The organism is Gordonia sp. p3-SID1431 (genome assembly GCF_025143765.1).
Lineage (GTDB): Bacteria > Actinomycetota > Actinomycetes > Mycobacteriales > Mycobacteriaceae > Gordonia > Gordonia hongkongensis.
Map to the genome: position 1 here is coordinate 1 of NZ_JAMBDT010000017.1, position 55,939 is coordinate 55,939.

55 protein-coding genes (1 of these 55 cut by a window edge) are annotated in these 55,939 nt (G+C 68.7%); 25 read left to right on the plus strand and 30 right to left on the minus strand.

The genetic code is table 11. From position 1 onward, the window contains the following. Positions 1-110: 110 nt before the first annotated feature. Positions 111-497, minus strand: a complete 387-nt coding sequence (locus tag M4D77_RS06515; RefSeq protein ID WP_137810481.1) for a RidA family protein — start codon at positions 495-497, stop codon at positions 111-113. A 155-nt stretch (positions 498-652) separates the two neighbouring features. Here M4D77_RS06515 and M4D77_RS06520 point away from each other — a divergent pair, with 155 nt between their 5' ends. From M4D77_RS06520 to otsB, 4 genes are all read left to right on the plus strand, one after another. Beyond that, a complete protein-coding gene (locus tag M4D77_RS06520; protein WP_259935815.1) occupies positions 653-2,149 on the plus strand; it encodes a threonine/serine exporter ThrE family protein in 1,497 nt (498 codons plus the stop codon). Between the two features lie 164 nt (positions 2,150-2,313). Then, positions 2,314-2,484 carry a hypothetical protein gene (locus M4D77_RS06525; RefSeq protein ID WP_165630609.1) on the plus strand — a complete coding sequence of 57 codons (171 nt, stop codon included), beginning with the start codon at positions 2,314-2,316 and terminating at the stop codon, positions 2,482-2,484. 46 nt (positions 2,485-2,530) lie between these two features. Beyond that, complete coding sequence (locus tag M4D77_RS06530) at positions 2,531-4,018, plus strand: trehalose-6-phosphate synthase (protein ID WP_171011667.1); 1,488 nt, start codon at positions 2,531-2,533, stop codon at positions 4,016-4,018. After that, on the plus strand, positions 4,015-4,803 hold the full coding sequence (otsB, locus tag M4D77_RS06535) for a trehalose-phosphatase (protein WP_259935816.1): 789 nt from the start codon (positions 4,015-4,017) through the stop codon (positions 4,801-4,803). The genes M4D77_RS06530 and otsB overlap by 4 nt, the downstream gene beginning before the upstream one ends. Here the strand turns inward: otsB and M4D77_RS06540 are convergent. The 3 genes from M4D77_RS06540 to M4D77_RS06550 are packed head-to-tail and all read right to left on the minus strand — an operon-like array spanning position 4,800 to position 7,915. After that, positions 4,800-5,915 (minus strand): putative zinc-binding metallopeptidase, encoded by a 1,116-nt coding sequence (locus M4D77_RS06540; protein ID WP_259935817.1) that lies wholly within the window; start codon positions 5,913-5,915, stop codon positions 4,800-4,802. The genes otsB and M4D77_RS06540 overlap by 4 nt on opposite strands. A gap of 4 nt (positions 5,916-5,919) precedes the next feature. After that, on the minus strand, positions 5,920-6,729 hold the full coding sequence (locus tag M4D77_RS06545; protein ID WP_259935818.1) for a transglutaminase family protein: 810 nt from the start codon (positions 6,727-6,729) through the stop codon (positions 5,920-5,922). 58 nt (positions 6,730-6,787) lie between these two features. After that, entirely contained in the window at positions 6,788-7,915 is a 1,128-nt protein-coding gene (locus M4D77_RS06550; protein WP_259935819.1) for an ROK family transcriptional regulator, read from the minus strand. A 38-nt stretch (positions 7,916-7,953) separates the two neighbouring features. Between M4D77_RS06550 and M4D77_RS06555 the strand changes: the two genes are divergently transcribed. Beyond that, the gene (locus M4D77_RS06555; protein ID WP_065631519.1) at positions 7,954-8,718 is read left to right on the plus strand and encodes an SDR family NAD(P)-dependent oxidoreductase; all 765 of its coding nucleotides are present in this window, start codon (positions 7,954-7,956) and stop codon (positions 8,716-8,718) included. 3 nt (positions 8,719-8,721) lie between these two features. Here the strand turns inward: M4D77_RS06555 and M4D77_RS06560 are convergent, their stop codons facing one another. Both M4D77_RS06560 and M4D77_RS06565 read right to left on the minus strand, forming a co-directional pair. Beyond that, positions 8,722-9,978 carry an Ig-like domain-containing protein gene (locus tag M4D77_RS06560; protein WP_259935836.1) on the minus strand — a complete coding sequence of 419 codons (1,257 nt, stop codon included), beginning with the start codon at positions 9,976-9,978 and terminating at the stop codon, positions 8,722-8,724. A gap of 63 nt (positions 9,979-10,041) precedes the next feature. After that, entirely contained in the window at positions 10,042-10,644 is a 603-nt protein-coding gene (locus M4D77_RS06565; protein WP_137810487.1) for a helix-turn-helix domain-containing protein, read from the minus strand. A gap of 47 nt (positions 10,645-10,691) precedes the next feature. On the opposite strand from M4D77_RS06565, the gene M4D77_RS06570 reads away from it, so the two are divergent. Both M4D77_RS06570 and M4D77_RS06575 read left to right on the plus strand, forming a co-directional pair. Next, complete coding sequence (locus M4D77_RS06570; protein WP_259935820.1) at positions 10,692-11,585, plus strand: trans-aconitate 2-methyltransferase; 894 nt, start codon at positions 10,692-10,694, stop codon at positions 11,583-11,585. Next, positions 11,582-12,559: an NAD(P)/FAD-dependent oxidoreductase gene (locus M4D77_RS06575; RefSeq protein WP_226512409.1), complete on the plus strand. Its 978-nt coding sequence runs from the start codon at positions 11,582-11,584 to the stop codon at positions 12,557-12,559. Before M4D77_RS06570 ends, M4D77_RS06575 begins: the two co-directional genes overlap by 4 nt. Before the next feature lie 33 nt (positions 12,560-12,592). Here M4D77_RS06575 and deoC read toward each other — a convergent pair whose 3' ends face one another. After that, positions 12,593-13,270, minus strand: coding sequence for a deoxyribose-phosphate aldolase (gene deoC / locus M4D77_RS06580; protein WP_171011668.1), 678 nt, complete (start codon positions 13,268-13,270; stop codon positions 12,593-12,595). A 27-nt stretch (positions 13,271-13,297) separates the two neighbouring features. Here deoC and purU point away from each other — a divergent pair, with 27 nt between their 5' ends. Continuing rightward, positions 13,298-14,194, plus strand: coding sequence for a formyltetrahydrofolate deformylase (gene purU / locus M4D77_RS06585; RefSeq protein WP_137810490.1), 897 nt, complete (start codon positions 13,298-13,300; stop codon positions 14,192-14,194). Between the two features lie 516 nt (positions 14,195-14,710). Here purU and M4D77_RS06590 read toward each other — a convergent pair. Next, positions 14,711-14,839: a hypothetical protein gene (locus M4D77_RS06590; RefSeq protein ID WP_259935821.1), complete on the minus strand. Its 129-nt coding sequence runs from the start codon at positions 14,837-14,839 to the stop codon at positions 14,711-14,713. Positions 14,840-15,060: 221 nt separating this feature from the next. Here M4D77_RS06590 and M4D77_RS06595 point away from each other — a divergent pair, with 221 nt between their 5' ends. Next, positions 15,061-15,684 carry a hypothetical protein gene (locus M4D77_RS06595; protein WP_159370051.1) on the plus strand — a complete coding sequence of 208 codons (624 nt, stop codon included), beginning with the start codon at positions 15,061-15,063 and terminating at the stop codon, positions 15,682-15,684. A 7-nt stretch (positions 15,685-15,691) separates the two neighbouring features. Here the strand turns inward: M4D77_RS06595 and M4D77_RS06600 are convergent, their stop codons facing one another. From M4D77_RS06600 to M4D77_RS06620, 5 genes are all read right to left on the minus strand, one after another. After that, entirely contained in the window at positions 15,692-16,876 is a 1,185-nt protein-coding gene (locus M4D77_RS06600) for a DUF2993 domain-containing protein (protein ID WP_058251264.1), read from the minus strand. Continuing rightward, positions 16,873-17,748 carry a carbon-nitrogen hydrolase family protein gene (locus tag M4D77_RS06605; RefSeq protein WP_159370050.1) on the minus strand — a complete coding sequence of 292 codons (876 nt, stop codon included), beginning with the start codon at positions 17,746-17,748 and terminating at the stop codon, positions 16,873-16,875. The genes M4D77_RS06600 and M4D77_RS06605 overlap by 4 nt, the downstream gene beginning before the upstream one ends. Before the next feature lie 10 nt (positions 17,749-17,758). Then, entirely contained in the window at positions 17,759-18,457 is a 699-nt protein-coding gene (locus M4D77_RS06610) for a class I SAM-dependent methyltransferase (protein ID WP_226512403.1), read from the minus strand. 110 nt (positions 18,458-18,567) lie between these two features. Then, positions 18,568-19,080: a DUF2505 domain-containing protein gene (locus tag M4D77_RS06615; RefSeq protein ID WP_058251265.1), complete on the minus strand. Its 513-nt coding sequence runs from the start codon at positions 19,078-19,080 to the stop codon at positions 18,568-18,570. Between the two features lie 10 nt (positions 19,081-19,090). Then, positions 19,091-19,597 (minus strand): DUF2505 domain-containing protein, encoded by a 507-nt coding sequence (locus M4D77_RS06620; protein WP_137810494.1) that lies wholly within the window; start codon positions 19,595-19,597, stop codon positions 19,091-19,093. A 38-nt stretch (positions 19,598-19,635) separates the two neighbouring features. Here M4D77_RS06620 and M4D77_RS06625 point away from each other — a divergent pair, with 38 nt between their 5' ends. Further along, a complete protein-coding gene (locus M4D77_RS06625) occupies positions 19,636-20,730 on the plus strand; it encodes a UDP-N-acetylmuramate dehydrogenase (RefSeq protein ID WP_137810495.1) in 1,095 nt (364 codons plus the stop codon). Positions 20,731-20,743: 13 nt separating this feature from the next. Here M4D77_RS06625 and M4D77_RS06630 read toward each other — a convergent pair whose 3' ends face one another. From M4D77_RS06630 to M4D77_RS06655, 6 genes are all read right to left on the minus strand, one after another. Beyond that, positions 20,744-21,859 (minus strand): alpha/beta fold hydrolase, encoded by a 1,116-nt coding sequence (locus M4D77_RS06630; protein WP_259935822.1) that lies wholly within the window; start codon positions 21,857-21,859, stop codon positions 20,744-20,746. Positions 21,860-21,917: 58 nt separating this feature from the next. Next, entirely contained in the window at positions 21,918-22,736 is an 819-nt protein-coding gene (locus M4D77_RS06635) for a MerR family transcriptional regulator (RefSeq protein WP_226512402.1), read from the minus strand. A 6-nt stretch (positions 22,737-22,742) separates the two neighbouring features. Next, complete coding sequence (locus tag M4D77_RS06640; protein WP_058251270.1) at positions 22,743-23,066, minus strand: DUF2516 family protein; 324 nt, start codon at positions 23,064-23,066, stop codon at positions 22,743-22,745. 68 nt (positions 23,067-23,134) lie between these two features. Next, positions 23,135-24,337 carry a heparin-binding hemagglutinin gene (locus M4D77_RS06645; protein ID WP_259935823.1) on the minus strand — a complete coding sequence of 401 codons (1,203 nt, stop codon included), beginning with the start codon at positions 24,335-24,337 and terminating at the stop codon, positions 23,135-23,137. A gap of 3 nt (positions 24,338-24,340) precedes the next feature. Then, entirely contained in the window at positions 24,341-24,862 is a 522-nt protein-coding gene (locus M4D77_RS06650) for a helix-turn-helix domain-containing protein (RefSeq protein ID WP_272498882.1), read from the minus strand. 135 nt (positions 24,863-24,997) lie between these two features. Next, entirely contained in the window at positions 24,998-26,338 is a 1,341-nt protein-coding gene (locus M4D77_RS06655) for a DUF445 domain-containing protein (RefSeq protein WP_058251273.1), read from the minus strand. A 41-nt stretch (positions 26,339-26,379) separates the two neighbouring features. Here M4D77_RS06655 and M4D77_RS06660 point away from each other — a divergent pair, with 41 nt between their 5' ends. Genes M4D77_RS06660 through M4D77_RS06670 form a run of 3 tightly spaced genes read left to right on the plus strand, consistent with a single transcriptional unit; the run spans position 26,380 to position 28,879 of the window. Next, positions 26,380-27,207 (plus strand): TetR/AcrR family transcriptional regulator, encoded by an 828-nt coding sequence (locus M4D77_RS06660; RefSeq protein WP_175401099.1) that lies wholly within the window; start codon positions 26,380-26,382, stop codon positions 27,205-27,207. Further along, complete coding sequence (locus tag M4D77_RS06665; RefSeq protein ID WP_259935824.1) at positions 27,207-28,031, plus strand: SDR family NAD(P)-dependent oxidoreductase; 825 nt, start codon at positions 27,207-27,209, stop codon at positions 28,029-28,031. The genes M4D77_RS06660 and M4D77_RS06665 overlap by 1 nt, the downstream gene beginning before the upstream one ends. Continuing rightward, positions 28,028-28,879, plus strand: coding sequence for a PPK2 family polyphosphate kinase (locus M4D77_RS06670; RefSeq protein ID WP_259935825.1), 852 nt, complete (start codon positions 28,028-28,030; stop codon positions 28,877-28,879). Before M4D77_RS06665 ends, M4D77_RS06670 begins: the two co-directional genes overlap by 4 nt. A gap of 129 nt (positions 28,880-29,008) precedes the next feature. Here M4D77_RS06670 and M4D77_RS06675 read toward each other — a convergent pair whose 3' ends face one another. Continuing rightward, the gene (locus M4D77_RS06675) at positions 29,009-30,202 is read right to left on the minus strand and encodes a benzoate/H(+) symporter BenE family transporter (RefSeq protein ID WP_259935826.1); all 1,194 of its coding nucleotides are present in this window, start codon (positions 30,200-30,202) and stop codon (positions 29,009-29,011) included. A 73-nt stretch (positions 30,203-30,275) separates the two neighbouring features. Between M4D77_RS06675 and M4D77_RS06680 the strand changes: the two genes are divergently transcribed. Further along, entirely contained in the window at positions 30,276-30,800 is a 525-nt protein-coding gene (locus M4D77_RS06680; protein ID WP_259935827.1) for a helix-turn-helix domain-containing protein, read from the plus strand. 139 nt (positions 30,801-30,939) lie between these two features. Then, positions 30,940-31,878 carry a hypothetical protein gene (locus M4D77_RS06685; protein ID WP_259935828.1) on the plus strand — a complete coding sequence of 313 codons (939 nt, stop codon included), beginning with the start codon at positions 30,940-30,942 and terminating at the stop codon, positions 31,876-31,878. 177 nt (positions 31,879-32,055) lie between these two features. On the opposite strand, the gene M4D77_RS06690 is transcribed toward M4D77_RS06685, so the two are convergent. The 4 genes from M4D77_RS06690 to M4D77_RS06705 form a co-directional block, all read right to left on the minus strand. Continuing rightward, positions 32,056-32,841: a hypothetical protein gene (locus tag M4D77_RS06690; protein WP_058251419.1), complete on the minus strand. Its 786-nt coding sequence runs from the start codon at positions 32,839-32,841 to the stop codon at positions 32,056-32,058. A gap of 288 nt (positions 32,842-33,129) precedes the next feature. Continuing rightward, positions 33,130-33,996 carry a 3-hydroxybutyryl-CoA dehydrogenase gene (locus M4D77_RS06695; protein WP_259935829.1) on the minus strand — a complete coding sequence of 289 codons (867 nt, stop codon included), beginning with the start codon at positions 33,994-33,996 and terminating at the stop codon, positions 33,130-33,132. 162 nt (positions 33,997-34,158) lie between these two features. Further along, positions 34,159-35,454 (minus strand): isocitrate lyase, encoded by a 1,296-nt coding sequence (gene aceA / locus M4D77_RS06700; protein ID WP_068971642.1) that lies wholly within the window; start codon positions 35,452-35,454, stop codon positions 34,159-34,161. A 467-nt stretch (positions 35,455-35,921) separates the two neighbouring features. Beyond that, positions 35,922-36,692 carry a hypothetical protein gene (locus tag M4D77_RS06705; protein WP_259935830.1) on the minus strand — a complete coding sequence of 257 codons (771 nt, stop codon included), beginning with the start codon at positions 36,690-36,692 and terminating at the stop codon, positions 35,922-35,924. A 60-nt stretch (positions 36,693-36,752) separates the two neighbouring features. On the opposite strand from M4D77_RS06705, the gene ramB reads away from it, so the two are divergent. Further along, positions 36,753-38,195 (plus strand): acetate metabolism transcriptional regulator RamB, encoded by a 1,443-nt coding sequence (ramB, locus tag M4D77_RS06710; protein WP_259935831.1) that lies wholly within the window; start codon positions 36,753-36,755, stop codon positions 38,193-38,195. A 107-nt stretch (positions 38,196-38,302) separates the two neighbouring features. Here the strand turns inward: ramB and M4D77_RS06715 are convergent, their stop codons facing one another. Beyond that, on the minus strand, positions 38,303-39,715 hold the full coding sequence (locus M4D77_RS06715; RefSeq protein ID WP_259935832.1) for a lipase family protein: 1,413 nt from the start codon (positions 39,713-39,715) through the stop codon (positions 38,303-38,305). Positions 39,716-40,012: 297 nt separating this feature from the next. Between M4D77_RS06715 and M4D77_RS06720 the strand changes: the two genes are divergently transcribed. After that, complete coding sequence (locus M4D77_RS06720; protein WP_259935833.1) at positions 40,013-41,419, plus strand: lipase family protein; 1,407 nt, start codon at positions 40,013-40,015, stop codon at positions 41,417-41,419. Positions 41,420-41,439: 20 nt separating this feature from the next. On the opposite strand, the gene M4D77_RS06725 is transcribed toward M4D77_RS06720, so the two are convergent. Next, the gene (locus M4D77_RS06725; protein WP_058251282.1) at positions 41,440-41,904 is read right to left on the minus strand and encodes a MaoC family dehydratase; all 465 of its coding nucleotides are present in this window, start codon (positions 41,902-41,904) and stop codon (positions 41,440-41,442) included. Positions 41,905-41,929: 25 nt separating this feature from the next. Between M4D77_RS06725 and M4D77_RS06730 the strand changes: the two genes are divergently transcribed. Together M4D77_RS06730 and M4D77_RS06735 are read left to right on the plus strand one after the other, a co-directional pair. Further along, positions 41,930-42,466: a carboxymuconolactone decarboxylase family protein gene (locus tag M4D77_RS06730; RefSeq protein WP_205334317.1), complete on the plus strand. Its 537-nt coding sequence runs from the start codon at positions 41,930-41,932 to the stop codon at positions 42,464-42,466. 16 nt (positions 42,467-42,482) lie between these two features. Continuing rightward, positions 42,483-43,127: a methyltransferase domain-containing protein gene (locus M4D77_RS06735; RefSeq protein WP_159370038.1), complete on the plus strand. Its 645-nt coding sequence runs from the start codon at positions 42,483-42,485 to the stop codon at positions 43,125-43,127. Between the two features lie 13 nt (positions 43,128-43,140). Here M4D77_RS06735 and M4D77_RS06740 read toward each other — a convergent pair whose 3' ends face one another. Then, positions 43,141-44,025, minus strand: coding sequence for a DNA-3-methyladenine glycosylase (locus tag M4D77_RS06740; protein WP_259935834.1), 885 nt, complete (start codon positions 44,023-44,025; stop codon positions 43,141-43,143). Positions 44,026-44,029: 4 nt separating this feature from the next. Beyond that, on the minus strand, positions 44,030-45,415 hold the full coding sequence (lpdA, locus tag M4D77_RS06745; RefSeq protein WP_065630145.1) for a dihydrolipoyl dehydrogenase: 1,386 nt from the start codon (positions 45,413-45,415) through the stop codon (positions 44,030-44,032). A gap of 118 nt (positions 45,416-45,533) precedes the next feature. On the opposite strand from lpdA, the gene M4D77_RS06750 reads away from it, so the two are divergent. From M4D77_RS06750 to M4D77_RS06760, 3 genes are read left to right on the plus strand one after another with little or no spacing between them, the layout of a single operon-like run. Next, complete coding sequence (locus tag M4D77_RS06750; protein ID WP_137810863.1) at positions 45,534-46,139, plus strand: TetR/AcrR family transcriptional regulator; 606 nt, start codon at positions 45,534-45,536, stop codon at positions 46,137-46,139. Positions 46,140-46,161: 22 nt separating this feature from the next. Further along, positions 46,162-47,421, plus strand: coding sequence for an NADH:flavin oxidoreductase (locus M4D77_RS06755; RefSeq protein ID WP_247451236.1), 1,260 nt, complete (start codon positions 46,162-46,164; stop codon positions 47,419-47,421). Positions 47,422-47,431: 10 nt separating this feature from the next. After that, positions 47,432-47,920, plus strand: a complete 489-nt coding sequence (locus M4D77_RS06760) for a DinB family protein (protein WP_058251289.1) — start codon at positions 47,432-47,434, stop codon at positions 47,918-47,920. 3 nt (positions 47,921-47,923) lie between these two features. Here M4D77_RS06760 and M4D77_RS06765 read toward each other — a convergent pair whose 3' ends face one another. Next, entirely contained in the window at positions 47,924-49,501 is a 1,578-nt protein-coding gene (locus M4D77_RS06765; protein WP_226514350.1) for a serine hydrolase, read from the minus strand. A 212-nt stretch (positions 49,502-49,713) separates the two neighbouring features. Between M4D77_RS06765 and M4D77_RS06770 the strand changes: the two genes are divergently transcribed. Beyond that, positions 49,714-51,768, plus strand: a complete 2,055-nt coding sequence (locus tag M4D77_RS06770; RefSeq protein WP_205334319.1) for a prolyl oligopeptidase family protein — start codon at positions 49,714-49,716, stop codon at positions 51,766-51,768. Here the strand turns inward: M4D77_RS06770 and grpE are convergent. Beyond that, positions 51,729-52,238 carry a nucleotide exchange factor GrpE gene (grpE, locus tag M4D77_RS06775; RefSeq protein WP_165630630.1) on the minus strand — a complete coding sequence of 170 codons (510 nt, stop codon included), beginning with the start codon at positions 52,236-52,238 and terminating at the stop codon, positions 51,729-51,731. The two genes, M4D77_RS06770 and grpE, sit on opposite strands and share 40 nt — an antisense overlap. A 76-nt stretch (positions 52,239-52,314) precedes the next feature. On the opposite strand from grpE, the gene M4D77_RS06780 reads away from it, so the two are divergent. Continuing rightward, positions 52,315-53,991, plus strand: a complete 1,677-nt coding sequence (locus M4D77_RS06780) for an Hsp70 family protein (protein ID WP_205334320.1) — start codon at positions 52,315-52,317, stop codon at positions 53,989-53,991. Between the two features lie 27 nt (positions 53,992-54,018). Next, positions 54,019-55,939, plus strand: the 5' portion of a protein-coding gene (locus tag M4D77_RS06785) for a hypothetical protein (RefSeq protein ID WP_065630139.1). The gene runs 209 nt beyond the window's last position; 1,921 of the gene's 2,130 nt are visible here — the first part of the coding sequence; it begins with the start codon at positions 54,019-54,021; its stop codon lies off the right edge, out of view.

Genomic DNA, 55,939 nt, shown 5'->3' on the forward strand with positions numbered 1-55,939 from the left:
CTCGCTTACAAGGCGAGTGCTCTACCACTGAGCTAAGGAGGCGCGCGAGCGAGTATATCCGTCGGACCTCTTCCGCTTCATCCGCACCCGGCGGACCGGCCGGGCCGCGATCAGCCCCGGATGGCCGCGACCGCTTCGATCTCCACCAGCTGATCGTCGTAGGCGAGGACCGAGACGCCCAGCAGGCTGCCGGCCGGCTTGTGGTCGCCGAACGCCTCGGTCACCGCGTCCCACGCGACCACCAGATCGGCCTGCAGGTGTTCGGCGACGAAGACGGTGACCTTCGCGACGTCGCGCAGCGTCGCGCCGGACTCGATCAGCGCGGCCTCGAGGTTTCTCATGCACTGCACGGCCTGTTCGCGAACGTTCCCGGGTGCGACGGTGGCGCCGTCGTCGTCGATGGGGGCCGCACCGGCGGTGAAGACGAGACTTCCGGGACTCACCATGGCACTGCGGGTGTGGCCGTCTCGCGGACCGTTGATCTGCACCGAGGACATGCCGCGATCGTAGACGAGCAACCCCGGTCACCACCGCCGTCGACCCTGCCGGAGTCGTCCGGACGGACGAGGTGTATCCAGTCTCCTGTCAGGGTTGAACCGGCCGGGTGTCGGTTACCCCGCGAGCACTCCACCATCGACCCGAGGAGGCCTGCGTGCGCGAACAGATCGGCCGTGTCCTGCGTCGGCTCAGCGGCAGCCGGCAGGCGACGATCGACACCATCGAACCGGGCAGCATCATGGTGTCGCCACGTAAGCCGATCGAACCGTTCGACGTCGCGGCGATCACCGAGGTCCTCGATCTCGCCACGAAGATCGGGGCGGTGCTGCTCGACTCGGGCACCGGGGCCATCGACACCCAGACGCAGATCAAGTTCGTCGCCGGCGTGTACGGCCTCGAGGACGTCGACGTGGATGTCACCTACAACACGATCGTCGTCAGCGCGCGGCGCGGCGCGACGCTCCCGCCGATCACGACCATGGAGCAGGTCTACTACCGGTCGATGGACTTCACCCGGCTCGCGCAGGTCGACCGGCTCGTCCGCCGCATCCGCGATTCGTTCATCAGCCCGTCCACCGCGCACCAGATGGTCGACGAGATCATCACCGCGCCGCACCCCTATCCGCACTGGCTGGCCACGACCGCCTGGGGGATCATGGCGTCGGGCATCGCGGTGCTCCTCGGCGGCGAATACCTCGTCGCCGCGCTCGCCTTCCTGACGACCGTGGTGACGGTGACCGTCAACCGCTGGCTCAACCGCATTGGGACACCGGTCTTCTTCCAGCAGCTGACCGGCGGTTTCATCGCGGTGGTCCCGGCCGCCCTGGTCTTCGCCGCGGCCGAACGACTCGGTGTGCAGATCGCGCCGTCGCAGGTCATCGCGGCCGGCATCGTCGTGTTGCTCTCGGGGTTGTCCCTCGTCGGCTCGGTCCAGGACGCGATCACCGGCGCACCGATCACCGGTGTCGCCCGGTTCTTCGAGTTGCTGCTGATGACCGGCGGCATCATCGCCGGCGTCGGCGTCGCGATCCGAATCCTGGAGGCGGGCGGCATCTTCCTGCCCACGATCACCACGACCACCAGCTTCGAGGTCGTCGAACTGCCGATCCGGGTGATCGCCGGCGCGGTCGCCGCCTGCGCCTACGCGCTGGCCAGCTACGCCGAGACGCGCGCCCTCGGCGTGGCGTTCCTCGGCGGTTTCATCGGCACCGCGGTCGCGGCGGCCTCGACGTTCACCGACATCGGCGACGTCATCGCCAACGGTCTCGCGGCGGCGTTCGTCGGACTGATCGGCGGCCTGCTGGCACGCCGCGCGTTGACCCCGCCGCTGGTCGTCGCGGTGGCCGGCATCACCCCGCTGCTGCCCGGTCTCGCGGTGTATCGCGGCCTCTACGGCATCCTCGGCGACCAGACGCTCGACGGATTCACCTGGATCGCGAACGCGCTGGCCATCGGCTGCGCCCTCGCTGCGGGGGTCACGCTGGGCGAGTTCGTCGCCCGGTCGCTGCGTCGCCCTCAGCTGCCACCCCGTCCGGACTGGCGCCTCCGCCGAAGGATCGCCCTGCGCGAAGCCCGTGAGGCGCGGCAGGCCGACGCGGCGGCACGACGGGCCCGGGCGAACGGGTGGCGGCCGCCACCGCCACGACGCTGACGCCGGACGGGTGGCCGTGAGCACCACCGATGTCCGGGTAGAATGCGGAGTCGGGCGTGTCATCGGACGGCCGCTCCAGTCAGCAACGGACCGAGACACCGCACGGCTGCGCCTCGTCATCGCGCACCGAACCGCACACCATGCCGCACAACGAGGGGACTCACATGCCCGCGAAGACCACCGACGCGACCGACATCACCGACGACGAACTGGAGCCGGTGGCCGACGAGACCGCCAACTCGGCACGCCGAGTCGTCGCCGCGTACGCCACCGACGCCGACGAGTGCCGGATGCTGTTCGCCATGCTGGGGATCGCGCCGGGCGAGAACGCCTGAGCAGGTGGCTCCGCGCGCAGGAGAAACCAACCCCGATACCGCCGGAGTGACCGGCACCGACCGGTCCACCCACGACGGTGCCGAGTTCGTGGTCGTCGCGAACCGCCTGCCCGTCGACAAAGAGGTCCTGCCCGACGGCACGGTCAACTGGAAGCAGAGTCCCGGCGGACTCGTGACCGCGCTCGAGCCGATCCTGCGCGCCAACACCGGGGCCTGGGTCGGCTGGTCGGGCATTCCCGACTCCGATGACAACCCCGACATCGAGGGCATCGACATCCACGCGGTCCCGCTGTCGGCGCAAGAGATCGCCGAATACTACGAGGGCTTCTCCAACGCCACCCTGTGGCCGCTCTACCACGACGTCATCGTCAAGCCCGAGTACCACCGCGAATGGTGGAACACCTACGTCGAGGTGAACCGACGCTTCGCCGAGGCGGCCTCGCGAGCCGCGGGCGAGGGGGCCGTGGTCTGGGTGCAGGACTACCAGCTCCAACTGGTGCCGAAGATGCTGCGCATGCTGCGGCCCGACGTCAAGATCGGCTTCTTCCTTCACATCCCGTTCCCGCCGGTCGAGCTGTTCATGCAGATGCCGTGGCGGACCGAGATCGTCGAAGGCCTGCTCGGCGCCGATCTCATCGGCTTCCACCTGCCGGGTGGGGCACAGAACTTCCTCTTCCTCGCCCGACGCCTCGCCGGGCAGGCCACCAGCAAGGGCACCGTCGGGGTGCGGTCGCGCTTCGGCGTGGTGCAGGTCGGATTCCGCACCGTGCGCGTCGGCGCGTTCCCCATCTCGATCGACTCCGGGGAGCTCGACGCACTGTCCAAGACCCGCAAGATCCGGGAGCGCGCCGCCGAGATCCGCCGTGAGCTGGGCAATCCGAAGACGATCATGCTCGGCGTCGACCGGCTCGACTACACCAAGGGCATCGACGTCCGGCTCAAGGCCATCTCCGAGTTGCTGGCCGAGGAGCGACTCGATCCCGCCGACACGGTCATGCTGCAGCTCGCGACGCCCAGCCGTGAGCGCGTCGAGAGCTACAAGCAGATGCGCGCCGGTATCGAGCAACTCGTCGGGAACATCAACGGCACCTACGCGAGCGTGGGCCAGCCGGTCGTGCAGTACCTGCACCGTCCGGTGCCGCGTGAGGAACTCGTCGCCTTCTTCGTCGCGGCCGACGTCATGCTGGTCACGCCTCTGCGTGACGGCATGAACCTGGTCGCCAAGGAGTACGTGGCCTGCCGGGGTGACCTGGGCGGCGCGCTCGTCCTCAGCGAGTTCACCGGCGCGGCAGCCGAACTGCGCTCGGCCTACCAGGCCAACCCGTACGACCTCGACGGCGTCAAGGACGCGATCGAGGCCGCGGCCGAACAGAGCGAACACGAGGGCAGGCGGCGGATGCGCGCGCTACGCAGGCAGGTCCTCGCACACGACGTCGCGAAGTGGGCGGAGAGCTTCCTCGGCACCCTCGGTGCCGACTCCGACACCGAACTGTCGCCCAACCGGGGTGTTCATCTGGTGGACGAGCCCGAGTGAGCCACACCGGGATTCCCGCCGAACTCACCGACGCGCTGGTCCGGGTCGCCGGCGTGGGGGTGCTGCTCGTGGCCAGCGACTACGACGGATGTGTCTCGCCGATCGTCGCGCGTCCCGAGGACGCCGTCCCCGAACCCGCGTCGATCGACGCTCTCGTCGCCGCCGCGGCACTTCCCGACACCGTCGTCGCCGTGGTGTCCGGCCGCGAACGGGCCGTGCTCGCGGAACTGTCCGGCCTCACTGCCCCGGTCGTGCTGGTCGGTAGTCACGGCAGTGAGTTCGAGTCCGGGTTCGCGGTCGAGGTCACCGACGAAGCGCGCGCGCTGTTGACCCGTCTGATCGACGAGTTGCGCGCCATCGCAGCGGAATTCCCGGGCAGCACCGTCGAGGTCAAACCGGCGAGCACGGTGCTGCACGTGCGCAACGCGTCGGCGTCCGACGCCGTCGCCGCGCTCGATCGCGCCCGCACCGGCCCGGCCTCCTGGCCGGGGGTGCACACCACCGAGGGCAAGGCCGTTCTCGAACTCGCAGTGATCGAGACCAGCAAGGGCCACGCCCTCGAAACCCTGCGCGCGGCCGTCGGCGCCGACGCGGTCATCTATCTCGGCGACGACGTGACCGACGAGAAGGCCTTCGCCCACCTGCGTCCGCAGACCGGTGACATCGGCATCAAGGTCGGTGAAGGTGACACCGCCGCCGACTATCGCATCGCCGACACCGACGATGTGGCAACGGTTCTCGCGTTCGTGGCCGAGCAGCGGGCGCGGACGGCCTCGGCCGGTTAGGCCGGCTGCGCCGGGGCCGCGACGAGCGGGTCCGTCGTCACCGCCCGCCGCGCACTCTCCCGGATCACCTCGTGCACGAAGCCGAGCTTGCGCACGACGGGCTCGGGGATCGTGAACGGATAGAGCGGGCGGCGTCCCATGGCCACGTTCACCCGGTTCAACATGAGCGACAACCACTTCCAGTCGTACAGCAGCCGTTCGATCGGCTCGTCGGCGTACGACCGGAGCGGCACGATGTCACGGTCCATGGTGAACCGGACCTGCTGCGCGTCGAGATTCAGCCCGGATTCCCGGGCGGTGTCGATGGTCCCGGTGATGTGGAGGTAGTGCGCGAAGCACTCGGCGAAGTCCTCCCACGGATGCATCGTGGCGTACTCGGAGATGTACGACTCCCGCCAGTTCTCCGGTGCCCCGAACCGATAGTGGCGGTTGATCGCGTCGGCGTAGCTCGCGCGTTCGTCGCCGAACAGGTCCCGGCACCGGTCGAGGTAGCGTTCCGCGCCCGGGCCGGTCTCGACGAGGACGTGTTCGTAGTAGTGCCCGGTCTCGTGGCGGAAGTGACCCAGCATGGTGCGGTACTGCTCGCCGAGGTCGACCCGGAGGCGCTCCCGATAGGCGTCCTGGGTCTCGGCGAGGTCGATGGTCACCACCCCGCCCGCGTGCCCGATCATCACCGGCCGGCCGAGGGTCTGACTCGACAACAGGTCGAAGGCCAGGCCGCCCTCGGTGCGCCAGAACGGCTCCACCGGCAGACCCAGATCGACGAGTTGGTACACCAGCAGCCGCAGGTCGAACGATGCCGGCGCGAGCTTCTCGAGCGCGAGCGTGTCCTCGGCGTCGGGCTGACGCCGGATCAGCGACTCGGGGAAACACCGACCCCGCAGGCCGATGCTGCCCTCGGTGACCTCGGCGAGCGTCAGCCAGTTGCATTGCGTCCGATCCCGATTCGCACACCACACCCACCGGGCACCGCCGATCTCGACCCCCTCCTCGCCGACCGCGTACAGCGACCGCGACGGCAGGTGCACGCCCATGGTCGTCGCACAGTTCGGGCAGGTCTGACGATCGAAGCCCGACAACGCATTGCAGACCGGACAGGTGAGCGCATGCACGCGCTCACCCTATCCGGACGCGCGCATTCCCGTCGTCGATCGGAAGCTCGCCGCGCACCGTCGCCGTCACTTCGTAGGAGTTGAGGTTGATCGACCCGCGATGGTTGTCGAGGAACGCGGTGTCGGCGGCATCGCGGCCGGTCGAGATCCGCACGAGGCTCTGACGTGGGGCGAGCCCGGTCGCGTCGACCACCACCCACTCACCGTCGACGATCGCCTCGGCGACGGCGTGGAAATCCATCGGCGAACACCCTGGGGCGTACACCGCGACGAGGCGGGCCGGGATGTTCAGGGCCCGCAGCAGCGCGACGACGAGATGCGCGTAGTCGCGGCAGACCCCGGCACCGGCGAGCAGGGTGTCGGCGGCGCCGTCGATGGGGTCGGAAGTCCCGGGGATGTAGCTGAGGCGGTCCGAGACGTATGCGGCGACCTGGTTCAGGATCTCCCCGTCGGGCAGCGATGCGTCGAACTGACCCGCGGCGAAGCCGAAGAACTTGTCGCACTCGGCATATCTGCTGGGCCGCAGGTACGTCGAGCGGTCGGCGATGTCGACGGGCAGCGGATCGGCGGGCGTGAGGACCGACGCCCGGTAGTCGATGGTCAGCAGACCCCGCTCGAGCTGCAGCCGATGGATCCGGGAACCGTGCGGCCCGATGATCTCCTCGGGCGTCACCGACTGTCCGTCGAATTCGACCTCGAGTTCTTCTTCCAACTGGAGGCCGGGCAGTCGGGCTACGGTGATCTGCATCTCCAGTTCGGTGGGGTCGTCGACCCGCACCTCGAGCCGTGCGGATACATCGCGGGGCAGCGTCATGGACACACCGTAGGGGATGCGTGCGACGACGGCAGAGGCAGGCGGGCCGACGGCCTGTCTACAGCGTCGCCGTCGCCGCGATCGGATCCGCGTAGATGACGCTGAGCGCCACCACGACCGCCGCGCTCTCCTGCACGCGCACACCGAATCTCGACGGCGCGATCTCCAGCGGCCAGGTCAGCGTGGTCGCCTCGTCGAAGGCCGCCTGCACCGGCGCGAGCCCGTGCGGGTGTGCGGCGAACGCGTCGCCGGCCACGACGATGGCATCGGGGTTGATCACATCCCGGATGAGCGCGACCGACTCTCCCAGCACCCGGGCCCGCTCGTCGGCGATCCGAGCGGCCGTGGGGCTGATCCTCAGCCGACGCGCCGCGACCTCCGCGGCGTCGTTGCCGATGACGTTCTGCAACCGGACCCGGGTGAGCCCGGGGGCGAGCACCGGAGCCGTGACCGGCAGATGCGCGATGGTGCCCGCGCCACGCTCCGGTACGTGCACGCGGCCGTCGAGAGTCATTGCCATCCCGGCCGTTTCGCGGGCGTAGAAGAACAGCCCGGAACCCCCGTCGTCGCGCGGATGCGACAGGAGCAACTCGGCGGCCGCCATCGCCTCGACGTGCTCACAGACCGACACCGGCGTGTCGAGGCTCCCGGCAAGTGTTGCGCCCACGGCGAGTTGATGCCAGCCCAGGACCCGGTGGTTCACCACCCCGGTCTCGGCATCGACCGCGCCACCGACCGCGACACCTCCCCACAGCACCCGCCGCCCGCTGAACCGGGCGGCGAGTTCGGCGAGCAGTCCGCTGAGGTGCGCGAGCGCGTCCTCCTGATCGCCGGTCGGCGTCAGCACGGCGTGACTGTGCAGTGTGCGGCCGCCGAGGTCGGCGATGACGAGCACGGTCCGGCGGGCGCCGATGTGCATACCCGCGACGCACAGCGAGTCGCGGTCGATGGTCAGCGGATTCTTGGGCCGGCCAATCGCTTTCGGCCCGGCGAGATCGGGGCGTTCGACGACCAGACCGTGAGCGGCCAGCGCGTGCACCTGACGGTTGATGGTGGCCGGCGACAGACCCGTCGTCGCGGCGAGCTGATCCCGCGTCACCGGTCCGCCGACCCGGATCGCATGCAGTACCGCCGCCGCCGGGGTGGAGGTCAGTTGCAGCGCCGCCGGGATCACTCCCCCACTCATGCGACGAATGTAGCAGCGCGGTCCGTAAGGTTGAGCCCATGAGCACCGACACCGCCTCCCAGTCGACGGACAACCGACCGATCGCCGTGGTCACCGGCGCCAGTTCGGGGATCGGCGCGGCCACCGCGCGTCAGCTCGCCTCGCAGGGCTTCCACGTGGTGCTGGGGGCGCGCCGGATCGATCGGGTGACCGCACTGGCCGACGAGATCGGCGGCACCGGAAGGCAACTCGACGTCACCGACGAGCAGTCCGTGGCCGCCTTCGTCGACGGCCTCGACACGGTGCACGTGCTGGTGAACAACGCCGGTGGCGCCAAGGGTCTCGACCCCGTGTCAACCGCCGACCTCGACGACTGGCGCTGGATGTGGGAGACCAACGTGCTGGGGAGCCTGCGGGTCACCAAGGCGTTGCTTCCCGCGCTCATCGCGTCGGGTGACGGCCTGATCGTCTCCGTCACCTCGATCGCGGCGTTCGAGGCCTACGACAACGGCGCCGGGTACACCTCGGCGAAGCATGCGCAGGGTGTCACCCACCGGACCCTGCGCTATGAACTCCTCGGGAAGCCCGTCCGGCTCACCGAGATCGCGCCGGGCATGGTCGAGACCGACTTCTCCCTCGTCCGCTTCGAGGGCGACCAGGAACGCGCCGACAAGGTCTACGAGGGCCTGACACCGCTCGTCGCCGAGGACGTGGCCGAGGTCATCGGGTTCGTCGCGTCCCGGCCGCCGCACGTCAACCTGGACCAGATCATCCTCAAGCCGCGCGATCAGGCCTCGGCCCGGCGGAACATCAAGACCGGCTAGCGGCTAGCGCGGGGCCGGGGCGTTCGAGGTGGGCGCCCCGCTGGGCGTCGCCGGGATCGAGGTCTCGCGGACCTCGCCCTTGATGGCCGACATGCCCTGCCAGGTCTCCCAGTCGTAGATCCAGTCGTAGATGTCGCCGTCGGCCTCCGACAACGCGATCCGCGTCCCGGTCACCTCCACCGGGTCGCCGTAGACCGCGACACGGAAGTAGCGTTCGGCGTCGGCCTCCGACAGGTTGATGCATCCGTTGGTGACGTTGGCCGATCCCTGCACGTTCACGGTCGCCGGGTTCGCGTGGATGAACTCGCCGTTGTTGGAGATCCGCACGGCCCAGCGTTCGCGGATGTTGAAGTAACCCGCGGCCGGATTGCTCATGAAGAACTCTTCGTACTTCTCGGTGACCACGTGGATGCCCGAGCGCGTGACGTTCCGGTCGAGGTCGCCGCCGCCGTAGCTGCACGGCAGCGCCATGAGTTCGACACCGTCGCGGAGCACCACGATCCGGTGCGAGGACTCCTCGGCCTTCACCACCTGGGCCCGCCCGATGGCGAAGTCGCTGGTCACGTCGGCCGCTCCATAGGCACCGCCGCCGTGGTCGAGGCCGTACAGCTTGGCTGCCATGCTGACCTTCGTCCCGGGTGCGTAGTACTCGCGGGGTCGCCAGTGCACGCGGGAGCCGTTGTCCTCGCCCAGCCACGCCCACGACCCCTCGGTGGGTGGTGTGGTGGTGACGGTCAGCGCCCGCTCCACGGCCTCCTTGTCCTCGACCGTCCCGTTGAACTTCAGGATGATCGGCGCCGCGATGCCGACCTCCTGACCGTCGCCGATGTTGACGACGACGTTCACCTGACTCGACGGCTGCAGCGTGGTGAACGTCCCGGCGACCGGCACGACCTTGCGATCGAGACCCACCGCCGTTCCGCTCCAGGTGTATTCGGTGCCGTAACCGAGGGGCTCGCTGATCGTGTAGGTCGTCCGGTCCTCCGACAACTGACCCTTCACCACGACGCCGCGCGGGTTGGTCAGCTTCACGTCGGGGTTCAGGGAACCGTCGGTCGCCTTGACCGAGAACTCGGCGGTCGGGGTGGCCGGCTCGGCATCGAGGGCTGGGGTGAACGTCAGGGTGACCGGCGGGTCGGCCGGTGTGTCGTCTCCGGGGCCGAGGCCGGAGCCGGAGCAGGCCGCCACCGCGACCCCGAGCGCTCCGACCCCGGCCGCGGCGAGCACGGAGCGTCGGTTCACCGAGGTCTGGGGAGTCATCACCGCAACAACAGTACCGATGCGCCGCCTCGCATCGGTGGTGTGCGGCCGCGGGGCAGGTGGTCAGGCGTCCGGGGCGTCGTCGTCGCGCGCCGCGGGTCCGGTTCGCACGGACGGCAGGTGCGCGCGCTCGCCGGCGTGGTCCATCATCGACAGCACCTCCGCCGGGCCCTGATAAGCGCAGATGGCGTGCGGGATCATCGTCGAGAACTCCGCGGCGTCACCCTCGGGCACGAGGATCGTGCGGTCGCCCAGCCACAGCCTCACGGTTCCCGACAGCACCGTGAACCATTCGTAGCCCGGATGGACGCGCAGGTCACCGACGGGTTGCTCGCGGTCGAACCGCATCTTCGCCACGGTGACACCCTGTGGGGCGTTCTCCCGCGAGAGCAGCCACATCGTCATGCCCTCCACCTCGTGTGGCTGGGGCCGGATCACGACATCGGTGTCGTCCGCCGGTTCGACCAGCTGATCCAGGGTCGTGCCCAGCGCGCGGGCGATCGGCACGAGCTGGTCGAGCGCCACCCGCCGATGCCCGGTCTCGATCCGACTCAGTGTGGACGGCGACAGATAGCACCGGGCGGCGAGCGCGTCGAGCGTCCAGCCCCTGGCGATGCGGAGGCCGCGGATGCGCTGGCGGACCACCGCGTCGAGTTCTTGCGTCATTGGCAAGATGCTATGCCATCCAGGCATGGCGGCGCTACCGTGAGGTCATGACCAGCACGCACCATCCCCATCCGACCGGCGGACATCACGAGCACGCGAACCACACCGACCACCACAACCACGCCCGGCTCGCCGCGGTCCTCGACCTCGACGCCGAGCTCATGGCCGACTACCTCGAGGACGCCTCCCGTCTCGTCGCGGAGACCCTGGGGCGCGTACCCGCGCGCATCGCCGATCTCGGGGCGGGGACCGGCACCGGCACCGAGGCGCTCGCCCGCCGCTTCCCACAGGCCTCGATCCTGGCGGTCGACGGGTCGTCCGACATGGTCGCGCTCGTCGAACGACGGGCACGGGAGGGCGGTTTCGACGATCGAGTGACCGCCGTCGTCGCCGATCTCGACGACGGACTGCCGCCGCTCGGAACGCCCGACGTCGTGTGGGCGGCGATGTCGCTGCATCACATTGCCGATCCGCAGCGCCTGTTGCGGGAGGCCGCGACCTCGCTCGGACCGGACGGCATCGTCGTGATCACCGAAATGGCGGGCGTCCCGCGTTTCGTCCCTGCTCACGAGGACGCCGAACTGCTCGGGCTGCAGGACCGCTGTCAGACCGCGGCCGCCGGGGCCGGATGGGAGGCGCTCGTGGACTGGACCGACGCGTTTGACGACGTCGACTACGAGGTACTCCGCGCCGAGACCGTTCACGTCCGGCGCAGCGACCCGAGCCAGTCGGTCGCGCGGTACGCCCGGCACTGGTTCGCCCAGTTCCGGCATCGCTTGGCCGACGCCCTCGATCCCGCCGACCTCGCCCTGCTCGACGACCTGACCGAGGCAGACGCGCGGAATCGTCTCGATGACCTGACCCTCGCCGCCGGACGATTCCTCTGGGTCGCCCGGCCGCGCACCTCCTCCATTCCCACCTCCGAGAGCGAGCAACGATGACCAACTCCTCATCCGCCCAGAAAGACTCCCTTACAACCGAATACGACGTCGCTATCGTCGGCGGCGGAGCTGCCGGACTCAGCGCCGCGACCGTCCTCGCGCGATCCCTGCGCAAGGTCGTGGTCATCGACGCGGGGCAACCGCGCAACGCACCGGCGGCCGGCGCCCACAATGTGCTGGGGCAGGACGGGATCGCACCCCTGGAGCTACTCGCCCGCGGTCGGGCGGAGGCGACGGGATACGGCGCCGAGATCCGTTCCGGCACAGTCGTCGACGCGGCCGGCACCGTCGACGACTTCACCCTGCGGCTGTCCTCCGGCGAAGTCGTCGCGGCCCGTCGCCTCATCCTGGCTACCGGCCTGGTCGACGAACTCCCCGACCTCCCCGGCGTCGCGGAGTTGTGGGGACACGATGTGCTGCACTGCCCGTACTGCCACGGCTACGAGGTCCGCGGAACACGCATCGTGCAGATCGCGACGAGCCCGATGTCGGCGCACCAGGCACTGATGTTCCGCCAGCTCAGCGACCGGGTGACCGTGGTCGCGCACGATCCCGATGCCCTGTCGGACGACGATCGGTCACACTTCGCCGCGGTCGGCATCGACATCGTCGACGCCCGCGTCGAGCGCGTCCGGACGCGCGCGGAGAACGGTTCTGCCCACCTCGACGGCGTGCTCCTGACCGACGGCACCGTGGTCGAGGCCGACGCGGTGGTCGTCTCGCCGCGATTCGTCGTCCGCGGCGACCTCTACGAGCGACTCGGCGGCACCCTCGACGACGGCCCGATGGGCGGGTTGGTCGGGACCGGCCCGATGGGCGAGACCGCGTTGCCGGGCGTATGGGCGGTGGGCAACACCACCACCGTGCACGCGATGGTGACCGTCGCCATGGGCGAGGGCGTGTCCGCCGGTGCCGCGGTCAACGCCAGCCTGGTCATGGCCGACCTCGACGCCAAGGTCTCCGCCCTGGCGTGACCGACGCCGGGCCGCAGGTCCGCGGCCGGCCGCCTAGTCGGGGAATCCGTCGAGCACGGCGGCCGACGCGGACAGCCCGAGCCGGGTCGCCCCCGCGGCGATGAGCTCGGCGGCCGCCTCGGCGGTCCGGATGCCACCGCTCGCCTTGACTCCCACCCGGTCGCTCACCGCGGCACGCATCAGTCGCACCGCCTCGACGCTCGCGCCGCCCGCGGGGTGGAACCCGGTCGACGTCTTCACCATCGACGCACCGGCCCGCTCGACGCGGCGGCACACCTCGGTGACGGTGTCAGGCCCGGCGAACTGCAGCAGCGCGGCCGATTCGATGATCACCTTCAGGAGGGTGTCGTCGCCGACGGCCTCCCGGACGGTCAGGACGTCGGCGAACACCTCGTCGAACCGGCCGTCGACGGCCGCACCCACATCGATCACCATGTCGATCTCGTCCGCCCCGGAGTCGACGGCCAGACGCGCCTCGGCCGCCTTGACCAGCGAGTGGTGTTTCCCCGACGGGAACCCGGCCACGACACAGGTCCGCAGTTCCCCGGTGTCGGTCGGCAACATCGACGGCGAGAGGCAGACGGCGAGCACCCCGAGCCGCGCGGCCTCGGCGACCGTGGCCTCCGCGTCGGCCCGGGTCGCCTCGGGTTTGAGCAAGGTGTGGTCGATGATGGCGGCGACGTCGCCGCGTCGCAGGTCCTTGTTCGTCACACCGACGAGCTTGGCACACTGACTGTCGTGGCCCCCGCACAGACGATCCCGACAGACCAGACCGAGCGCCGCTACGTGCTGACGCTCGGCTGCCCCGACCGCACCGGCATCGTGGCGCGGATCTCGACCTTCCTCACCGATGTCGGGGGCTGGATCACCGAGGCGGCCTATCACTCCGACGAGGAGACCGGGTGGTTCTTCACCCGCCAGGCCATCCGCGCGGATTCGGTGTCGTCGACCGCGGACGAACTGCGCGCACGCTTCGCGTCGGAGGTGGCCGCCGAACTCGGACCCGAAACGGATTGGCGCCTCACCGATTCGCGGGAGACGAAGTCCGTGGTCCTCCTGGTGAGCAAGGAGACCCACTGCCTCATCGACCTGCTCGGACGTGCACATCGTGGAGAACTGCCGGCGGCCATCCGGGCGGTCGTCGGCAACCACCGCGAACTGGAAGACCTGGCCACTCGGTTCGGCATCCCGTTCCACCATGTGCCGTTCGCGAGCGAGCGCAAGGCCGAGGCCTTCGGCGAGCTGGGGCGGATCGTCGAGGGTTATGACCCCGACGCCGTGGTGCTCGCGCGCTTCATGCAGATCCTGCCGCCTCAGCTGTGCGATGCGTGGGCCGGGCGGGCCATCAACATCCACCACAGCTTCCTGCCCAGCTTCGTCGGTGCGCGGCCCTACCACCAGGCCTTCGCGCGCGGGGTCAAGCTGATCGGAGCCACCTGCCACTACGTCACCGCCGACCTGGACGCCGGACCCATCATCGAACAAGACGTGGTCCGCGTGGACCACAGCGACTCGGTCGCCGACATGGTCCGCCAGGGTCGCGACATCGAGACGCTGGTGCTCAGCCGAGGCCTGCGGTGGCATCTCGAGGACCGGGTGCTCGTCCACGGACGTAAGACCGTCGTCTTCAATTGAGGGCCCCACACAGCGAACCGCCCCGCGACTTCCGTCGCGGGGCGGTTGCAAAGTCTGGGCACTCAGCCGGCGGGGGTCTCTTCCTCGCCACCGAGCGAACCGGTGACCAGGTTGCCGATGATCTCCTCGATAGCGCCGGAGATGCCACCCTCGATTGCGTCAGACATATCTGCTCCCTTCGTCATCGGTGAGATTGTTCGTCGATCACCGTCCGCTCTCACCCGTGCGTCGGCTCGACGCCGACGTTACATATTCATTTCGGGAATGTCTCCCCTATCAGCGAAACCCGCCTTCGCATATCGCAACAATCGGACCCACGAAAACAGCGTCATCCCAGCTGAAAGCGCAACATTGCCCGAATTGAAATCATGGGAAATCGAATGTGAACACCCTTGAAATGCATCGAAAATGCAAGGTGCGGGTGCCTGCGTCGAATCTTGACTCGGCCCAGAAACAGTTCAGCAGTTGATGCCGTCGGGGCCATCAACTGCTGAACCGGTGGTGAGTCGGGTCGATTCAGGTCTCCGAATCGCTGCCACCGAGCGAACCGCCGCCGAGCGAACCCGCGTCACCGAGCCCGCCGATGATCGCCTCGACGGCACCTCCGATCGCACCCGCGAGACCGCCCTCGACTATGCCTGCCATATCCGCCTCCTCTGATGATGGTGAGATGCCTGAGTGCCGGTCGCGCGTCTCACCTGGTCACACGACTCGGGGGCGACGTTACAGACCGATCACGGAATCGTCCTGCGATATGAATAATTCTTGGTTTGGGTTCTCAAATGCCGTTCTAAACACCACATGAATCTCGCGCGGAATTCACCCGACCGGGAACATTCGCGGGGATTTCATGGTGGCATTGATCAATGGTCAGCATTCACGCGACCGGGACCGGATCACGGTCGTTGACGGCCGCCGACCGCCCGCTCGCACTCGACCTTCTCGCGGCGGGAATGCAGGAGGTCCCGGTCTATCGATGGCTTCTGGGCGAGAACTCCCCGCCCGAAGTGTTCCGGTGGTACGGCGACGTCCTCTTCACCGATCTGCTGCCGGGCCTGCGGGGTCTGTTCGCCACCACCGGGGAATTGACCGGACTGATCGCGGTGGCGGGCCCCGATCATCGGACCCAACCGGTCGACGACGAACTCGCGAACCGTACACGCCATTTCATGACCGCCCTCGATGGTTTGATTCCACGATTCCGCGAACTCCAGGAGAAATCGCGCGCGCTCACGATTGATACCGCGCACAGCATCGTGTTCGCCCTCGTCCACCCGGCCCATCGAAGGAACGGCACTCTCGCGGCAATGCTCGAACCCGTCCTGCAAGAGGCCCTCGGCGCGGGGTCGCCGGTCACCGCCAGCACGGCCGACGCCCACATGGTCGACGTGTACGCACGGAAGTGGGGCGGCCGGGTCTACGGAGAGTTCACGCTGACCGACGGTCCGACGGTCTGGTTCCTGACCGTCGACCCGCCGCCGGCGGTCTGAGTCCCGGTCAGACCGAGCAACCGCCCGACTGGCTCTGCGACGAGGTGCCGGTCATCTCACTGGTCAGCTGCACGTCCGAACCGCTGATGGCGAACTCGAGTCCGCTGTCGGTCACCTCGAGCGAGTCGACCTGCACCTCGTCGAAGAACGGGCCGAGCGACGACGTCGTGATCTGGTCGACGATCTGCTGCGCGAAGTCCGGCGGGATGCCGAAGACCAGGGCGCTGGCCTTCACGACCTCGAAGTCGACCCGGCCGTCGTTCAGCACCGGTTTGATGGTCGCCGACACCGGCACCTGGAAGACCATGACCGGGAAGGCGGCCTGCACCTCGAAGGTGCCGTCGGCCGCATTGCCGGTGATCTGCTCGACCGCGCCGACGCCACCGGTCGGGGTGCCGGTGCTCTGACCGGATGCCCCGGCCTGCTCCTTGCTGAGTTCGACGATCCGCTCGTAGGGGATGAAACCCGTGCCGTCGAGACTCTGGATGTCGGTGGAGTTCTCGGTGCCCGAGATGCCGTCGGCACGCATGTGCAGACGGACGCCCCCGGCGCTGTCATCGGTGTCGACCTGTACGAACGGGATGTCGCCGCTGCCCTGCAGGAGGATCGGCTTACGGCTGAGCGACACCTCGGTCGGCACGCCGGTCAGTCCGCTGAAGGATTCCTCGAGACAGTTGGTGACCTTGTTGCGCAGGTACAGCTCGCTGCCGACCGCGGCGATGACCGCGAGGAGCAGCACACCGACGACGCTGAAGGCGACGATCTTGCGGGTGCTCCGCTTCTTGCGCGGGGAGGTGAGGACCGGCCCGCTACCGGTGCCGTCGGGCGATCCCGGCGGAATCGGTCCCGAGGCGGTCGTCCCAGGCCCGTACGGGTCCTCGCCGGGCGCGAACTGCGAGGTGGGGGGCTTGGCACCGCCGATGGCACCGGTGTCGGCATCGGACGGCGGGATGGCCGAGTAGGCCTGCGCTCCCGGGACGATCGGTTCGGTCGCGAACTGCTCAGTGGCGGGCGGCTCGCCCTGTTCGGTGCCGGACACCGGACGCCATTCGCCGCCCTGGCCCGTCGAGGTCGGCTCACCGGTCGCGGGATCGGGATCGCCGGGGTTGTTCGTGTTCGGATCGTGCTTGCCGGTTGCGTCGGCGGGGTCCCCGGATGAGGAATCGGGGCGGGGCGTGTTGCTGTCGCTCATGGGTTCCGTCCTGGGTCGTCTGACTCGCGGAGCCGCGTGTGGGCCGGCGTCACGTCGTTGTCCGTCTCGCCGCCGACCGGCAGTGGGCGCTCGTTGGCGAGGACTGCCAGTTGCGTACGGGCTTGGTCGACCAGTGCTAGGTCGAGGTCGTGCACGTCCACCCGGATGCTATCCGGATACGCGGCGACCAACGTACCGAATGGGTCTGTGATTTGGCTGTGTCCGATTCCGGTCGGCGCGCTCGACGACGCGGCCGCGTCGTCGGTGGGAAACGCCTGGTCGACGGCCACGACGAAGGTCGTCGAGTCCAGCGCTCGGGCCGAGGCCAGCACCTCCCACTGACGGAGTTTGCCCGGTCCGGAACCCCACGACGTGGGTACCACGATCACCTGGGCGCCCCTCCGTGCGAGGTGGGTGAACAAGGCGGGGAATCGGATGTCGTAGCAGGTGGCCACGCCGACGGTGACGTCGCCGACCGCGAAGGTCAGCGGCTCCGCTCCGGCGGCCACATTCTTCGACTCGGTGAATCCGAAGGCGTCGTAGAGATGGATCTTGTGGTACCCGCGGCGTGTCCCGTCCGGGTGTGCTACGACGACGGTGTTGCGGACCCGGCCGTCGCCGGCGGGTGTGAACATCCCGGCCACCACCGTGACGTCCGACGCCGCGGCGACTTCGGACACCCCGCGCGCCCACGGACCGTCGAGATCCTCGGCGACCGGCTTCAGCGGCACCCCGAACCGGCACATCGTGGCCTCGGGGAAGACGACGAGCTCGGCGCCGCGTGACGCCGCGTCGGCGGTGGCCGCACGCACCGTCTCGAGGTTGGCGGTGGGGTCGTCGGTCGAACTGATCTGGGCCATCGCGACACGCATGACGGCCACATTATCCAGCCGGTGCGACGGTCTCCCAGGGAACCGTGAGCACGTTGTCGGACAGGCGGCGCCGCGGCACCTCGCAGTCGACCCCACGGTCGCGCAGCAGACCGACCGCATGCACCCACCGGGCGCGCGGGCCGTACGGCGCCAGCGGCGCGGCGATGTCCCAGCACTGATCGGCCAGGGCCAGCAGCGTATGGATCCGCTCACCCGGCACGTTGCGATGGATCAGCGCCTTGGGCAGTCGCTCGGCCAGGTCCGACGGACGGTCCGAATGCTCCGGCGCCCAGCTGAGGGTCAAGCTCACCGGCCCGTCGGCGTCGAGCAGGACCCAGCTGCACCGTCGGCCGATCTCATCGCACGTGCCCTCGACGATGACCCCGCCCGGCGCAAGCGCGGAGCGCATTCGTGCCCATGCGTCGTCGACCTCGTTCTCGTCATACTGGCGCAGGACGTTGAACGCACGCACCACGCGCGGCCGCAGGCCGCCCAGCTCGAAGCCGCCGAGCCCGAACCGCACGCCGGCGCGGGGCTCGACCACGCGGGCGGGGTCGATCTCGAGACCGACCATCTCCAGATCCGGGGCGACCGCGCGGAGCCGTTCGGCCATCTCGACGGTCGTGTCCGGACGCGCACCGTAGCCGAGGTCGACGACCAGCGGCCGGGGCACGTCCAGGGCGGCACGCACCCGCGGGGAGTGGACCATCCACCGGTCCACCCGCCGGAGCCGGTTGATGTTCGTCGTGCCCCGGGTGACCCGGCCCTGCGGTCTGTGCTCGATGCGCTCGGACCTGACGGACGGGCGGCCGGCTCGGATCACAAGTTCTTGTCGACCCAGTCCTTGGCGTACTCGGCCTCGGCGCGGAACAGGTCGACGAGGTTGATCAGGATCATCTGCTCGAGCTTGCCGTTGACGAACGGGACGAAGACCTTCGCCTCACTGGTCCGGCGGATCGTGCAGCCACCGTTCTCGGTGGGGAACAGCTCCTGCCAGCCGTTGAGGCTGCCCGGTCCCGCCGGGATCGAGGCGTTGTAGGTGCCCTTGGTGTTGTCCGGGTCGAACGGGCCCAGGGTCTCCTCGCGGGTGATGACCATGTCCTTTTTCATCACCGTCTGCGCGAGCGCGGGCAGCTGGTCGCGCCCGATCGTCTGCTTGAGGACCACCCGGATACCCGTCTCGTCGGAGACGAAGGAATCGACCTCGCAATGCGGGGAGATCATCTGGAAGCCCGCCATCATGTCGTCCCAGTACTGCTTGATGCTCTGGGCCTGGTAGAGCTTCTCCGCGGACTGCGTGTACCGAGCGGAGTAGCTGAGCCGTCGTGCCATGCAGACCAGGCTACGTCAGCGGATTCTCGGTCTCCCACTCGACGGTGTGTCCGCGCTCGGCGTCGAGCAGCGCCGACAGCTCGCTGACCACCGACTTCTCGATCTTCCCGCCGAACAGCGGGAGATTCACCGACACCTCGGCGCGGTTGTCGGTGGTCGCCGGGTCACCCGACGTCACGGTGGTGCCGGTGACGTCGACCGGCACCGGCGCCCCCTCGACCGTGGCATGTGTCTCCCCCTCGATCCGGTCGCCGACCAGGCGGTACGTGTTCTTGCGCGGGATTCGGAGGTCGCCGGGCATGACCTTGGTGACCGCGGAGGGCAGCTTGTCGGCGGGAATGCCCTGCTGGATCTCGACGGTGACCGTGTCCTCGCTGATGGTCACCTTCTCGACATGCCCGTGCCCGGAGTTCATGCGCTCGACGAGGTCGTGCCAGTACTTCTCGGTGGTGTAGATCGCCCACAGACGCGCGGTGGAGAAGGGATAGGACACCGTGTGCTGCAGCTTGCTCGCCATGGAGAGAACGCTACCGCCCGCCGGTTAACGTTGAGGACGTGACCGACACGCAGGCGCCGCTGAGCGCGCCCCTCGCCGAGCTGACCACCCTTCGCCTGGGTGGGCCCGCGCGCGAGATCATCCGCTGCGAAGACACCCGCACCATCGTGGAGACCATCCTCGACCTCGATGCACGGTCCGAGCCGGTCCTCGTCGTCGGCGGCGGTTCCAACCTCGTCATCGGCGACGCCGGGTTCGACGGGACGGCGGTCGTACTCGCCAGCGGCCGCGTCGAGTTCGGTTCTGGCCGTGAGTCGGGACGGCCGCACGTGGTCGCCGACGCCGGCGTGGGCTGGGACGAGCTGGTCGCCGCGACGGTCGACGCCGGTTTCGGCGGGCTCGAGTGCCTCTCCGGGATCCCCGGCGCGGCCGGGGCGACCCCGGTGCAGAACGTCGGGGCCTACGGCGTCGAGGTGGCCGACATCCTCCGATCGGTTCAGGTCCTCGATCGACGCTCCGGCAACCTGCGGTGGGTCTCCCCCACCGAGCTCGGTCTCGGCTACCGGACCAGCAATCTCAAGCACCGGCACGACTTCGTGGTCGTCGCGGTCTCGTTCTGGCTCAACGACGATCGCGTGAGCCAGCCGATCCGCTACCGCGAACTCGCGACCCGCGTGGGGGTCGAACCGGACGATCGGGTCGACGCCGCCACGGCGCGTGCAGCCGTGCTCGACCTGCGCGCGGGCAAGGGCATGGTGCTCGACACGACGGACTTCGACACCTGGAGCGCCGGCTCGTTCTTCACCAACCCGATCGTGCCGGGCGATGACGCCCCGGCGGTGCTCGACCGGATCGCGGCGCGCGTCGGCGACGATGTCGCGATCCCCACCTATCGCGCAGGCACCGATGACACCGACGCGGCGATCAAACTGTCGGCCGGGTGGCTGATCGAACGGGCAGGCTTCCACCGTGGGCACCCGGGCCCGGACGCGGCGGTCCGACTCTCGACGAAGCACACTCTGGCGCTGACCAATCGGGGCGCCGCGACCACCGCCCAGCTCCTCGATCTGGCTCGCGAGGTCCGCGACGGCGTCGTCGAGGCGTTCGGGGTGACATTGCGGCCCGAGCCGGTTCTGGTCAACTGCAGTCTGTGACGGGAAGGACCGGTCAGACCGACTGGTTGTCCTTCAGATCCGCTGTCTCCCGGGAACTCTCGGCGACGACCTCGTCGAGCAGGGCGTTGAAGCGCTCGGCGGCCTCGATGCTCGACATGTGTCCGACACCCTCGTAGACCACCAGGTCGCGCAGGGAGCCGTTGCGCCGCAACACCTCCGCCATCTGCTCGGCGTGTACCTGCGGGGTGAGCCGGTCCTCGGTGCCGACGACCACGGTGGTCGGCACCGTCAACGCCTCGAGTCCGGCGGTCACGTCGAGCTTCCCCATTGCCGAACCCCATCCGGCCCGAGCGCGCGGCGGGCACGAGCCGATCATCTCGTCGACGAGCTCGACGTGCGCCCGGCGGGCGTGCGGCCCCAGCGCGATGTAGTGCGAGAAGCGGACGCCGTAGGACGTCTTCGGGATCGGAACCGGGACCGAGGTGATCATCTTCGCGGCGGCCGGCGCGAACGGTTTGGCGTACACCGGCAGATCGACCGGGATCAGCAGGTGGTTGTCCATGACCGCCTTGGCGGCGGTCGAGACCAGCACCACCGACGACACCAGCGATCCGACCTTCTCGGGATACTGGGCCGCCCACGACATGATGGTCATGCCACCCATGCTGTGTCCCACCAGGATCGCGCGGCGCCCGGGCGGCACTGCCGCCTCGAGCACCGCGTCGAGGTCCTCACCGAGCATGGCGACGGTCGGTCGGCGGTGGCCGCGCTCACTGCCACCGTGGCCGCGCTGGTCGTAGGTGACGACCCGGCGGGAGCCACCCTCGGAGGCGGCCAGGTGGTTGATCTGCGGGTACCAGTAGGCGGTGTTGCAGGTCCAGCCGTGGACCATCACGATGACGTCGCCGGTGTCGTCGGCGCCGGGGCCGTCGGGGTCACCGTAGACCTCGACATTGAGACGGGCCCCGTCCGCGGTCGGGACCTCGAGACGTTGCGGGGCGTTGTCCGGGCGGGTGAGGAGATCGTCCGGGCCGTCGTCGACGGCGAATTCGGCCTGCAGTGCCTCGCGCGCGAGTCGCGCGAAGACGGTTCCGATCCCCAGCGCGACCACGCCCGCCCCGATCGCGGTGGCAACGCTGCCCGCACTGGCCACTGACTTCGTGTTCATCCGGCACTCCTCACCTGTCGAGGACCTCACTGGTCCTCTGCAAGGCACCGAATCCGGCTCAGCGCCCCGTCTCGGGGTTCAATGTACCAACGTCCGTTGTCTCACAGTCCGCCTGTGCCGGCTCTGACTCCTCGTCGGCGGGCAGGACCGGCGGGGGCACCTCGGCGTCGAAGTAGGTCGCCGCCTCCCCGATCGCCTTGGAGATCTGCTCGTCGAGCGCCTTGCGGAACGTCGTCTCGACGATCTCGTGGGCGATGGGCCGAACCGTCTGGATGAGGTCGGCCATCTCGCTGACGCCGGCCTCGCCCAGGTCGGGGAGGTTCTCGTCGAAGTACTTGTCGGTGATGATCGAGACGAAGCTGGTGGCGACATCTTCGAGGTCTTCCTGAACGCGGACCCACCGGTCGAGCAGGACATCGATGTCGACCCCACTCTTGACCAGGATTTCGGCCCCCTCGAGCAATTCCGGGTTGCGAATCGCGTAGTGCGCGCCGTCCTTCGCCAGCAGTCCGAGCTTCTGGCTGAGCGCGATCGACCGGTCGCTGGCGTTCAGCGTCTTGCGCAACTCGGTGATGGTGATCGTCGCCGCGCGCTTGAAGTTGCGGAACCGGCCGCCCTTCGGTGTGCCGCGCAGGATCTGCTCCACCCGCATGCCGTGATGCGCCGCGTGCAGCAGCTCACTGATGGTGGCGAAGGTGTAACCGCGCTCGAGCATGCGCGAGATCAGGTTCAGCCGGACGAGGTGCTGGTCGGAATACCAACCGGCGCGTCCGCGAATGGTGGGCGGCGGCAACAGTCCGCGGTCCTGATAGACCCGGATGTTGCGAACGCTGACCCCGGACGCCTCCGCCAGGTCGTTGATCCGATACTCCGCCACGATGCGTCAGGCCCTTTTGCTGAACCAGGACTTGCCCTGGATGTCGTCGACCCGTTTGCGTACGTCGACGAGGTAGACGAGCATCGCGACCACTCCGATGATGCCCAGGAAGTTCACCGCACCGAAGAACCAGATGAACAGGGTCGCGGCGGCGAGGATCGAGACCCAGATGACCTTGCTCTGCCGATCCACCGCCGGGAAGGCGTCGGGCCGCTGGATGGCGGCGTGGATGAGCGCGACGGTCGAGGCGATGCCCGCGACCACCGTGAGGGTCAGCATGATCAGACTCTGGCCGTAGGCCATTACGCTGAAGAAGTCCACGTCGAACACTGTAGTCGCGCGAGTGCCGTTTGCTGCGACACCCTACGACGCGGTGCGGTCACCCGGCCCGTCGACGATTATTCGGCGCCGGGAGACGCCTTTTTCGCCGGGGCCTTTTTGGCAGCAGCCTTCTTGGCCGGGGTCTGCTTCGCGGCGGCCTTTTTCGCCGGGGTCTTCGTGGCCGCGGTCTGTGTGGTCGCAGCCTTCTTCGCCGGAGTCTTCTTTGCCGGGGTCTTCTTCGCCGGGGCCTTCTTGGCGGCGGCCTTCGCGGCAGCCCGCTCGGCCGGACCCTTGACGGCGGCGGCCTTCTTGGCGGGCGCCTTGGCCGGCGCCGCCGTCTTCGTCGCCGCCTCCTTTGCCGCCGCCTTCTTCGCCGGAGCGCTCTTGGCCGGGGTTTTCTTGGCCGGCGAACTCTTGGCCGGGACCTTGGTCGCCGGAGTCTTCGTCGCCGGGGCCTTCTTCGCCACTTCTTTCGCCGGCGATGCCTTCTTCGCCGCTTCCTTGGCCGGCGCCGTCGTGACCGCGGCTTTCTCGGCGGGTGCCGCCTTCTTCGCCGGTGCCGCCTTCGTCGCGGCCTTCGCCGGCGGAACGATGTCGCCTTCCGACTTCACCGGCGGCTCGATGCGTGGCTTCTCGTCGCGGGGCGCGTCGTCGGCCCGGTTCGCCAGCTTCAGCGCACGTTCGCCGACCGCCCGCGTCTGCTCGGAGATCGTCCCCAGCGCGTCTTCGGTGAGACCGACGGCGTCGTTGTACACCTTCTCGAGCTTCGGCAGGTTCTCGCCGACGAGCGGTTGTGACTTGAGCTTCTCCACCGCCTCGTCGCGTCGTTCCGCCAGCGCGGTCAGCAGTCCCGCGGCCACCGCGAGGTACGCCTCGGCCACCTTGCGCAGCTCCTCCGGGGAGAACCGCGCCTTCAGATCCTCGATCTCGGCGGGCAATTCGACCGGCAGCGCCGACAGTTTGGTCCTCGCCTCCTCGAAGATGGCCAGTGCCGTGGCGAGCGCCTCGTCGATCCGGGCCTGGGCGTCGTCCCGCGAACCGGTGATCCGCGCCTCGAGCTTGGACTGTGTCGAACCGACCGTCTCGACCAGCTTCGACTGGGTGTTCTCGACGGTCTCGGCGATCTTGGATTGCGCGTCGGCGACCTTCGCCTGGGTCGACCCGACGGTCTCGACGAGCCTCGTCTGGGCTTGCTCGCTCGCGGCCTCGCCGCGCTCACGTACGTCTGCGAGCAAGGCAGCCACCTGCCCCACGGCTGTGGTCAACGGGTTCTCGCTCATCAACTACTCCTTGCCGGTCGACTCGATCGTGTTCTCTTTCCGGAACGACTCGTAGATCTCCAGCAACATCTGCTTCTGACGTTCGTTGATGGAGTCATCTGCGATGAGAGCATCACGGACCGGGCTCGCGGGCCGTTCTTCGAGTATCCCCGCCCGCACGTACAGGACCTCGGCCGACACGCGGAGACCCTTGGCGATCTGGGCGAGCACTTCCGCCGACGGTTTCCGCAGGCCGCGTTCGATCTGGCTCAGATAGGGGTTACTCACGCCCGCCCGCTCGGCGAGCTGGCGCAGCGAGACCTTGCCCGCGACCCGCTGGGACCGAATGAACGCACCGATGTCCTGGGCCGCGTTGGCGACGGCCTCGACCGCCTCCACCGCGATGGGGGTCGTCGAATCAGGGTCGTCGCCGGCCACCTCGACGCCGGAAACGCGGTCAGCAGTGGAGCTTTCACCCGGTGCGCCGGAGTCGGCGGCCGAGGCGCGGTCCGCGTCGGGGGACGCTTCATCCTTCTCGGACTGCATCAACGCTCCGTTCTCATGGTGGGGCCCGACGTTCGGCGATGTGTCCGACTTTCGGCCCGTTCTCCCAGTATCAACACCAGTGCTAGCCCGTGCAAGCACACAGCAAACTCCCGGTTCGACGCCGCGGACGATGCGTCAGGAGAAGATCAGCACCGAGGTGGAGTAGATGACGAGCCCGGCGAGTGCGCCGACGACGGTGCCGTTGATCCGGATGAACTGCAGGTCGCGGCCGACCTGCAGTTCGATCTTGCGACTCGTGTCATCGGCATCCCAGCCGCGCACGGTCTCGGTGATGACCGAGATGATCTCCTGTGAGTAGTTCGCCGCGACGTGGTGTGCGACCCGCGCCACCCAACCGTTCATCTTCTCCTGCAGCGGCCGGTCGTCGCGGACACGTTCCGCGAGTTGGATGATGGAGTCCGACAACGTGTTCCGCAGCGTGCTGTTCGGGTCCGACAGCATCTCCTCGATGACGGCCTTGCCGGTCTGCCACGCCGTCGACGCGGCACCGGTCACCTCGTCGCGCCCGACCAGTTCGAGCTTGAGAGCCTCGAACTTGGCGATCATCTCGGGGTCGTGTTGCAGATCGTCGGCGAACTTCTCCACGAATTCGTGCATGGCACGCCGTAATTCGTGATCGGGATCCACTCGCACCTTGTAGGTGAAGTCGACGAGCTCGCGATAGATCCGGTCCCCCACCAGACTGTTGACGAACTTCGGCGTCCACTGGGGTCCGTCCCGGTCGACGACCCGATCGATCAGATCCTGGCTGCCGACCGCCCATTCATGAGCCCGGTCACACAGCAGCTGGAACACCGGCTCCAGACGATCCTCGGCGATCAGCTGTTCGAGGATGCGGCCGGTGGGCGGCGCCCACTGGGGTTCGGCCGCCCACTTCAACGCGGCCTGGATGAGTTGTTCGACATCCTCGTCGCGCAGCATCTCCGCGGCGAGCTTGATCGCTCGGGCGGCTTCGCCACTCACCCGCGGCGCGTTGCGCGGGTCGGCCACCCACGTCGACAACCGTCGGGGCAGATCCAGCTGCTCGGCTCGGTACACCACCACATCGGGCGTCATGAAGTTCTCTTCGATGAAGCCGCCGAGTTGCTCGCCGATGTCGTCCTTCTTCTTGCGGATCAGGGCCGTGTGCGGGATCGGGATGCCCAGCGGGTGGCGGAACAGGGCGGTCACCGCGAACCAGTCGGCCAGCGCGCCGACCATCCCGGCTTCGGAGGCCGCGCGGACGTAGCCGACCCAGGCCGCGACGTCGGCGCCGTCGCGATGCTCGAGGTAGCGGGTGAACAGATACACGATCGCGGCGAAGACCAGGAAGCCGGTGGCCACCGCTTTCATCTTGCGAAGGTCCCTGCGTCTGCCCTCGTCGCCGGCGCTGTTCCCGCCGAATCCGGGCGCGGACGCCGTGGCCGGCGGACCGTCGTGCTGACCGGCGACTCCTGGGATGACTGTCGATGCCATGGAACCAGTGTCACCCATCGAGCGACTACGCTGGCTGCGTGATGGCCAACCGCCCGAATCCCGCCGCGGCCGCGCGCGCCGCAGTGGCGGCCGCGGCCAACGTGACGCGCGGGCTGGAACAGGTCCTGACGACGGTCACCGAGTCGGTCGCCGAGACCGGCGCCAAACCCGACGGTCGCAAACAGCGGTGGGAGAAGCACAAGCTCGCCCGACGCACCGAACTCACCGACGGTGTCATCGCCGCGGTCCGTGAACTGGGCGCCGACGTCGGAATGGACGAGATCGCCGCCCACATCGGCGTCTCCAAGACCGTCCTGTACCGCTACTTCGCCGACAAGAGTGACCTCGGCGTCGCGACGACGGTCCGGTTCTTCGAGACGACGATCTACCCGCGACTGACCGAGGCGATCGCCGACGATCTCGACGAGTACACGCTCACCCACACCATCATCGGGGTGTACGTGCACGCCGTCGACGACGAACCGCAGCTGTACCGGTTCGCCCTGGCCAGTTCGCCCACCTCCTCTCCGGCGCCCGCCGATTCGGTGCGTCTGGTCACCCAGTTGGTGATGGGGAACATTCAGCTGCGGATGGCCGAACGCGGCGCGGACACCACCGGCGCCGAGCTCTGGTCGCACGCGCTAGTGGGCGGTATCCAGCACGTCGTGGACTGGTGGATGACCAAACGCACCCTCAGCGCCGACGAAGTCGTGGATTATCTGACCATGATGGTCTGGAGCGCGGTCGTGGGTGTCTGGCAGGTCAACGGGTCCCGGGAGAAGTTCCTGGCGGCGCCGCCTGCGCTCTTCGATCCCCCACCCGCCGACCCCTTGCCCGCCGATCCCGCCTCCGGGACCCCCGGCGCCTGATGACGCGCGTCGCTCTCGTCACCGGCGGCAGTCGCGGCGTCGGGTACGGCATCGCTCGTGCGCTCATCGACGACGGGTGGACGACGTATGTCACGTCGCGACAGGGAACCGGCCCCGACGGCGCCCGCGCGCTGCCCTGCGATCACACCGACGACGCCGCGGTGGCCGCGGTGTTCGACGAGATCACCTTCGGCGCAGGAGGTCTGGATCTTCTCGTCAACAACGCGTGGGCCGCGCCGAAGGGTTTCGGCGGGTTCTCCGACCCGTTCTGGAAGCGACCGGTCGACGACTGGGACACCCTGATCGGCGTCGGACTGCGAGCGCATTACGTGGCCTCGGTGCACGCGGCCCGGCTCATGACCGACGCCGGCCGCGGACTCATCGCCAACATCTCGTCGTTCGGCTCGCGCGGCCATCTGCACTCGGTCCTGTACGGGATGAGCAAGACCGCCCTGGACAAGATGGCCGCGGACATGGCGGTGGAGCTGCGGGGCACCGGTGTCAGCTCGATCTCGTTGTGGCTCGGCCTGATCCGCACCGAGCTGTTGCTGTCGCTGGGCGTCGACGAATTCGCCGGTTTCTCACTCGCCCGGGCGGAGGATCCCGAGTTCGTCGGCCGGGTCATCTCCCGGCTCGCGGGCGATCCCGGGCTGTCCGACCTCAGCGGCCGCACGCTCGTCACCGCCGAACTCGGTTCCGCCTATGGGATCGTGAACAACGATGGCACGCCGCCGGATTCACATCGCACGGCGTTCGGTGGCGGGCCGCTGTTCCCACCCCCGGCCGAGCCGGCACCCGCATCCGACCCCGAGAGGACCCCATGACCGCTGGTTGGACCACGCCCGCCGCCGATGCCCTGCGCGTCGGGGCCATCGGGCCGATCGCGTCGTTCGATCCGGAGACGACGCCGGGCTTTGACGGCGACAAGGACTTCGGCACAGAGTTACTCGCGCAGCGCGGCAAGGTGCTCGCCGACCTGCAGGAGTTGTTGTACGCCAACGGCCGGGCCGGTGACCACCGTTCGGTCCTCCTCGTGTTGCAGGGCATGGACACCGCGGGCAAGGGCGGCATCGTGCGCCACGTCGGCGGGATGATGGACCCGCAGGGCCTGTCGATCAAAGGGTTCGGCAAACCCACCAAAGAGGAGTTGCAGCACGACTTCCTGTGGCGTATCCACCGCGCCCTGCCGCCCGCGGGCCGGATCGGGATCTTCGACCGGTCGCACTACGAGGACGTCCTCCCCGTCCGGGTGCACGATCTCGTCCCGCAGTCGGTGTGGGAGAAACGCTACGACCTGATCAACCAGTTCGAGTCCGAACTCGTCGCCGGCGGGACCACCGTCGTCAAGTGTTGCCTCGTGGTGTCGAAGGACGAGCAGAAGAGCCGCCTCGCTGCGCGCCTCGAACGACCGGACAAGTACTGGAAGTACAACCCGGGCGATGTCGACGAACGCGGTCACTGGGACGCCTATCTCGAGGCATATCAGGCGATCTTCGACCTGACCGACCGCGACTCCGCGCCGTGGTTCGTCATCCCGTCGAACCGCAAGTGGTTCGCGCGCCTCGCGGTGTGCGAACTGCTCATCGACGCGCTCACTCGCCTCGACCTCGACTGGCCTGTCGCCGATTTCGACGTCGAGGCCGAGAAGAGACGACTCGCCGCCGCGGACTGAATTCCGCTCCCCAATCCGAAAGAGCCGCACACCAAATGGTCCCTGAGGTGCGAGGAGCGCAAGCGACGAGCCACGAAGGGCTTGGTGACGTGCCTCGCCAGGCCCTTCGTGGCTCGCTTCGCTCGCACCTCAGGGAGCAGGAACCGGGCGCCGACTGAGCAGCCCGTGCGCCGCCAACCCGACGACAAGCGCCCAGAACGCGCCACCGATCCCCCCGAAGGTAACGCCCGCGGCCGCGGTCACGAACGCCAGTGCCGCGGGAATGCGGAACTCCGGCTTCTCGAACGCCCCCATGATCGCGGCCACGAACGTGGCCAGGAGCGCAAGTCCCGCAACGGCTTCGAGCAGTCCGTCCGGCGCGATCGCCGTGACGACGACCAGCGCACCCGACAGCACCGCTAGTACGAGGCTCGTCGACCCCGTCGCCACACCGGCGATCCATCGCCGTGATCGGTCGGCGCCCGCCTCCGGACCCGCGGCCAGTGCCGCCGACAGCGCCGCGAGGTTGATGGCGTGTCCGCCGAACGGCGCTCCGAGTACGGTTCCCGCGCCGGTCACGAACATCGCCGGACGCCAGGGCGTCTCGTAGCCGAAGGACTTGAGCACGGCCACCCCGGGAACGTTCTGCGAGGCCATGGTGACGATGTAGAGCGGGACCGCCAGTCCGACGATCGCCGTCGCGTCGAAAGCCGGTGTCGTCCAGACCAACTGCGGCCACCACGTCTCACCCGCCCAACCGTCGTATCCGTCGACGGCGAGGTTGACCCCGATCACGACCAGCGCGGTGACCAAGGCCAGTGGCAGCGCCCACCGGGGCAGCCACCGCATCGCGAGGAGCCACACGACGAGGATTGGAAGTGTCGACCACGGTTGTGCGGCCAGCGACGTCATCGGCGCGAGGCAGAGGGTGAGCAGCACGCCGGCCAGCATGGCCTGGGCGATCGGCGTCGGAATCCGGCCGATGAGTTCGCCGAGTGCGGGGACCAGTCCGGTCGCGAGGATCAGCAACCCCACCACCAGGAACGCCCCGACCGCCGCCGTCCACCCGGCGTCGTAGGACGCACCCGCCGACACGAGGAGTGCCGCGCCCGGGGTCGACCACGCCAGTGTCACCGGTCGGCGGGTGCGCAGCGACAGCACAATCGATCCGAGTCCGAACAGAATCGTCAGCACGAGCAGACCCGACGCCGCTTGTGCCGGACTGGCGCCCACGGCCCGCAAGCCGGTGACCACCACGACGAACGACGAGGTGAAACCAACAAGCGAGGTGACGACTCCGGCGATGATCGGCTCACTGCGAGCCGGCGGCGCGGGACTGGTCATGTCGCGAGCATAGCGGTATCGTTCCGTAAACAGAACAGTGGTTGTCGGCAGCGACGGGAACGAGACGAGGACGATGACACCCGGCGAGGATCGACGACGCGCGGTCGGGGCCCGGATCTCCGCCATCCGAAAGCAGCGGGGCCTGAGCCTGTCAGGCCTCGCCCGGGAAGCGCGGATCGGCAAGGGTTCGCTGTCCGAACTCGAAGGTGGACAACGAAATCCGACCCTCGACACGCTGTACGCCATCGCCGGTCCGCTCGGCGTGCCGCTGTCCGCCCTCCTGGGCGAGGAATCCGGAGTCGAGGGCGCCGGCCCCCACCTCGCCGCCCGGGTGCTGCACGTCGAGCATCACGACGACGGCTCGGTCACCGAGGTCTTCTGGTTGCGCGTCAGCCCGGGCGGGACCAGGGAGTCGCCCGCGCACGGGCCCGGCGTCATCGAGCACGTACATGTCGTCAGCGGCCATCTCCGGGCCGGTCGCGCCGGCGAGGAACGCGCGGCGGGACCGGGCGAATCCCTGCACTGGCTGTCCGACGTTCCGCACACCTACCGCAGCGACGACGGCGCGCTCGCGGTCCTCACCATCCGGACGCCCTGACCGCCCCCGTCGAATCCCGCTCCCGCGGTGCTGTTTCCGTCCCGCTGATGAGATCCGATCAGCGGGACGGAAGCGGGACCGCGGGAAGGTTGGGGAAAACCCGATGGAGCCGAGACGCCCTCCGCTGCGTCGAATAGAGATGACCAGCTACCCACTGGACCGCTACGGTCTGATCCGTCGCGGCGCCGCACTCGATGCGGCCTTCTCCGACAACCTGCTTGCTGCAGCGGTATCCGCCGGGGACCTGATCCGGCTCATCCCCGGCGTCTACGTGCCGGCATCCGACGACTTCGCCGGGCACGAAGGCGACCAGGAGTTGCACCGCCTCAAGTCTGTCGCGATCGCCACGTCACAGCCGGCGAGCGCACCACAGTTGCCGCTGAGTCACGTCTCGGCCGCCGCGGTGCTCGGCATTCCGCTGCTGAAGCCCGCCACCGAACGCGTCCACGTCACCAACGGCAAGAAGGCCGGCGGATTCATCGCGACGCATCGTCACGTCCACGCCGCCACCCTGACGGCAGACGAGCTCGCCGTCGTCGACGGAATACCCGTCACCAGAATCGAGCGAACCGCTGTCGATGTAGCAGCCGGAGGCGACTTCGCACAAGCCCTCACCGCCTTCGACCAGGCACTTCGGGCAGGCGCCGATCGTGAGCTCATGGGGCGGATGCTCGCCTCTCGTCGTCGGCAGGGCGGCAGAGTGGCTCGGCGTGCGCTGGCACTGGCCGATGGGGCGGCCGAAAGCGTCGGCGAATCGTGGAGTCGGGCGCAGATGATCGAGGCCGGCCTGCCTGCTCCACGACTGCAACGCGAGTACTGTGCGCGGAGCGGCGTCTACCGTGTCGACTTCGACTGGGGGGCGAAGCTCGTCGGGGAGTTCGACGGCATGGTCAAATACGGCCGCCTTCGGCCATCAGAGAAGACGGTGGCCGATGTCGTGCTGCAGGAGAAGCTGCGCGAGGACGAGATCCGCGCGCTGGGCCCCGTCGTCGTGCGCTGGACCTGGTCGATGCTCGAGGACGGGTCCTTCATCGGCCTGCTCCGGCCATGGCTGGAGAAGTTCGAGTTGATGAGCTGAGTCCCGCGGTCCCATTTCCCTCCCGCTGATCAGATCTCATCAGCGGGACGGAAACAGCACCGCGGGACGGAAACACCACCGCGAGACAGGGACCTCGTCCCGAGACAAAGGCGCCCCCCACACACGACAACGCCCCCGCCGGAAGCGGGGGCGTTGCCGGATGCGACTGTGTGCGACTTACTTCGCGGTGGTCGGCTTCTTGACCGGGGCCTTCTTGGCCGGCGCCTTCTTGGCGGCGGTCTTCTTCACGGCCGGCACCGGGGTGTCCTTGGCCTCGGCGACCTTCTTGGCCGGCGAAGCCTTGGCGGCACGGCCCTTGGCCTCGACAGTGCCTGCGGCGCCGTCGATCTCCTTGGCCGCGTCGTCGGCCTGCTCCTTGACGCTGCTGCCGGCCTCTTCGATCGCGACGGCGACGTCCTCGACCTGCTCGCTCGCACGGCCGGCGAGCTTCGCCGCACGATCACCGACGAGGCGGGTCTGGGTCGACACGACGCCGAGGGCGTCCTCGGTCAGGTCGACGGCGTCGTTGTAGACCTTCTCGGCGCGCGACAGGTTCTCCTGGACGAGCGGCTTGGTGCGCAGGCGCTCGAGGGTGGCCTCGCCGCGCTCGGCGAGCGAGGTGTAGAAGCCGTAGGCCTTCTCGACGTAGGGGTCGGCGAGGCGCTTGAGCTCCTCGGCGGTCAGCTTGCCGCGCAGCTCGTCGAGGTCGCTCGGGACCTCCTCGGACAGCGAGCCGATGCGGGTCTTGGCCTCGTCGAAACGCGTCTGGGCGGTCTCGGGCAGATCCGTGATCAGGGTCTTGGTCTCGGCGTAGCGGGCCTCGAGACGCGACTGGGCGGTCTCGGCAGCAGCCTCGGTGCGCTCACGCAGTTCGGTCAGCTTCTCGGTCACCTGGGCGAAGGCGTAGTCGCCGGCGCCGACGGCGGCATAGAGGGGGGCGTAGTTACGTTCGGTGGTGGTCACAGTGGACTCCTTCGGTCGGGTCACCAATCGCGCTGCAGCACATGCGGTCTCGCTGATCTCGGCGACTTCGCCGGGCGCATGTCGGAACAATCCGTCGCCTGCCGCCTCGAAACGGTCGGTGTTGCAAGCCAATTCGATTCGGCTCACACCGCGCGAGATAAGGGAACCGCGGCGCCATCGGTATTGGTGTTTCCGATAACCAGTATCCACGCTGTGCTAGCAAATGCAAGCATCTTGCTAACACTCGTGACGCACGTCACCCCAGAGGGCCCGCCGGACCGGCGTCGATCAGGCGTACCGGTAGAAGCCGTGGTCGGCCTTCTTGCCCAGTCGCCCCGCCTCGACCATGCGCAAGAGCAGCGGAGGCGGTGCGTAGAGCGGCTCCTTGAACTCCTCGTACATCCGGTCGGCGATGGCCTTGATCGTGTCGAGTCCGACCAGATCGGCCAGCTTGAGGGGACCCATCGGGTGCGCACACCCGAGGACCATGGCCTTGTCGATGTCGTCGACGGTCGCGACACCGCTCTCCACCATCCGGATGGATGAGAGCAGATACGGGATCAGCAAAGCGTTCACGACGAATCCGGATCGATCGGCCGACCGGACCACCTGCTTGCCCAACACGTCGTGGGCGAAGGCCTCGGCGCGCTCGACGATCTCCGGAGCGGTCGTCAGGGTGGTGACGAGTTCGACCAGCGGGAGAACCGGTACGGGGTTGAAGAAGTGCATGCCGATGACGCGGGCGGTGTTCTGGGTTGCCATGCCCAGCTTCATGATCGGGATGGACGATGTGTTCGACGCCAGGATCGCCCCGGGGTCGGTCACGACCTTGTCCAGTTGGGCGAAGATCTCGGTCTTGACCACCTCGTCCTCGACGACGGCCTCGCACACGAGGTGGCGATCGGCGAAGTCGCCCAGGTCAGTGGTGAAGCGGAGTCGCATCGACGCCTGGTCGCGTTCGCGTTCGGTCAGTTTGCCGCTCGACACACCGCGATCGAGTGACCGGAGAATCCGGGCGCGACCGGCGACGACGAGTTCTCGGCTGTGCTCGTAGACGAGCACGTCGGCGTGGGCCCGCGCGCACACCTCGGCGATCCCCGCGCCCATCTGTCCTGCCCCCACCACGCCGACGCGGGAGATCTTCTGGTTTGTCATGTCGGCTCCTCGGGTGGAAGCGTCCTCGGCAAGAACCGATTTCGCAAGAACATGGGTGACCCTCCGGGCACGCGCCGAGCCCGGGATACGCCAACAGGCGGCCCGCAGCGAAAGCCGCGGACCGCCTGCCTGGTTCGCCTAGATCACGACGGTGGCGAGTTCCTAGTGGAACTGGCCTTCCTCGGTCGAGCCCTTGAGAGCAGCGGTCGAGGTGTTGGGGTCGACGGTGGTGGCGATGTTGTCGAAGTAGCCGGCGCCGACCTCACGCTGGTGCTTGACGGCGGTGAAGCCGCGCTCCTCGGCAGCCTTGAACTCGCGGTTCTGCAGGTCGACGAACGCCGACATCTGCTCGCGGGCGTAGCCGTAGGCCAGGTCGAACATGCCGTAGTTCAGCGAGTGGAAGCCGGCCAGCGTGATGAACTGGAAGGTGAAGCCCATGGCGCCCAGCTCGTTCTGGAACTTCGCGATGGTGCTGTCGTCGAGGTGCTTGCTCCAGTTGAACGACGGGCTGCAGTTGTAGGACAGCAGCTGGTCGGGGTACTCGGCCTTGACGGCCTCGGCGAACTTGCGGGCCAGCTCGAGATCCGGGGTACCGGTCTCCATCCAGATCATGTCGGCGTACGGCGCGTAGGACTTCGCACGCTCGATGCACGGCTCGATGCCGTTCTTCACGTGGTAGTAGCCCTCGGCGGTGCGCTCACCGGTGACGAACTGCTTGTCGCGATCGTCGACGTCGGAGGTGATCAGCGTGGCGGCCTCGGCATCGGTGCGGGCGATCACGACGGTGGGGACACCGGCGACGTCGGCGGCGAGACGAGCCGAGTTCAGGGTGCGGATGTGCTGCTGGGTCGGGATGAGCACCTTGCCACCGAGGTGGCCGCACTTCTTCTCCGACGCGAGCTGATCCTCCCAGTGGGTACCGGCGGCACCCGCGGCGATCATGGCCTTCTGCAGTTCGTAGACGTTGAGGGCGCCGCCGAAGCCGGCCTCACCGTCGGCCACGATCGGCACGACCCAGTTGTCGACCGAGTTGTCACCCTCGACGCGGGCGATCTCGTCGGCACGCAGCAGCGCGTTGTTGATGCGACGCACGACGCTCGGGACCGAGTTGGCCGGGTAGAGCGACTGGTCGGGGTAGGTGTGGCCGGACAGGTTCGCGTCACCGGCGACCTGCCAACCCGAGAGGTACACGGCCTTCAGGCCGGCGCGGACCTGCTGCACGGCCTGGTTACCGGTGAGAGCGCCCAGGGCGTTGATGTAGCTGCCGTCGCCCTTGGTCACGCCGTCCCACAGGATCTCGGCGCCGCGGCGGGCGAGGGTGTGCTCCTCGACGACCGAGCCCTGGAGCTCGGCGACCTGCTCGGCGGTGTAATCGCGCTTGATGCCCTTCCAGCGCGGGTTGGTGTCCCAGTCCTGCTGGATCTCCGCGGCGGTACGGGGCTTTCCGACGTTGCTCATTGGCTGCTTCGCTTTCGTTGTCCTGCTCGTCCCGACCGGGGACCGGATCGGGGCGACGGCCCGGCGCGCCGCCGGAACCTCTCTGCTGACAGACAGCCGATGTCCTCGTCTGGGGTGTGTGATCGCGATCGGCGTCAGTCTCGGCCGAAGTTTGCGAACCCGTTGACTTGGGATCGGTGGTGCCTTCAGCAAGGGTGCCACAACACAAACCCGCAGGTCCAACCCTCGGAGCGTGTAAATATGGGTTATTTTTCGCCACCAGTTTGCAAAGTTTGCAAATATAATTCTGTGAACGCAGGGTCTACTTCCGCCAAAAAGTACGTCCGTACTGGGATTTTCTACTCACGAGTAGTCGAGCCGATCCGTGGTCTCGGAGGCCCTCGGACCCCGACCTCGACGGCCGGATACCCGAAAGTGATGTCCATCACACCAGTGCGGCACCGTCCGCGGACAGCGGACGGTGGCCGTCAGGGTGTGGTGACGCGCTCGACGGCGGTCTCGAAGAGATCCGCGAACACCGACGGTTCGATCGGCTCCACCGGGATGGCCGGCGGATCGCTCGCACGGGTGGTCGCACCCGACACCGTCAGCTGCATCGTCACCGGCCCGGATGCCGGCCGGTCGAGCACGGCGTACCCGGCGAACCCGATCTGCCGCCGGACACCGCCGTCGGGCAGGGTCGTCGTGACGTCGGATCGCGTGAGCAGCATCTGCTCCCCGGGCAGCAACCCGCCGTCGATCTCCGGCTGGGGCAGTTCGGTGTACACCGTGAGCACCCGACTGCCCGCCAGGTTGCCGGTGGTGATCTCCGTCGTGGTCCGAGAACAGCGCCCGGTCGTGGTGAGCCGGTCGGCGTCGATGTCGCGCGATGCGGTGGTGACCAGTTCGACGAGGGTGCCCGTCGCGCCGTCACGGGCGGCCAGCACCGCCGAGTTGTCGGCGGTCAGCTGGTCGTTGAGCGCGGCGTCGGAGGTGGGCCGGCAGTACTCGGGCGTGACGCGCACCCATCGGGAGGCGTCGATGGCGGCCCGGTTCCCGGCGACGAGATCCACCACCGACAGCGGGGCGGAGGTGTACCCCGGCGGCAGCTGGGCTTCGGACAGCACGAGATCGGCGGGACCGCGGGGAGCCGTCGTCTCCCCCGGGTCGCCCGCGCACCCCGCGAGGCCGAGCGCCACTGCCACGACCGACGCGGCCAGCGCTGCCCGCGGGCGGCGTCGGCCGAGGAGGGGTAGCACGCGGTCACCGTACCCTGGGAACGACGCGCGACGCGGCAGCACCTGTCCGGGAGGTGGACGATGAGCAGGACCTATGTGGGCTCGCGGTTGCGCCAATTGCGTTCCGAGCGCGGCCTGTCGCAGGTTGCCCTCGCGCAGACCCTGTCGATCTCGGCGTCATATCTGAATCAGATCGAGCACGATGCCCGTCCGCTGACCGCGTCGGTGCTGTCCAAGATCACCGAGGCCTTCGGTGTCGATGCCGGGTTCTTCGACAGCCAGGACGATGTCCGGCTGGTCGCCGAGCTGCGTGAGGCGCTGCTCGACGACGACCTGGAGGCCTCCCCCGGCGCACTCGACGCGCAGGGGCTCAGCGCGATGGTCGCGTCGCATCCCGAGATGGCCCAGGCGATGGTGAACCTGCACCGCCGCTACCGGGTCGCCACCGATCAGCTCGCGGCGGCGACCGACGAGCGGGGCGACCGCAGCATGCGCGGCACCATCAGCGCGCCGCACGAGGAGGTGCGGGACTATTTCTACCAGCGCCGCAACTACATTCACGAGCTCGATGTCGTTGCCGAGGAGATGACGACCCGGATGCGGATGCACTCCGCCGACATCCGGCGCGAGATCATGAACCGCATCGAGAGCGTCCACGGCATCAGCATCGTGCGCCGCGTCGACCTCGGGGACTACACCCTGCACCGGTTCGACCGCGAGGCCCGGCGTCTGGAGTTCTCCGCGTCGCTCTCGGCAGGTCAGCGGACGTTCAAACTCGCCAGCGAGCTCTGCTATCTCGAGTACCAGGACCTCCTGGACAAACTGGTCGACGAGGCGAACTTCAGCGGCGAGGACGCCCGGGCGCTGGGACTCCTCGGTCTGGCGAACTACTTCGCCGCCGCAGTCGTCCTTCCCTACAGCCAATTCCACGGCGCCGCAGAGGATTTCCGGTACGACATCGAACGCCTCTCGGCCTTCTACACCGTCTCGTACGAGACGATCTGCCACCGCCTCTCGACGCTGCAGCGGCCCAACCTGCGGGGCATCCCCTGGTCGTTCGTGCGCGTGGACCGAGCCGGGAACATGTCGAAACGTCAGTCCGCCACCGGTTTCCACTTCTCGTCCAGTGGCGGCACCTGTCCGCTGTGGAACGTCTACGAGACATTCGCCTACCCCGGCAAGATCATCACCCAGATCGCCGAGATGCCCGACGGCCGGAACTACTTCTGGGTTGCGCGCACCGTCGAACGCCGCGCCACCCGCTACGGACAGCCCGGCAAGACCTTCGCGATCGGCATGGGATGCGAACTGCGCCACGCCGCGCGGGTGATCTACTCCGACGGTCTGGAGATCGGACCGCAGGCGCATGTCACACCGATCGGTGCCGGTTGCCGGGTGTGCGAGCGGACCAACTGCGCCCAGCGCGCGTTCCCCGCGGTCGGAGCGTCACTTCGCATCGACGAACACACCAGCAGCGTCTCGCCGTACATGAGCCTCACCGAAACGCGCCCCGCCGCGCCCTGATCCACCCCCCTCTGCTCCCTGAGGTGCGAGGAGCGATAGCCGCCGGGCCGAGCAAGCGACGAAGGAGCGCGTCGAGGTCGACGAGCCGCGAAGGGCCGCAGCACAACTCATCGACACTCGTCCCGAGCGGGCACTCCGCGCAGACGTTCGTCGAGCCAGGTCGCGGTGTCCGGGAACCCGACCGCAGCCGCCGTGACGTGCTCGGCCTCGTACTCCCGGTACGTCACCGTCGCACCGAGATCGCACTGCTGGGCGGCGAGCGCCCGTGCCTGGGTTGCGGGAACCCACCACTCGTAGCGCCCGTGGTAGATCAGCAATGGCATCGACGCCTTCAGATCCGACATGGACGTGACCTCGAAGAGCTCCTCGGCGATCGCGGAGTGGAACGGATCGGGGTCGGTCGACAGGAGCTGCGTCGGCAGGTGAGCGATCCCGAGGTTGCCCATGTCATCGGTGCAGATGTTGCGGATCTCCGACGTCGCAAGCCATCTCGCCAGATGGTTCGACATCCGGAGGACCTCGGGCCGTTCCCGGGCGACGCCGAGCATCGCGGCGTGGAAGACCCCGGACGCGAGGTTCGCGTTCATGGCGCCGGCGAGTGTCCGGTAGTCGGCGGGCACCCCGCCGATGGCCGCCCCCACGAACCGCCCGGCGATGTCGGGCGCATACTTCGCGGCCAGCTTGGCCGCGCCGTGGGTGGCGATCGCCCCGCCGGAGTAGCCGACCATGGCGACCGGTCCGCGGGCGAAGTTCGCCGGGTCGAGAGCGCCGGCCGCGCGCAACGAGTCGAGGATCACGTGGCCCGCGACATACGGCTCGGCGTAGGCCATCCGGGGCCCGGTGTGGTCGGGCACGAGCACCGCATAACCCCGGTCCAACGCGAGCTGGGTGAACGGCGGGATGAGATCGGTCTCGTTCGTGTTGTTGGTGAAACCGTGCGCGTAGGTGAAGCCCGTCGTGCACTTGGTGCCCAGCGCGACGATCGGCGAGTTGTTGACCAGGACGGGGCGGTCTCCCTGCCCGGTCCAGGCCTTGGCCGGCACCAGCAGGGTGGCCGTGCCGAACATCGGGGCGCCGTTGGCGTCGGTCGTCCGGAACTTGACCTGCCGCGCCGATCGCAGCGGGACGAAGACCAGGGGCTGCGCCACCCGGGTCACCGACCGCGTGGTCAGGACCTCACCGGGTGTCCGCGCGGCCAGACCGGCCGGCCAGTGGTCGAAGAACCGGTCGCCACTGGGCGACGGCATGATCGCCTCGCGCAGTTCTTGCAGTTCACGGGAGGCGCCGGGAATCCGGGACCGTTCCGGGATGCGCGACAGCTTCGCGACCGGCGGCGCCGGGATCAGGCCGTCGACGTCCGCCGGCAACTGTGGCGGGACCGCGGTGAGATTGGGCGGCTCGGCGTCGGCGGGACCACTCGTCCCGGTCGGGCCCGCGAGGAGCGCCACGGCGGCACACGTCGCCGTCACCGCGACCGCTGCGCGTCGGACCGATCGTCGAAGAACACCCCTGGTCGGCATCGCCAACCTCCCGTCTCACCTCGGCCATCGTCGAGTCGCCCGCCCCCCGGCAGCACCTCTGACGACTCGAACCGCGATGACCTCCGCCAATGCTAGTCGGTGACGACGGCCTGCGCGGGAGCGACCATCCATGGCGGCACCCATGTAGTCCGGTCGGGTGACACGCGAAACCGCCTATCGCGCCGCACATCACGGTTGCGTCTCGGTGCGGCGACCATCGATGCGCAACGGAGGTCCGCGCCGGGTCTACTGTCCTAAGGTCACCGACGAAGCGCTCTTCGACGCGGAGGCACCGCCATGACGAGAACCCGGCACGCGCTTCGATGCCGGGCGGTGTGGACGGCCACCGTGCTGGTGGTCGCCGTGCTGCTGGTGGCCGCCGTCGGCTCGCTGTCCGCCGGGCCATCGGCCGCGGACCCGCCGAACATGATGCCGCTGCCGCCGCCCGTCGCAGGCGCGATCGACCGCGCGGTGCCACCGCCGCCCATTCCTCGGCTTCGCACGATCCCGCCTCGTGCGCGGGCCGACGGATTCGACCACCGCGCACTCGAATTGCGCGAATCTATCCTGCCGTCCCCGACAGGTGACCCGATGTTCGACCGGTGGCCGGCCGACCTGGATTCACGCGCCCCGGGAGACGTGATCGCCACCCGCGACGTCACCGCCGCCGCCGGGCCGGTGGTGACGGTACCGCTCCGATCGGCGACGCTGATCAAGTTCCGCAGCACCGATGCCGTCGGGGCGCCGATCTTCGGCACCGCGACCCTGCTGGTCCCGCGTCGAACGGCCAGGGCACCGACGCCGATGCTCGTGAACAACCTGCCGATCGACTCACTCGGTGCCGCCTGCACACCCGGATACACACTCGCGCACGGGTTTTCCATCGCGACGGGCGTCACCGACCTGATCCCGCCGACGACCCAGCTGGCGCTGCACGAGGGCTATGCGGTGCTCGTGCCCGACCACCAGGGACCCCGGATGGCCTACGCGGAGCCGGTACTCGCCGGGCACGTGATCCTCGACGCCGTCCGCGCGGCCCTCCACGTGCGCCCGGAATTGTTGCGCCGCAGTCGGATCGCCATGACCGGGTACTCGGGCGGTGCCATCGCCACCCACGGTGCGGCGAAACTACTGGGCGAGTACGCAAGCGAGCTCACCGACCGCATCGTCGGCGCGGCTCTCGGCGGTGTCCCGGCTGACTTCCGCATGCTGGTCGGGAGCATGAACGCGAACCTCGCGACCGGCCTGTTCCACGCGGCCACCGTCGGCATCGCGCGCGAGCGCCCGGAGATCCTGGCCCTCGCGAACCGGCCCGCGCGTTGGCTCGCGTCGTCGCCGTTGAAGAACGTGTGCGTGATCCCCGAGGCGGTGGCCGGTGGCACCTTCCTGCCGATGCAGTTGCTCTCGAGTGATCCCGACCCGTTCCGGTCGCCGACCGCCGAGCGGATCTATCGGCTGACCGCGATGGCCGACCGCGCCTCGGTGATCCCGCTGCTGATCTACCACGGGACCCACGAGTGGTGGATACCCGCGGCCGGCGCCCGCGCCCTCTACCGCGAACAGTGCGCCCTCGGTGCGGTCATGGCCTACCGCGAGGTCTTCGGTGAACACGTCAGCGCGGCGCTGCTCGGCTTCCCCGTCGCCCTCGACTGGCTCGACCGCCGGCTACGCGGCGAACCGGCCGTCGACGAGTGCCGCCGCTGAGCGTCGAGGAGCCGCCCTGGTCAGAAGACGAGGACGCGAAGGTTCTCGGCGACGCACGCGGGCTTCGCCTCGCCCTCGATCTCGACGGTGTTGGTGACGACCATGTTCACGCCCTTGGGGGTCTCCTCGATCGAGGTGATCACCGCGTTCGAGCGGATGCGGGCGCCGACTTTCACCGGGTTCGGGAAGCGCAGCTTGTTCATGCCGTAGTTCAGGACCAGCTTGGGGCCTTCGACGGTGAAGATCTTCCCCGCGATCATCGGCAGCAGCGACACCGTCAGGTACCCGTGGGCGATGGTCGTCCCGAACGGGCCGGACTTCGCACGCTCGGGGTCGACGTGAATCCACTGGTGATCGCCGGTTGCATCGGCGAAGGCGTCGACTCGTTCCTGGGTGATCTCGAGCCACTCGCCCGAGCCGAGGTCCTCGCCGATCGCGGCCTTCAGTTCGTCGACACTGGTGAACGTCCGTGTGGTGTGCGTCATAGTCCGCGTAGTCTACCGTGGGCCCATGGGCACACCTCGCGTTGCACCGGGTGGTTTCCGGGAGCTCGGGCCGGTCAATTTCGTCTTCGCGCGGGGGGCTGCGCGCGTCATGGGTGTCGACGACGCGCACATCTTCTCGACCCTGGGTCGCGCGAAGGGGTTGTTCCGCGGTTGGCTCCACTTCAGCAGTCGCCTCATGCCGTTCGGTGTGTTGTCGCGCAAGGACTCCGAGATGGTGATCATCCGGGTGGCCCACCTGCGGCATTGCGGCTACGAACTCGACCATCACCGGCGCCTCGGACGACGCGCCGGGATCACCGCCGACGAGTTCGACCGGATCCTGGCGGGTCCCGACGCCGGGTGGGGTGATCGTGAACGGGCGATCCTGCGCGCGGTCGACGAACTCGTCGAGACCAAGGACGTCTCCGACATCGCCTGGCAGGCGTTGTCCCGGCACCTCGACGACCGGAAACTCATCGGGTTCACCCTGCTCGTCGGTCAATACGACAGCCTCGCGACCACCATCCACACGCTGCGCGTCCAGCGCGACGCCCGCTCCTGACTGCGACAGCCCTGACATGGAGTCGATCGCGCAGCGCCTGATGCGCAACGAGTACTTCGCCGAGATCTACGAGCATCTCTGGCGGCCGACCTTCACCCGGCTCTTCAGCCTCGGCGGCCGTTCCACCGCCGACTTCGACCGTGCACTACGCGCCTACCTCGCCCGCCCGGGTGACCGGTTGGTCCTCGATGTCGCCTGCGGCCCCGGCAATTACATACGCGAGATCGCCGACGGACTCACCGGCGACGGTCGCTGCATCGGGATCGACTTCTCCGCGCCCATGCTGGCGCGGGCCGCGCAGACCAACGCGGTGGGGCGGGCCGCGTTCCTGCGGGGTGATGCCCACGCATTGCCGTTCGCCGACAACACTTTCGACGTGGTGACCTGCCTGGCGGCCCTCTATCTGATCCCCGACCCGCTTCCGGTCGTCGACGAGCTGGTGCGGGTGACCGCACCGGGCGGCGAGATCGTGGTCTTCACCTCGGTGACGACGCCGCTCACCTCGTTCCCGGGCGTCCGGCCGCTCGCCGGGGCGAGCGGGTACCGGATCTTCGACGACCACGAGATCGTCGAACGCCTCCGACGCGCGGGCCTGGACGACGTCGAGCAGACGATCACCGGTCAGGGGCAGTTCGTGCTGGCGCGCAAGACGGCGTCGTAGGCGGCCCGAGGCGTCAGAAGTCCCGGTAGTCGCGGACCGTCATCCGCGGGCCGCGTCGTTCGGGCCGGACGCCCCGTCGCGCGACCAGCCTGATGATTCGTTGACGTTGCCCCGCATAGGGTTCGAGTAGTTCGAGCATGCCCGCGTCGTCGACGGCCTCGCCGATCAACGTGAGTCCCACCAGTTTCGGGATGTGGTAATCGCCGACGTTGACCACGTCGGGGTCGCCGAGCGACCGCGACAGCGTCTCGGCCTCGGTCCACTGTCCGACGCCCCGCAACACCGTCAGTTTTCGCGCGTGACGTTCGACGTCGATGGTGGTGGCGCCGCGAATGGTCCGCATGCGGACCGGTTCGATGCCGCTGCGGTGCCACTCCCAGCTCGGGATGCGCACCCAGTCCTGCCGGGCGGGCGGCACACGCATGGTCTCCGGGACCGGTCCGGGCGCGGGAGAGCCGAAGCGGCGCAACAGATATCGCCAGGCACGGAACGCCTCCGCGCCGACGACCTTCTGTTCCAGGATCGCCGGGACGAGCGCCTCCCAGACCCGGTCGGTGCGGGAGAGTCGCAGGCCCTCGGCGCGGCGCACCAGTTCTCGCACAACGGGATCGCGGGGGACGAGGGCGTCGGGATCGTCTCGCGCACCGAGGAAATCCGGCATCTGGTCGAGCAACCAGTCCGCGCCGGGACCCCATGCGCGACCGACGACGACGCCGGACCGCACGGCGACCGTCAGGGTGCCCGGCCCGTCGGGGGTGTGCACCGCCCGCCAGACCGAACCGTCCCTGGCGTAGACGAACGCCGGGTCGCCCGCACCGCGCCGGTGCAGGCCGACCGTGGCCCGCAGGTCGAGCGGCCACGGGAGCGTCCACTCCCGGACCCGCTCGTCTGCACTCACACGTCTACAGGTTGATCATGTGCCCGAGAGCGCCGTGGAACGTCTCCTGCAGTGCTTCCGACATGGTCGGGTGCGTGTGCACGTTCCGCGCCAGCTCCTTGGCCGTGAGGTCCCACTTGTGGGCCAGCGTCATCTCCGGGAGCATCTCGGAGACGTTGTCGCCCACCAGGTGTCCGCCGAGCAGTTCGTCGGTGTCGGCATTGGTGACGAGCTTGGCGAAGCCCGCGGTCTCGCCGAGCCCCTGGGCCTTGCCGTTGGCCGAGAACGGGAACGTGGTCGCCTTGACGTTGTAGCCCTCGTCCTTGGCCTGCGCCTCGGTGAGACCGAACGATGCGACCTGCGGCTGACAAAAGGTGGCACGCGGCATGAACCGGTAGTCACCGAGGGTCATGGTCTCGACGCCGGCGATGGTCTCGGCGGCCACCACGCCCTGGGCCTCGGCGACGTGCGCGAGCTGCAGTTTGGCGGTGACGTCGCCGATCGCGTAGATGCCGTCGACGTTGGTGCGCATGTAGTCGTCGATCGCGATGGCGCCGCGATCGGTGAGTTCGACACCGGTCTTGTCGAGGCCGAAGCCCTCGACGCGCGGGGCGAATCCGACGGACATGAGGACCTTGTCGACGGTGAGCTCACCCTCTTTGTCCTTGGCGTCGGTGTAGGCGACGGTGACGCTGTCGCCGTTGTCGGTGACCTTCTGGACCCGGGTGGAGGTCAGCAGCTTGATGCCGAGCTTCTTGTACTCCTTGGCGAGGGCCTTCGAGGAGTCGGCGTCCTCGTTGGGGAGCACGCGGTCGAGGAACTCGACGATCGTGACGTCGACGCCGTAGTTGGCCATGACGTAACCGAACTCCATGCCGATGGCGCCCGCACCGACGATGACGATGGACTCGGGCAGCTCACGGGTCAGGATCTGCTCTTCGTAGGTGACCACGTTCTCCGACAGTTCGACGCCGGGGAGCAGCTTGACGGTCGACCCGGTGTCGATGATGACGTTGTCGAACGTGATCTCCCGGTCGCCCACCTTGATGGTCTTGGCGTCGGTGAACACCCCGTATCCGTCGATCTCGGTGATCTTGTTCTTCTTCATCAGGTAGTGGACGCCCTTGACGATGCCGTCCGAGACCTTGCGGCTGCGGTCGAATGCCGCGCCGAAGTCGAAGGACACGTCCCCACTCATGCCGAAGGTCTTGGCCTGATGGTTGAAGATGTGTGCGAGCTCCGCATTGCGCAGCAGGGCCTTGGACGGGATACATCCGACGTTCAGACACACACCGCCCCAGTACTTCTCCTCGATGACGGCGGTTTTCATGCCCAGTTGAGCCGACCGGATCGCGGCTACGTACCCACCTGGACCTGCACCCAATACAACTGTTTGAAAGTGTTCAGCCACGACTGCCAGCCTACGTCGCGCCCGACCGTCGCCGCAGAGTGTCCCACTACTCGCCGGTAGCAACCTGCGTATTCAATCATTGATTGAAACATCGACTGAACTGTGCTTTCCTCGACGTGTGACCCAGACCACGCGCGCCGGACGCGGTCGTGAGCGCCGCGATTCGACGTCGCTGCCCACCCGCGACGCCCTGCTGGCCGTCGCCGAACGTCTCTTCCTCGCCGACGGATACGACAAGGTGTCCGTCCGGGCGATCTGCGCGGCCGCCGAGGCGAACCCGGCGGCGGTGCACTATCACTTCGGCACCAAGGACGACCTCACGATCGCGCTGCTGGAGTCTCGCCTGGGTCCGCTGTGGGCCGACCCGCTCGCCTCCCTCGACCCGGCCGGTACACCGATCGCGCATGTCGTCGACGTCGTGGTGGCCCCCTTCGTCGACCTGCAGTCCGACCCGACCGGACACCTGCACCTACGGCTGCTCGCACGATTCGTGTTCGCCCATCCCACCGCGAACTGGACATCGCGCTGGTTCGATCTCGATCCGTTCGCCGACATGCTCGCCGAGGCCGTCCCCGGCCTGACCGCGAGCGAGGCGCGCCGACGCTGGGCACTCGCCTTCCAGCTGATCCTCCTGCGGTTCGGCGGCACGGAGACCTTGAGCGCCGCCGCGGTGACGGCCCTGGCCGGCTTCGTCACCGCCGGATTGACCGCACCCGCCATGTGAGACACGAGTGAGAGGACCCGTTGTGGACAGCCCCACCACCGGACCGTTCAGCCCCGCCCGGCTGGGACCGCTACACCTGCGGAACCGGCTGATCAAATGCGCCACCTTCGAAGGGATGACGCCCGACGCCCTGGTGACCGACGAACTCATCGAGTTCCATCGCGAGGTCGCCGCCGGCGGGGTGGCCATGAGTACCGTCGCCTACTGCGCGATCTCGCCCGAGGGCCGCACCGACCGCCACCAGATCTGGATGCGCCCCGAGGCGGTTCCCGGGTTGCGGAGACTCACCGACGCCATCCACGCCGAGGGTGCGCTCGCGGCGGCCCAACTCGGACACGCGGGCGCGGTCGCGAACTCGGCGTCGAACCGGGCCGCCTCCCTGGGACCGTCACGGATACCCGCGCCGATGGGGATGTCGGTGACCCGTGCGATCGGTGTCGACGACATCGCCGACCTGCGGACCACGTTCCGCCGGGCTGCACGGCTCGCGGTGGACTCCGGCTTCGACGGACTCGAGATCCACTGCGGCCACAACTATCTCATCTCCAGCTTTCTGTCCCCGCTGTTGAACCGGCGTCGTGACGCCTACGGCGGGAGCCTCGTCAACCGCGCCCGCCTCGCCCGTGAGGTGGTCGAGAGCGTGCGCGACGAGGTCGGGGACGAGGCTGCGATCTGGGTGAAGCTCAACCTCTTCGACGGCGTCGGCCGGGTCGACCACGAGCGCTCGCCCGCGGCGCGGGCCCGGGGCCGGGCGAGGCTGAGTGGCTTCAACGTCGACGAGGCATGCGAGGTGGCACAGCTACTGGAATCCGACGGCCACCTCGACGCCATCGAACCCACCGCGGGGAGTTCACTGCTCAACCCGATGTACCTCTTCCACGGCGAGGCACCTCGCAAAGAGTTCGCCGATGCGTTCTCCGGCGCGATGAAGTACGGGCTCAAGGCGTTCGCACCGTTCTTCCTCAAGCACTACCGCTACCACGACGCCTACCTGCTGCCTCTCGCCCGAGAACTCCGCAAGGCCGTCGACCTGCCGCTCATCCTCCTCGGCGGCGTCACCGACCGGGCGTCGATGGACCTCGCGCTCGCCGAGGGCTTCGATTTCATGGCGATGGGGCGCGCGCTCCTACGTGAACCCGACCTACCTCTGCGCCTCGCCGCCGACCCGTCGACGACGTCGAAATGCGTCCACTGCAATCTCTGCATGCCGACGATCTACTCCCACACCCGATGCCCGGTCCGGACCGGCGAGGTCCCCGACCCGGTGGCCGCACAGCAGTAGGGTGGGGGCCATGCCTCCCCGCCGTCGCAAGGACACCCCGCCACCGGCGACCGGCGGTTCGGAGAAGGAGGTGCTGGTCGGTTTCCTCGACTATCTGCGCGCCTCCGCGGTGGCCAAACTCGACGGCGTCTCCGAGGTCGACGCCCGTGCGGCCGCGGTGCCGTCGGGCACCAGCCTGCTGGGGGTGGTCCGCCACCTGACGTTCGTCGAACGGTTCTTCTTCCTGGGCGAGGACGCGGACGACTGGCAGGCGACGTTCACCTGCCCCGACGACGAGACCGTGGCATCGGTGCAGGCGGCGTACCGCCGCGCGGTGTCCGAGGCCGGCGAGGTCATCGACGCCTACACCGATCTCGCCGAGGCGGCGCCCAGGGCGAGCGGACGTCGCTCCTCCCCGTCGATGCGGTGGGCGTTGACCCACATGATCGAGGAGACCGCCCGTCACGCCGGCCATCTCGACATCATCCGCGAGGGCGTCGACGGCCGGACGGGCCGCTGACCGTCAGCGCCGGATGAACTCGCCGTTGCTCTCCTCGTCGTCGTAGTACTCGATCGTCATACGCGGGCCGTCGAACGTGACCTGCGAGATCGAGCCCGGTTCGGCGTTCTCGTTGAGCAGATCGAACGTGAACGTGTTGCCGTCCCAGTGAGTGAGTTCGTGCTTGCGGACGCCGCCCGGCCCCATCTCCAGGACGAGCTTCCCGTCGCGTTCGACGAGCTCCGCCGGTCCGTACACCGCGTTGGCGTAGGTACCCACATACGACGGCAGTGGTTGCGACGGTGCGGGATTCGACGGCGGTTCCTTGCCGACGAGTTCGCCGCTCGGCACGCTCAGGGGCGCATACGCCTTGGCGTAGAGGTCGCGCCAGTCGTTGCGGATCTCGCCGAACTGCACGAGATCCATGAACTCGGCGGCGATCGAGTCCACCGCACCGAGGGGCGCGGCGTTGGACAGGACGACGATTGCGGTGTCGGCCGACGGCAGGATCGAGAACACCGTGCCGGCGCCCGACGCGAACGCGCCGGCATGGTTGAACTGCGTCCGCGCGTCCTCGGTCACCCCGACGTTGAAGCCGTAGCCGTACGATCCGGCGCGGTTGTCGGGCGTCTGGGGCGGGCTCGACACGATCTGCGGTGAGAGGGCCGGGAGCAGCGCGTCGGGGGCCACGACCTCCTGGCCGTTGTGCTTGCCCTGCGCCAGCACCATCTTCAGCCACGTCGCCATGTCGTTGACGTTCGAGCTCACACCGCCGGCGGGTGACTGCGCATCGGGATCGCGCGGGATCGGGGTCTTGACCCACTTGTCGTCTTCCTTGATGTGCCCCACCGCGCGGTCGGCCCGGCGCTCGAAGTCGACGTAGCGGGAGCTGGTGCTGGTCATGCCCAGCGGACCGTAGATGAGGTCCTGCGACAGCGTCGCCCAGTCCGTCCCGGCCTTCACCGCCACCGCCTCGCCACCGGTCGTCACCCCGAAGTTGGTGTAGGCGTAGCTGATCCGGAACGGGTCGAGCGGCATGAAGCGCATGCGCTGCATGATCTCCTGCTGCGAGTACCCCATGTCCTCCAGTTTGTCGCCCGCGTGGTCCGGCAGACCGGATCGGTGCGAATACATGTCGCCGACGGTCACGGTGCGCGTGACGTACGGTTCGGCGAGCGCGAACCACGGCAGCGATTCCACGATCGGCATCTCCCACGTCACCGTCTTGTCGGTGACGGCGGCCGCGACCACCGTCGATCCCACCGACTTCGACACCGACGCCAGCTGGAAGACGGTGTTCGGGTCGACGGCCTCACCGGTCGTGATGTCCTTGACGCCGAACCCCTTGGCGTACTTGGTCTCCCCACCGGACACGACCGCCACGGCCACACCCGGGATCTTGGTCGACTCCATCATCGAGTTGACCAGGTCGTCGAGTTGCCCGACCGCCTTGTCGACCGCATCGGCCGGCAGCGGTTCGGCGGCGACGGCATTCGGGTTCTCCAGAGACTCCGATGCAGACGGCGGCGCCCCGGTGCCCGACGACCCGCTGTCGCAAGCCGCGACGAGCGCGACCACGGCGACGACGGAACAGGTGGCCATCGAGAGGCGGGCCCATCTCGACGTCCGCGGGGGTTCATGGCCGGGACAGCGGGCGGGAACGGAATGGGCAGTGGCCATGGGGGTCTCCTCGACGTCGCTGCGTCACGATACCCCGCGCGGACAACCTGTAGTGGGCGTTTTGCCGGGGCCGACACCGTGAGCGCTCCTGCGCGGAGCACGGTCGCGACGGCCGCCCGCGTAGTTTGGACGCCATGACCGAGCACGGCTACGACGCCCCCACGTCCGACACCGACCCGTACCTGTGGCTGGAGGACGTCACCGGCGACGACGCGCTGTCCTGGGTGCGCGCGCACAACGAGCCCACGGTGGCGGCGTTGACGTCGTCGGAACGCTTCCGCGAGTTGGAGGCCGCAACGCTTGCCGCCCTGGACACCGACGACCGCATCCCCTACGCGCGTCGCCGCGGGGAGTACCTGTACAACTTCTGGCGCGACGCGACCAACCCGCGTGGCCTCTGGCGTCGCACGACGTACGACTCCTACGTGACCGACACCCCCGACTGGGATGTCCTCATCGACGTCGACGAACTCGCACGCGCCGAGGACGAGAACTGGGTGTGGGCCGGCGCCTCCGTACTGCGCCCCGAGTACGAGCGCGCGCTGATCTCCCTCTCGCGCGGCGGCGCCGACGCCTCCGTGGTCCGTGAGTTCGACATCCCGTCGCGCACCTGGGTCGCCGACGGCTTCGAGCTGGCGGAGAACAAATCCGACGTCGGGTGGATCGATCGTGACACCGTATATGTCGGAACGGATTTCGGCGTGCAACCGGACGGGCTGAGCTCGCTGACCGATTCCGGTTACCCCCGCATCGTCAAGCGCTGGACGCGCGGCACCCCGCTGTCGGAGGCCGTGACGGTCTTCGCGGGCGAGACCGGGGACGTGTCAGTGCGGGCGAGCTACGACAGCACACCGGGATTCGAACGCCACTTCGTCGGTCGCGCCACCGACTTCTTCAACTCACTCGACTACGAACTGCGCGACGGCCGCCCCGAGTTGCTCGACGTGCCCACCGACGCGCACGCCGGGGTCCGGATGAACTGGCTGCTGGTGCTCACGCGATCGGAGTGGGAGATCGACGGCACCGCGCACGCACCGGGCACACTGCTGGCCTTCGACTACGAGGCCTACCGGGCGGGCGACCGCGACGCGGCCGTGCTCTTCGCGCCCGATGCGCACACGAGCCTCGTCGACTACGCCTACACGCGTTCGCATCTCATCATCGTGAAGCTGCACGACGTGCACACCCGGGTCGAGGTACTCGAACTCGGCACCTGGCAGGCCGTGGACATGCCGGGTCTGCCCGACCTCGCCACGGTCTCGGTCCTCGACACCGATCCCGACGAGAGCGACGAGGTGTTCTGGTCGGCGACGTCGTTCACCGATCCGCCGAGTCTGCTCCACGGCCAGAGCGGCCGGGCTCCGGAGGTCATCAAACACAGCCCCGCGTTCTTCGACTCCGACGCGGTGACCGCCGAGCAGCACTTCGCGACGTCCGACGACGGCACGCAGGTGCCGTACTTCGTGGTGCGTCGGCGCGACGTGTCCCAGGGACCGACGCTGCTCTACGGCTACGGCGGATTCGAGAATGCCCTCACCCCGAGCTATCTCGCGATCGCCGGGCAGAGCTGGATCGAGCGCGGCGGGATCTACGTCATCGCCAACATCCGGGGCGGCGGCGAATACGGCCCGTCGTGGCACACCCAGGCGCAGAAAGCGGGACGGCACAAGGTGTACGAGGATTTCGCCGCCGTCGCGCGTGCCCTCGTCGACACCGGACTCACCACTGCGTCACAGCTGGGCGCCCAGGGCGGTTCCAACGGCGGGTTGCTCATGGGAGTGATGCTGACGCGCTATCCCGAGCTGTTCGGCGCTCTGGTCTGCCAGGTCCCGCTCATCGACATGAAGCGCTACCACCTCCTGCTGGCCGGGGCGTCGTGGATGGCCGAGTACGGCGACCCCGACGACCCCGAACAGTGGGAGTTCATGAAGCCGTTCTCGCCCTATCAGAACGTCGACGCGGACGCGACATACCCGCCCATCCTGGTCACGACGTCGACCCGCGACGATCGCGTCCACCCCGGTCACGCGCGCAAACTCGTTGCCCGCCTGGAGGAAACCGGTCACGACGTGCAGTACTACGAGAACATCGAGGGCGGCCACGGCGGCGCGGCGGACAACAAGCAGGCCGCGTTCAAATCGGCCCTGGCCTACGAGTTCCTCTGGCGGACACTGTCTCCCGAGGACTGACCGCTCCGGAAGACCACCACTGCCGCCGGCCGGACCGAGCGCTCGCCGACGACCAGCCCGGGACGGAGCAGCTCGGCGACGGTGCGGTCCGCGGAGGTGTCGTCGGTCGGATGGACGTCGACCGCCTCCATGGTGCGGGCATCGAAGTCGGTCCCGGCCGGCGGTGCGACGACCGCTCCCCCGCGGCCGACGATGAGGCGTTCCAGTCCGGCGCGCAGCAGCTCGAACGCCGGCCGGTCGGCCTCCGACGCCGAGACCGCGCACGTCGCCGCGTCGGTGTGGAGCGCGAAGAGGTCGACCAGCAGGGCGGAGTCCACCCCGGCCGCCGCGGACGGGGTCTTCGCGGCGTCGACGAGCCGCTCGATCGTCCTGGTCTGCCGCGCAACCATGAGGGCGAGGTCGGACACCTGCTCGCCCAGCTCCGCGAGCCCGTCGGTTCGCCCGGGCGCAGAGCCCTCCGGAGACGTCATTCCGCCAGCGTAATCAACTCCACAGGCCGATCGTCCGGGACCGGCGAGACCGTCTGCGCTGCTAGCATCCCCGATCGTGGGCGTAATCGGGATCGACCTCGGAACCACCAACTCGGCGATGGCGAAGATCGACGCCGACGGCCGCCCGGAGGTGATCGTCGGACTGACCGGCGCACCGACCACCCCGTCGACGGTGTTGCTGACGTCGCCGACGGATCACGTCGTCGGCGAAGGGGCCCGCCGGCAGGCCAGGCTCGACCCGGAGAACGTCTGCAGCCTGGTGAAGCGGCGGATGGGCGATGCCCAGTGGCGTTTCGTCGCGCACGGCCAGACGTGGTCGGCGCCGGCGATCTCGGCACTCATCCTCAAGTCGCTGATCTCCGACGCCGCGTTCGCCGGCGAGCAGGTCGAGCGGGCCGTGATCACGGTGCCCGCCTACTTCGGCGACGAGGAGCGGCGCGCGACGATCCAGGCCGGCACCTATGCCGGCCTCGAGGTCGCGGGGGTCCTGTCCGAGCCGATCGCCGCCGCTCTGTCCTACGGCTTCAGCCGCCTGACCGACCCGCTGGCCAAGGGCACACCCGACGAGACGGTCCTGGTCTACGACCTCGGCGGCGGGACCTTCGATGCGACGGTCATCGAACTCGCCGACCGCCGGATCACCGTGCTCGCCGTCGACGGCGATCACCAGCTCGGCGGTGCCGACTGGGATGAGCGGTTGGCGCTGCACCTCTCGCGCACGTTCTGCGCCGAACACCCCGACGCCGAGGACCCGCTCGACGACTCGGCCGGCTCGCAGTCGCTCATCCTCGCCGCTGAGCGCGCCAAACACGAACTGACCGAGTCGGATTCGACCTCGGTCATCGTCGCCCACGACGGCGCCCGGTCGGTCATCACGCTCACCCGGGCCGAACTCGAGGAACTCACCCGTCCGCTGCTGGCCCGGACCGTCGAACTCACCCGGTCATGCCTGGCCGCCGCCGAACGCCGAGGCGTGTCAGCCGTCGACCGTGTCCTGCTGGTCGGCGGTTCGTCGCGGATGCCGATGGTCGCGCGGGAACTCGCCGCCGCACTGGGCACGACACCGGAACTGAACGACCCCGACCTCGCCGTCGCCCGCGGGGCAGCGATCTACGGCGAGAAGCTGGAGATCGAACGACTCGTCCGCGCCGACCTCACCACCCGCGGACGCCTGCGCGAGGACCGCGGTCTCGACGGCGTCGCACCGGCCGACCTCGACGAGTCCTGCACCCGGGTCGCCCACGCGTTCGCGCTGCCCGTCAGCAGTGTCCGCCGCACGCTCGAGGTCGTCGTGGACACAGTGGTCTCCCGCGGTTTCGGGGTGCTGGCGGTCAACGGCCACAACGGCGAACTGGAGGCCAGCTGGCTGGTCCAGCGGAATTCGACTCTCCCGATCCGGGTGCGACGGTCGTTCGGGACCATGCGACGCGACCAGTCCCGCATCGAGCTGGTCGTGCTGGAACAGCAGGGGCAGTCGGCTTCCCCGAGACCGGAGGACGCCAAAGTCCTCATCGAAGGAGCGATCACCGACATCCCGCCCGGATACGACGAGGGCAGCGAGGTGTCGGTGACCTTCGAGATGGCCTTCGACGGCGTCCTGCACGTCACCGCGTTCCACGTCGATGCGCAGATCCCGCTCACGTTATCGGCCAAAACCGGTGCCTCGCTGTCGAAATCGGAGGTCGAGCGGGAACTCGACCAGGTCCACCGCTCCCGGCGCCGCGACCACTGACGGCGTCCGCCGGAGGGGAGAGACCTGATGGAACCGTTCGTCGGCAACGACTATCGCAAACGTGTGCTCGCTGCGGTCGAGAAACGCGGAGGCCCGAGCGAATCGGATTCGTTCGAACTGTATGACCTCCCGATCGAGGAGGCCGAGCGGCTCGACGACGCCGCGGTGGCCGCCCGACTCGACGAGGTGTGGGCCTTCTGGCAGAAGCAACGCGACCACCCGAAGTACCGAATCCTGGTGGCCCGGTTGGTTGCCGAACACGACGAGCGGTCGGCGCCGTTGCGGCACAAGACCGGTCGGATCGCCGAGGCCCGTGCGGTGAGCACCCGACGCGAACTGCGCGATCAGCAGCGATTCGAACTTCTCGACAACGCGATCGCGCGGCTCAACGAGCGCTACGGCGGAATCCCGAGATCCAAGCGCGCCGGGCTGGACGAGATCGGCGCCATGGGCGGCCTCGATCCGGCCGAGATCGCCACCCGACTGCGGCGTCACCGCATCGTCGACGACGCCCCGCCCGCGTCGGCCGAACCCGCGCCGCCGCGGGTGTCCTTGTCGGCGCAGCAACGCGGTCAGATCGCCGACCTGCTCGCCGAGTTCGACCGACTCCGCGACGGCGATCCCACCCCGACGCTCCTGACCCTGCTACACCTCGACACCGACGCCGCCGCCGACCGCGGCGTCATCGAGTCGCGGGCCGTCGCGCTCAACGAACGAGCCCGTGAGCTCGCCGCCGGCCGCTTCCGCGCGGTCCTCGACGAGCTGCTGGTCCACGTACACGACGTCCTGCTCTCCGATCCCGTGCTGGCGCAGGAGTATCGGCAATCGGTCGTCGACGCCGTGACCGACCATCTCCGACCACGGGTCCGAGCCGCGGTCCTGGTCGAGGACGAACTGGGTGCGCAGGACCATGAGTTCCTGCTCGACGAGGCCCGCACCCGCGGACTCGGCACACGCGACGCGCGCACCGTGATCGCCGGACTCGCCGCCGAATTCGGAGCAGCCGTGAGCCCACCGGCCGGCCCCCCGCCGTCGGCCGAGCCACCCACGCCGCCGAAGCGGTTGTGGGAGAACGATCTCCGCGCCGCCCGCGCGGCCTTGCGCGACGGCCTGCCCGTCCGGGCGCGCGCGGCCATCGCCGATGCGCGTGCCGGAGCCGGCGACGATGCCGCGGCGCTCCGGCAGATCGCGGCGGTCGCCGACGAGGTCGAACGGGTCATCGCGCAGGCGGTGGCGGACTCCCGCCGGGCCCGGGATCTCGCGGACGAGATGCGCCACGTCGCGGCGCTCGAACTGCTGGAGGACGTGTTCCGGCGGGCCCGGGACATCGACCGTCTTCCCGACTCGGGCGGGTCGCTCCAGGCCCGCCTCGAGGCGTCGCGGGACATCGTCGCCCAGGCGGGCGAGATCGCGCGGTCGGCATCCGTGAGCAACCCGGCAAGCCTCACCGCCGCTGCCGAGATGCGACGTCGGATCACCGATCACGAAGGCCTCAACTCGGCGGCGACGGTGCTGACCGTGGAGCCGCCGCGCAACGTCCGGTTCGTCGCCGAGAGTGGTGCGATCACCGTCTCCTGGGATCCGTCCGCGACGGAGTCGGTGACCTACCGCGTCGTGCGCATCGGGTTCGACGGGTCGACCCGGACGCTTGGCCGCACCGCGGGGACCGAACTCTCCGACGGCAGTCGGCCCGACCCGGTGCCGCCGGTGTACGAGGTCACCGCCGTGCTGGCCGGAAACCAGTCCGCCCCCGCCCGCTCCGACGCCGCCCCCGCGCCGGCCGCCCCCGCCTCGGCGACCACAGCGCCGCAGCCGCCGGCGACCCCCCATCCCGACGATCCGCCGCCGATCACCGCGGTCCGCGTCGACGCCGACACCGTGCGCTTCGAGTGGCCGGCCGGTGTCACCGAAGCGATGGTGGTCATTCGGGCAGATGCCGCTCCGGAAC

What these genes read in the sequence shown, in the direction of transcription:
- M4D77_RS06515 (WP_137810481.1), bottom strand. Translation starts at nt 497, where the DNA reads ATGTCCTCGGTGCAGATCAACGGTCCGCGAGACGGCCACACCCGCAGT.
- M4D77_RS06525 (WP_165630609.1), top strand. Translation starts at nt 2,314, where the DNA reads ATGCCCGCGAAGACCACCGACGCGACCGACATCACCGACGACGAACTG.
- M4D77_RS06545 (WP_259935818.1), bottom strand. Translation starts at nt 6,729, where the DNA reads ATGACGCTGCCCCGCGATGTATCCGCACGGCTCGAGGTGCGGGTCGAC.
- M4D77_RS06550 (WP_259935819.1), bottom strand. Translation starts at nt 7,915, where the DNA reads ATGAGTGGGGGAGTGATCCCGGCGGCGCTGCAACTGACCTCCACCCCG.
- M4D77_RS06555 (WP_065631519.1), top strand. Translation starts at nt 7,954, where the DNA reads ATGAGCACCGACACCGCCTCCCAGTCGACGGACAACCGACCGATCGCC.
- M4D77_RS06560 (WP_259935836.1), bottom strand. Translation starts at nt 9,978, where the DNA reads ATGACTCCCCAGACCTCGGTGAACCGACGCTCCGTGCTCGCCGCGGCC.
- M4D77_RS06565 (WP_137810487.1), bottom strand. Translation starts at nt 10,644, where the DNA reads ATGACGCAAGAACTCGACGCGGTGGTCCGCCAGCGCATCCGCGGCCTC.
- M4D77_RS06570 (WP_259935820.1), top strand. Translation starts at nt 10,692, where the DNA reads ATGACCAGCACGCACCATCCCCATCCGACCGGCGGACATCACGAGCAC.
- M4D77_RS06575 (WP_226512409.1), top strand. Translation starts at nt 11,582, where the DNA reads ATGACCAACTCCTCATCCGCCCAGAAAGACTCCCTTACAACCGAATAC.
- M4D77_RS06590 (WP_259935821.1), bottom strand. Translation starts at nt 14,839, where the DNA reads ATGGCAGGCATAGTCGAGGGCGGTCTCGCGGGTGCGATCGGAGGTGCC.
- M4D77_RS06595 (WP_159370051.1), top strand. Translation starts at nt 15,061, where the DNA reads ATGGTCAGCATTCACGCGACCGGGACCGGATCACGGTCGTTGACGGCC.
- M4D77_RS06600 (WP_058251264.1), bottom strand. Translation starts at nt 16,876, where the DNA reads ATGAGCGACAGCAACACGCCCCGCCCCGATTCCTCATCCGGGGACCCC.
- M4D77_RS06605 (WP_159370050.1), bottom strand. Translation starts at nt 17,748, where the DNA reads ATGCGTGTCGCGATGGCCCAGATCAGTTCGACCGACGACCCCACCGCC.
- M4D77_RS06610 (WP_226512403.1), bottom strand. Translation starts at nt 18,457, where the DNA reads ATGGTCCACTCCCCGCGGGTGCGTGCCGCCCTGGACGTGCCCCGGCCG.
- M4D77_RS06615 (WP_058251265.1), bottom strand. Translation starts at nt 19,080, where the DNA reads ATGGCACGACGGCTCAGCTACTCCGCTCGGTACACGCAGTCCGCGGAG.
- M4D77_RS06620 (WP_137810494.1), bottom strand. Translation starts at nt 19,597, where the DNA reads ATGGCGAGCAAGCTGCAGCACACGGTGTCCTATCCCTTCTCCACCGCG.
- M4D77_RS06630 (WP_259935822.1), bottom strand. Translation starts at nt 21,859, where the DNA reads ATGAACACGAAGTCAGTGGCCAGTGCGGGCAGCGTTGCCACCGCGATC.
- M4D77_RS06645 (WP_259935823.1), bottom strand. Translation starts at nt 24,337, where the DNA reads ATGAGCGAGAACCCGTTGACCACAGCCGTGGGGCAGGTGGCTGCCTTG.
- M4D77_RS06650 (WP_272498882.1), bottom strand. Translation starts at nt 24,862, where the DNA reads ATGCAGTCCGAGAAGGATGAAGCGTCCCCCGACGCGGACCGCGCCTCG.
- M4D77_RS06655 (WP_058251273.1), bottom strand. Translation starts at nt 26,338, where the DNA reads ATGGCATCGACAGTCATCCCAGGAGTCGCCGGTCAGCACGACGGTCCG.
- M4D77_RS06660 (WP_175401099.1), top strand. Translation starts at nt 26,380, where the DNA reads ATGGCCAACCGCCCGAATCCCGCCGCGGCCGCGCGCGCCGCAGTGGCG.
- M4D77_RS06665 (WP_259935824.1), top strand. Translation starts at nt 27,207, where the DNA reads ATGACGCGCGTCGCTCTCGTCACCGGCGGCAGTCGCGGCGTCGGGTAC.
- M4D77_RS06670 (WP_259935825.1), top strand. Translation starts at nt 28,028, where the DNA reads ATGACCGCTGGTTGGACCACGCCCGCCGCCGATGCCCTGCGCGTCGGG.
- M4D77_RS06675 (WP_259935826.1), bottom strand. Translation starts at nt 30,202, where the DNA reads ATGACCAGTCCCGCGCCGCCGGCTCGCAGTGAGCCGATCATCGCCGGA.
- M4D77_RS06680 (WP_259935827.1), top strand. Translation starts at nt 30,276, where the DNA reads ATGACACCCGGCGAGGATCGACGACGCGCGGTCGGGGCCCGGATCTCC.
- M4D77_RS06685 (WP_259935828.1), top strand. Translation starts at nt 30,940, where the DNA reads ATGACCAGCTACCCACTGGACCGCTACGGTCTGATCCGTCGCGGCGCC.
- M4D77_RS06695 (WP_259935829.1), bottom strand. Translation starts at nt 33,996, where the DNA reads ATGACAAACCAGAAGATCTCCCGCGTCGGCGTGGTGGGGGCAGGACAG.
- aceA (WP_068971642.1), bottom strand. Translation starts at nt 35,454, where the DNA reads ATGAGCAACGTCGGAAAGCCCCGTACCGCCGCGGAGATCCAGCAGGAC.
- ramB (WP_259935831.1), top strand. Translation starts at nt 36,753, where the DNA reads ATGAGCAGGACCTATGTGGGCTCGCGGTTGCGCCAATTGCGTTCCGAG.
- M4D77_RS06715 (WP_259935832.1), bottom strand. Translation starts at nt 39,715, where the DNA reads ATGCCGACCAGGGGTGTTCTTCGACGATCGGTCCGACGCGCAGCGGTC.
- M4D77_RS06720 (WP_259935833.1), top strand. Translation starts at nt 40,013, where the DNA reads ATGACGAGAACCCGGCACGCGCTTCGATGCCGGGCGGTGTGGACGGCC.
- M4D77_RS06725 (WP_058251282.1), bottom strand. Translation starts at nt 41,904, where the DNA reads ATGACGCACACCACACGGACGTTCACCAGTGTCGACGAACTGAAGGCC.
- M4D77_RS06730 (WP_205334317.1), top strand. Translation starts at nt 41,930, where the DNA reads ATGGGCACACCTCGCGTTGCACCGGGTGGTTTCCGGGAGCTCGGGCCG.
- M4D77_RS06735 (WP_159370038.1), top strand. Translation starts at nt 42,483, where the DNA reads ATGGAGTCGATCGCGCAGCGCCTGATGCGCAACGAGTACTTCGCCGAG.
- M4D77_RS06760 (WP_058251289.1), top strand. Translation starts at nt 47,432, where the DNA reads ATGCCTCCCCGCCGTCGCAAGGACACCCCGCCACCGGCGACCGGCGGT.
- M4D77_RS06765 (WP_226514350.1), bottom strand. Translation starts at nt 49,501, where the DNA reads ATGGCCACCTGTTCCGTCGTCGCCGTGGTCGCGCTCGTCGCGGCTTGC.
- M4D77_RS06770 (WP_205334319.1), top strand. Translation starts at nt 49,714, where the DNA reads ATGACCGAGCACGGCTACGACGCCCCCACGTCCGACACCGACCCGTAC.
- grpE (WP_165630630.1), bottom strand. Translation starts at nt 52,238, where the DNA reads ATGACGTCTCCGGAGGGCTCTGCGCCCGGGCGAACCGACGGGCTCGCG.